56 protein-coding genes are annotated in these 55,279 nt (G+C 64.2%); 32 read left to right on the plus strand and 24 right to left on the minus strand.

The window, feature by feature from the left end; genetic code table 11:
• Positions 1–156 precede the first annotated feature (156 nt).
• Together GPA22_RS16720 and wrbA are read left to right on the plus strand one after the other, a co-directional pair.
• Complete coding sequence (locus tag GPA22_RS16720; protein ID WP_169257194.1) at positions 157–732, plus strand: CHRD domain-containing protein; 576 nt, start codon at positions 157–159, stop codon at positions 730–732.
• 370 nt (positions 733–1,102) lie between these two features.
• Complete coding sequence (wrbA, locus tag GPA22_RS16725; protein ID WP_121427855.1) at positions 1,103–1,702, plus strand: NAD(P)H:quinone oxidoreductase; 600 nt, start codon at positions 1,103–1,105, stop codon at positions 1,700–1,702.
• A 93-nt stretch (positions 1,703–1,795) separates the two neighbouring features.
• On the opposite strand, the gene GPA22_RS16730 is transcribed toward wrbA, so the two are convergent.
• The gene (locus GPA22_RS16730; protein ID WP_169257195.1) at positions 1,796–2,425 is read right to left on the minus strand and encodes a helix-turn-helix domain-containing protein; all 630 of its coding nucleotides are present in this window, start codon (positions 2,423–2,425) and stop codon (positions 1,796–1,798) included.
• Positions 2,426–2,531: 106 nt separating this feature from the next.
• Between GPA22_RS16730 and GPA22_RS16735 the strand changes: the two genes are divergently transcribed.
• Positions 2,532–3,722, plus strand: a complete 1,191-nt coding sequence (locus tag GPA22_RS16735; protein ID WP_169257196.1) for a benzoate/H(+) symporter BenE family transporter — start codon at positions 2,532–2,534, stop codon at positions 3,720–3,722.
• Here GPA22_RS16735 and GPA22_RS16740 read toward each other — a convergent pair.
• Both GPA22_RS16740 and GPA22_RS16745 read right to left on the minus strand, forming a co-directional pair.
• Positions 3,682–3,900: an SRPBCC domain-containing protein gene (locus GPA22_RS16740; RefSeq protein ID WP_246264467.1), complete on the minus strand. Its 219-nt coding sequence runs from the start codon at positions 3,898–3,900 to the stop codon at positions 3,682–3,684. The genes GPA22_RS16735 and GPA22_RS16740 overlap by 41 nt on opposite strands.
• 352 nt (positions 3,901–4,252) lie before the next feature.
• Positions 4,253–5,125, minus strand: a complete 873-nt coding sequence (locus GPA22_RS16745; protein WP_169257197.1) for a universal stress protein — start codon at positions 5,123–5,125, stop codon at positions 4,253–4,255.
• Positions 5,126–5,520: 395 nt separating this feature from the next.
• Between GPA22_RS16745 and GPA22_RS16750 the strand changes: the two genes are divergently transcribed.
• The 18 genes from GPA22_RS16750 (at position 5,521) to GPA22_RS16835 (ending at position 23,412) form a co-directional block, all read left to right on the plus strand.
• Positions 5,521–5,883 carry an NADH-quinone oxidoreductase subunit A gene (locus GPA22_RS16750; RefSeq protein ID WP_169257198.1) on the plus strand — a complete coding sequence of 121 codons (363 nt, stop codon included), beginning with the start codon at positions 5,521–5,523 and terminating at the stop codon, positions 5,881–5,883.
• The gene (locus GPA22_RS16755; RefSeq protein WP_169257199.1) at positions 5,871–6,380 is read left to right on the plus strand and encodes a NuoB/complex I 20 kDa subunit family protein; all 510 of its coding nucleotides are present in this window, start codon (positions 5,871–5,873) and stop codon (positions 6,378–6,380) included. The genes GPA22_RS16750 and GPA22_RS16755 overlap by 13 nt, the downstream gene beginning before the upstream one ends.
• Complete coding sequence (locus tag GPA22_RS16760; RefSeq protein ID WP_169257200.1) at positions 6,377–6,889, plus strand: NADH-quinone oxidoreductase subunit C; 513 nt, start codon at positions 6,377–6,379, stop codon at positions 6,887–6,889. The genes GPA22_RS16755 and GPA22_RS16760 overlap by 4 nt, the downstream gene beginning before the upstream one ends.
• Before the next feature lie 10 nt (positions 6,890–6,899).
• Positions 6,900–8,114, plus strand: coding sequence for an NADH dehydrogenase (quinone) subunit D (gene nuoD, locus GPA22_RS16765; protein WP_169257201.1), 1,215 nt, complete (start codon positions 6,900–6,902; stop codon positions 8,112–8,114).
• A 43-nt stretch (positions 8,115–8,157) separates the two neighbouring features.
• Positions 8,158–8,664, plus strand: coding sequence for an NADH-quinone oxidoreductase subunit NuoE (gene nuoE / locus GPA22_RS16770; protein WP_169257202.1), 507 nt, complete (start codon positions 8,158–8,160; stop codon positions 8,662–8,664).
• Positions 8,665–8,693: 29 nt separating this feature from the next.
• On the plus strand, positions 8,694–9,956 hold the full coding sequence (gene nuoF / locus GPA22_RS16775) for an NADH-quinone oxidoreductase subunit NuoF (RefSeq protein WP_169257203.1): 1,263 nt from the start codon (positions 8,694–8,696) through the stop codon (positions 9,954–9,956).
• Between the two features lie 56 nt (positions 9,957–10,012).
• Complete coding sequence (locus tag GPA22_RS16780) at positions 10,013–12,568, plus strand: molybdopterin-dependent oxidoreductase (protein ID WP_169257204.1); 2,556 nt, start codon at positions 10,013–10,015, stop codon at positions 12,566–12,568.
• The gene (gene nuoH / locus GPA22_RS16785) at positions 12,568–13,554 is read left to right on the plus strand and encodes an NADH-quinone oxidoreductase subunit NuoH (protein ID WP_169257205.1); all 987 of its coding nucleotides are present in this window, start codon (positions 12,568–12,570) and stop codon (positions 13,552–13,554) included. The genes GPA22_RS16780 and nuoH overlap by 1 nt, the downstream gene beginning before the upstream one ends.
• A 9-nt stretch (positions 13,555–13,563) precedes the next feature.
• Positions 13,564–14,148 carry an NADH-quinone oxidoreductase subunit NuoI gene (nuoI, locus tag GPA22_RS16790; RefSeq protein WP_169257206.1) on the plus strand — a complete coding sequence of 195 codons (585 nt, stop codon included), beginning with the start codon at positions 13,564–13,566 and terminating at the stop codon, positions 14,146–14,148.
• 101 nt (positions 14,149–14,249) lie between these two features.
• Positions 14,250–14,753 (plus strand): NADH-quinone oxidoreductase subunit J family protein, encoded by a 504-nt coding sequence (locus GPA22_RS16795; protein ID WP_169257207.1) that lies wholly within the window; start codon positions 14,250–14,252, stop codon positions 14,751–14,753.
• Entirely contained in the window at positions 14,753–15,055 is a 303-nt protein-coding gene (gene nuoK / locus GPA22_RS16800) for an NADH-quinone oxidoreductase subunit NuoK (protein WP_169257208.1), read from the plus strand. The genes GPA22_RS16795 and nuoK overlap by 1 nt, the downstream gene beginning before the upstream one ends.
• A gap of 4 nt (positions 15,056–15,059) precedes the next feature.
• Positions 15,060–16,535 (plus strand): monovalent cation/H+ antiporter subunit D family protein, encoded by a 1,476-nt coding sequence (locus GPA22_RS16805; RefSeq protein WP_169257209.1) that lies wholly within the window; start codon positions 15,060–15,062, stop codon positions 16,533–16,535.
• Positions 16,532–16,786: a hypothetical protein gene (locus GPA22_RS16810; protein ID WP_169257210.1), complete on the plus strand. Its 255-nt coding sequence runs from the start codon at positions 16,532–16,534 to the stop codon at positions 16,784–16,786. The genes GPA22_RS16805 and GPA22_RS16810 overlap by 4 nt, the downstream gene beginning before the upstream one ends.
• Positions 16,779–18,527, plus strand: a complete 1,749-nt coding sequence (locus tag GPA22_RS16815; RefSeq protein WP_169257211.1) for a Na(+)/H(+) antiporter subunit D — start codon at positions 16,779–16,781, stop codon at positions 18,525–18,527. Before GPA22_RS16810 ends, GPA22_RS16815 begins: the two co-directional genes overlap by 8 nt.
• A 45-nt stretch (positions 18,528–18,572) precedes the next feature.
• On the plus strand, positions 18,573–20,075 hold the full coding sequence (locus GPA22_RS16820; protein ID WP_343036076.1) for an NADH-quinone oxidoreductase subunit M: 1,503 nt from the start codon (positions 18,573–18,575) through the stop codon (positions 20,073–20,075).
• Between the two features lie 13 nt (positions 20,076–20,088).
• Positions 20,089–21,531: an NADH-quinone oxidoreductase subunit N gene (locus GPA22_RS16825; protein ID WP_169257212.1), complete on the plus strand. Its 1,443-nt coding sequence runs from the start codon at positions 20,089–20,091 to the stop codon at positions 21,529–21,531.
• Positions 21,532–21,634: 103 nt separating this feature from the next.
• Positions 21,635–22,096, plus strand: coding sequence for a CBS domain-containing protein (locus tag GPA22_RS16830; protein WP_169257213.1), 462 nt, complete (start codon positions 21,635–21,637; stop codon positions 22,094–22,096).
• A gap of 137 nt (positions 22,097–22,233) precedes the next feature.
• The gene (locus tag GPA22_RS16835) at positions 22,234–23,412 is read left to right on the plus strand and encodes a class I SAM-dependent methyltransferase (RefSeq protein ID WP_169257214.1); all 1,179 of its coding nucleotides are present in this window, start codon (positions 22,234–22,236) and stop codon (positions 23,410–23,412) included.
• A gap of 516 nt (positions 23,413–23,928) precedes the next feature.
• Here GPA22_RS16835 and GPA22_RS16840 read toward each other — a convergent pair.
• Positions 23,929–25,131 carry an ammonium transporter gene (locus tag GPA22_RS16840; protein ID WP_169257215.1) on the minus strand — a complete coding sequence of 401 codons (1,203 nt, stop codon included), beginning with the start codon at positions 25,129–25,131 and terminating at the stop codon, positions 23,929–23,931.
• 308 nt (positions 25,132–25,439) lie between these two features.
• Here GPA22_RS16840 and GPA22_RS16845 point away from each other — a divergent pair, with 308 nt between their 5' ends.
• The gene (locus GPA22_RS16845) at positions 25,440–26,369 is read left to right on the plus strand and encodes a DMT family transporter (protein WP_169257216.1); all 930 of its coding nucleotides are present in this window, start codon (positions 25,440–25,442) and stop codon (positions 26,367–26,369) included.
• A 19-nt stretch (positions 26,370–26,388) separates the two neighbouring features.
• On the opposite strand, the gene GPA22_RS16850 is transcribed toward GPA22_RS16845, so the two are convergent.
• The 4 genes from GPA22_RS16850 to GPA22_RS16865 form a co-directional block, all read right to left on the minus strand.
• Positions 26,389–27,171, minus strand: coding sequence for a gamma-glutamyl-gamma-aminobutyrate hydrolase family protein (locus GPA22_RS16850; protein WP_169257217.1), 783 nt, complete (start codon positions 27,169–27,171; stop codon positions 26,389–26,391).
• Complete coding sequence (locus GPA22_RS16855) at positions 27,168–28,295, minus strand: YbdK family carboxylate-amine ligase (RefSeq protein ID WP_169257218.1); 1,128 nt, start codon at positions 28,293–28,295, stop codon at positions 27,168–27,170. Before GPA22_RS16855 ends, GPA22_RS16850 begins: the two co-directional genes overlap by 4 nt.
• A complete protein-coding gene (locus tag GPA22_RS16860; protein ID WP_169257219.1) occupies positions 28,292–29,494 on the minus strand; it encodes a cation:proton antiporter in 1,203 nt (400 codons plus the stop codon). Before GPA22_RS16860 ends, GPA22_RS16855 begins: the two co-directional genes overlap by 4 nt.
• Before the next feature lie 206 nt (positions 29,495–29,700).
• Positions 29,701–29,958, minus strand: a complete 258-nt coding sequence (locus tag GPA22_RS16865; protein WP_169257220.1) for a DUF3862 domain-containing protein — start codon at positions 29,956–29,958, stop codon at positions 29,701–29,703.
• Between the two features lie 94 nt (positions 29,959–30,052).
• Between GPA22_RS16865 and GPA22_RS16870 the strand changes: the two genes are divergently transcribed.
• Both GPA22_RS16870 and GPA22_RS16875 read left to right on the plus strand, forming a co-directional pair.
• Positions 30,053–31,279 (plus strand): glycosyltransferase family 4 protein, encoded by a 1,227-nt coding sequence (locus GPA22_RS16870; protein ID WP_169257221.1) that lies wholly within the window; start codon positions 30,053–30,055, stop codon positions 31,277–31,279.
• Positions 31,279–32,127, plus strand: a complete 849-nt coding sequence (locus tag GPA22_RS16875; RefSeq protein WP_169257222.1) for a UDP-2,3-diacylglucosamine diphosphatase — start codon at positions 31,279–31,281, stop codon at positions 32,125–32,127. The genes GPA22_RS16870 and GPA22_RS16875 overlap by 1 nt, the downstream gene beginning before the upstream one ends.
• A gap of 59 nt (positions 32,128–32,186) precedes the next feature.
• Here the strand turns inward: GPA22_RS16875 and GPA22_RS16880 are convergent, their stop codons facing one another.
• Positions 32,187–32,372, minus strand: a complete 186-nt coding sequence (locus GPA22_RS16880; protein ID WP_121427864.1) for a CopG family transcriptional regulator — start codon at positions 32,370–32,372, stop codon at positions 32,187–32,189.
• A gap of 183 nt (positions 32,373–32,555) precedes the next feature.
• On the opposite strand from GPA22_RS16880, the gene hyfB reads away from it, so the two are divergent.
• From hyfB to GPA22_RS16910, 6 genes are all read left to right on the plus strand, one after another.
• Positions 32,556–34,634, plus strand: coding sequence for a hydrogenase 4 subunit B (gene hyfB / locus GPA22_RS16885; RefSeq protein ID WP_246264470.1), 2,079 nt, complete (start codon positions 32,556–32,558; stop codon positions 34,632–34,634).
• Positions 34,631–35,578 (plus strand): respiratory chain complex I subunit 1 family protein, encoded by a 948-nt coding sequence (locus GPA22_RS16890; protein WP_169257223.1) that lies wholly within the window; start codon positions 34,631–34,633, stop codon positions 35,576–35,578. The genes hyfB and GPA22_RS16890 overlap by 4 nt, the downstream gene beginning before the upstream one ends.
• A gap of 90 nt (positions 35,579–35,668) precedes the next feature.
• Positions 35,669–36,328, plus strand: coding sequence for a formate hydrogenlyase (locus GPA22_RS16895; protein ID WP_169257224.1), 660 nt, complete (start codon positions 35,669–35,671; stop codon positions 36,326–36,328).
• Entirely contained in the window at positions 36,328–37,782 is a 1,455-nt protein-coding gene (locus GPA22_RS16900) for a hydrogenase 4 subunit F (protein WP_169257225.1), read from the plus strand. Before GPA22_RS16895 ends, GPA22_RS16900 begins: the two co-directional genes overlap by 1 nt.
• Before the next feature lie 154 nt (positions 37,783–37,936).
• A complete protein-coding gene (locus GPA22_RS16905) occupies positions 37,937–39,481 on the plus strand; it encodes an NADH-quinone oxidoreductase subunit D-related protein (RefSeq protein ID WP_169257226.1) in 1,545 nt (514 codons plus the stop codon).
• Positions 39,481–40,035 (plus strand): NADH-quinone oxidoreductase subunit B family protein, encoded by a 555-nt coding sequence (locus GPA22_RS16910; RefSeq protein WP_169257227.1) that lies wholly within the window; start codon positions 39,481–39,483, stop codon positions 40,033–40,035. Before GPA22_RS16905 ends, GPA22_RS16910 begins: the two co-directional genes overlap by 1 nt.
• Before the next feature lie 45 nt (positions 40,036–40,080).
• Here the strand turns inward: GPA22_RS16910 and GPA22_RS16915 are convergent, their stop codons facing one another.
• The 12 genes from GPA22_RS16915 to GPA22_RS16970 form a co-directional block, all read right to left on the minus strand.
• Complete coding sequence (locus GPA22_RS16915) at positions 40,081–40,470, minus strand: DoxX family protein (protein ID WP_169257228.1); 390 nt, start codon at positions 40,468–40,470, stop codon at positions 40,081–40,083.
• Between the two features lie 105 nt (positions 40,471–40,575).
• The gene (gene pyk, locus GPA22_RS16920) at positions 40,576–41,994 is read right to left on the minus strand and encodes a pyruvate kinase (RefSeq protein WP_169257229.1); all 1,419 of its coding nucleotides are present in this window, start codon (positions 41,992–41,994) and stop codon (positions 40,576–40,578) included.
• Positions 41,995–42,122: 128 nt separating this feature from the next.
• Positions 42,123–42,524, minus strand: coding sequence for a GlcG/HbpS family heme-binding protein (locus GPA22_RS16925; protein ID WP_169257230.1), 402 nt, complete (start codon positions 42,522–42,524; stop codon positions 42,123–42,125).
• A gap of 40 nt (positions 42,525–42,564) precedes the next feature.
• Positions 42,565–43,833: a glycerate kinase type-2 family protein gene (locus tag GPA22_RS16930; protein WP_169257231.1), complete on the minus strand. Its 1,269-nt coding sequence runs from the start codon at positions 43,831–43,833 to the stop codon at positions 42,565–42,567.
• 254 nt (positions 43,834–44,087) lie between these two features.
• Entirely contained in the window at positions 44,088–44,972 is an 885-nt protein-coding gene (gene glxR, locus GPA22_RS16935; RefSeq protein WP_169257232.1) for a 2-hydroxy-3-oxopropionate reductase, read from the minus strand.
• Positions 44,973–45,017: 45 nt separating this feature from the next.
• Positions 45,018–45,797, minus strand: coding sequence for a hydroxypyruvate isomerase (hyi, locus tag GPA22_RS16940; RefSeq protein WP_169257233.1), 780 nt, complete (start codon positions 45,795–45,797; stop codon positions 45,018–45,020).
• Positions 45,798–45,814: 17 nt separating this feature from the next.
• The gene (gene gcl, locus GPA22_RS16945) at positions 45,815–47,590 is read right to left on the minus strand and encodes a glyoxylate carboligase (RefSeq protein WP_169257234.1); all 1,776 of its coding nucleotides are present in this window, start codon (positions 47,588–47,590) and stop codon (positions 45,815–45,817) included.
• A 196-nt stretch (positions 47,591–47,786) separates the two neighbouring features.
• Positions 47,787–47,984 (minus strand): glycine zipper 2TM domain-containing protein, encoded by a 198-nt coding sequence (locus GPA22_RS16950; RefSeq protein ID WP_169257235.1) that lies wholly within the window; start codon positions 47,982–47,984, stop codon positions 47,787–47,789.
• Between the two features lie 51 nt (positions 47,985–48,035).
• Entirely contained in the window at positions 48,036–48,293 is a 258-nt protein-coding gene (locus GPA22_RS16955) for a hypothetical protein (RefSeq protein WP_169257236.1), read from the minus strand.
• 26 nt (positions 48,294–48,319) lie between these two features.
• A complete protein-coding gene (locus GPA22_RS16960) occupies positions 48,320–48,628 on the minus strand; it encodes a BON domain-containing protein (RefSeq protein ID WP_169257237.1) in 309 nt (102 codons plus the stop codon).
• A 25-nt stretch (positions 48,629–48,653) separates the two neighbouring features.
• Positions 48,654–49,292 carry an MlaC/ttg2D family ABC transporter substrate-binding protein gene (locus tag GPA22_RS16965; protein ID WP_169257238.1) on the minus strand — a complete coding sequence of 213 codons (639 nt, stop codon included), beginning with the start codon at positions 49,290–49,292 and terminating at the stop codon, positions 48,654–48,656.
• 52 nt (positions 49,293–49,344) lie between these two features.
• A complete protein-coding gene (locus tag GPA22_RS16970; RefSeq protein ID WP_211169182.1) occupies positions 49,345–49,674 on the minus strand; it encodes an EF-hand domain-containing protein in 330 nt (109 codons plus the stop codon).
• A 204-nt stretch (positions 49,675–49,878) separates the two neighbouring features.
• On the opposite strand from GPA22_RS16970, the gene GPA22_RS16975 reads away from it, so the two are divergent.
• Positions 49,879–51,303 carry a CHASE3 domain-containing protein gene (locus GPA22_RS16975; RefSeq protein ID WP_169257240.1) on the plus strand — a complete coding sequence of 475 codons (1,425 nt, stop codon included), beginning with the start codon at positions 49,879–49,881 and terminating at the stop codon, positions 51,301–51,303.
• On the opposite strand, the gene GPA22_RS16980 is transcribed toward GPA22_RS16975, so the two are convergent.
• The 3 genes from GPA22_RS16980 to GPA22_RS16990 form a co-directional block, all read right to left on the minus strand.
• On the minus strand, positions 51,261–51,671 hold the full coding sequence (locus tag GPA22_RS16980) for a response regulator (RefSeq protein WP_169257241.1): 411 nt from the start codon (positions 51,669–51,671) through the stop codon (positions 51,261–51,263). The genes GPA22_RS16975 and GPA22_RS16980 overlap by 43 nt on opposite strands.
• Before the next feature lie 13 nt (positions 51,672–51,684).
• The gene (locus tag GPA22_RS16985) at positions 51,685–52,320 is read right to left on the minus strand and encodes a response regulator (protein ID WP_169257242.1); all 636 of its coding nucleotides are present in this window, start codon (positions 52,318–52,320) and stop codon (positions 51,685–51,687) included.
• A gap of 229 nt (positions 52,321–52,549) precedes the next feature.
• A complete protein-coding gene (locus tag GPA22_RS16990) occupies positions 52,550–53,017 on the minus strand; it encodes an Lrp/AsnC family transcriptional regulator (protein ID WP_169257243.1) in 468 nt (155 codons plus the stop codon).
• Positions 53,018–53,189: 172 nt separating this feature from the next.
• Between GPA22_RS16990 and leuA the strand changes: the two genes are divergently transcribed.
• A complete protein-coding gene (gene leuA, locus GPA22_RS16995) occupies positions 53,190–54,887 on the plus strand; it encodes a 2-isopropylmalate synthase (RefSeq protein WP_211169183.1) in 1,698 nt (565 codons plus the stop codon).
• Positions 54,888–55,279: the final 392 nt, after the last annotated feature.

Below are 55,279 nucleotides of genomic sequence, written 5' to 3' on the forward strand. Positions count from 1 at the left end.
AGATGTGTATAAGAGCCAGGTCTACAAGCATGGCGACACCGCGAAGGCCGGATGGTCCCGGTGCCGCTTCGGGAACCCATCCCGATCAGCGCGACGCGGCCCACGGAGAGGCCGCGTTGATCATTGCAGGTGTCACAATCATGGAGGACCCCCAACATGAGGAAGACTTTGACCGCGCTTGCCTTGGCGCTCGGGATCGCTCCCGCGGTCCACGCGCAGGATCCGATGCACTTCGAGGCCCATCTCGTCGGAGGCGACCTTGCCGGCAACGTGATCGCAACGGCCGCGACCGGCGAGGCGAAATTCGAAGTGATCCAGCACGCCACCGGCCAGGCCGTTAAATTCAAGCTCGAGGTGCTTGGCCTCAGGAACCTGTTCATGGCCCACATCCACGTCGCGGCCGTCGGGCCGGTCGCCAACAATCAGCCGGTCGGGCCGATTGCGTTCTGGTTCGTGCCGACAGTCCCCGGTACGCCGGACAGTAACATTGCAGCCGTGCTCGACGACCGCCTGAGCGACGGCTTCGTCATGACCAATGCCCAGATGGTCGGCCCGCTCGCCTTCGATCCGGGTAATCCGATGACCACCGGGATCGCCGGCCTGATCAAGGCTATCAACGAAGGGCGGGCAACCGTCGTGGTGCATACCAGCGATCTCGACAACGCCAACACCCAGACGCCCGGACTCACTGGCGATTCGCCGGCAGGCGAACTGCGCGGGTTGATCCAGTAATCGGCCGCATCCTTGCGCCGGCAGTCGGCGGTCGGGTTTCGCCCCGGGACGCGGCTGCCGGCGCGCCGCCACCGCGTGCGGAGGCAAGCATTTTCACCCGCTCCGCACGCCCTCGAACTCGCTCTCGCCATTGAAGGTCAATGCATCCCCATGAGGTTGGGGAGGCTTCATCACGACCTTGAAATATCCCGGATTGGTATCGGTGCCAGCCTGGCCGACCGTTGTGCCGCCGCCGATCACAGCCCCACGTCTTCACGTCAGGCCCGGCTGCCACGGGGTTGAACGTTTTTGCCGAGTTTGCGGTCTTGACGTTTGCATCTCTCGCGACGTTGCCGGCGATCCTTCAGGCACACCTACTTCAGGAGCTCCGATGTCTAAAGTTCTCGTCCTCTACTACTCGACCTACGGTCATATCGAGAGCATGGCTCACGCCGTGGCCGAAGGCGCCCGTTCGACCGGCGCCACCGTCGACCTCAAGCGCGTCCCGGAAACCGTGCCGGAGGAAATCGCCCGGCCGGCTCATTTCAAGCTCGACCAGGCTGCCCCCGTCGCGACCGTTGCGGAACTGGAAAATTACGACGCGATCATCGTCGGATGCCCGACCCGCTTCGGCCGCATGCCCTCGCAGATGGCCAGCTTCCTCGACCAGGCGGGCGGGCTGTGGGCGCGCGGCGCACTCAACGGCAAGGTGGGCGGCGCATTCACATCGACGGCAACCCAGCACGGCGGCCAGGAGGTGACCCTCTTTTCGGTCATCACCAACCTGTTGCACTTCGGCATGGTCGTCGTCGGTTTGCCCTACAGCTATCAGGGGCAGATGACGCTCGACGAGATCGTCGGGGGCAGCCCCTACGGCGCCACGACGATTGCCGGCGGTCAGGGGCAGCGCCAGCCCAGCGCGAACGAACTGGATGGCGCCCGGTACCAGGGCAAGTTGGTCGCCCAGACGGCCAACAAACTGTTCGGCTGATATTCCTGCGCATTTTCCCGCCCGGTCGGCCCCTCGGGGCGGCCGGCCTGCGCGTCCGTATTGATCCGCTACACTCGGCGAAACGAGGGCGGGCTACGCGGTTGGAGGCGCGGCAAGTCCCGTGTAGCAGATGAGGTTGTGGCAGACGGCCGGCGCGTCGCTGCGGTTGCGATAGCCGTGCGGCCGGTCGGCCGGGAAGCGCACCGCGTCGCCTTCGTCGAGGGTGTGCCAGCGGCCGTCGACCAGCACCTCCATCGTGCCGCGGACGACGATCAGATGCTCCACGACGCCGGCAAGATGCGGCTCCGAGTGCCGCTCGTACCCGGGCGCCAGCGTGAGTTCGAGCATCTCGAAGCCCAGGCGCGCGTCGTAGGGGAAGAGCGGTGCGACCCACATCGGGTCGCTCGCCGGGCGGTCGCGCAGGGCGGCAGCGGAGCGGAAAGCGGGTTTCTCGTGACGCATCGGCGGCTCGATGAAGGCCGACAGCGGGGTGTGGAAGCCGGATGCGATGCGCCATAGCGTCGCCACCGTCGGGCTCGACTCGGCGCGCTCGATCTGGCCGAGCATGGCCTTGCTGACGCCGGTCTCGCTCGCGGCGCGGTCGAGGCTCCAGCCGCGCTCGGCGCGCAAGCCGCGCAAGGTCGCGGCCAGATGATCGGCGAGTGCCGGCGTGACCGGCGGCGTGGACGTGGAGGGGGGCGGGGCGTTCTCTTTCCTGGACATGGATCGTGCTCGCCGTTGTCGGCTTGTGCGTTATAACGCACGCTGCTAAGCTTTGCCTTGTGCGCTATAGCGCACAGATCTCCGATTAAACCAGAAAGGGCGAAGCATGGGCAACCCACACGCCGCGTCGGGCATCGCCCGCCACTTCCCGCACGTCGCGGCCGGTTTCATTGCCGTGCTGGTCGGCTACACCAGCTCGGCCGCGATTGTCTTCCAGGCCGCCCACGCTGCCGGCGCAACGCCGTCGCAGCTAGCCTCCTGGCTTTGGGCGCTCGGGCTGGGCATGGCCGTCACCTGCATCGCGCTGTCCTTGCGCTACCGCACGCCGATCCTCACCGCGTGGTCGACGCCGGGGGCGGCGCTCCTCGCCACCGGCCTCGTCGGCGTGCCGATGAGCGAAGCGATCGGCGCCTTCCTGTTCGCTTCCGTGCTGATGGCGCTGCTCGGCTTCAGCGGCGGTTTCGAGCGCATCATGCGCCACGTACCGCCGTCGCTCTCCGCGGCGATGCTCGCCGGCATCCTGCTGCGCTTCGGCCTCGGCGCGTTTTCCGCGCTCGGCAACAACCTCGCGCTGGTCGGGACGATGATCGTCGTCTTCTTCGTCGCGCGCCGCTTGTGGCCGCGCTATGCCGTTCCGCTCGCTTTCCTCGCCGGCCTGGTCGTCGCCGCGGCGAGCGGCAGCATCGCCACCGGCGAGATCCGCTGGCAGCTCTCGGCGCCCGAGCTCATGATGCCCAGCTTCTCTCCCGCGACGCTGATCGGGGTCGGCCTGCCGCTCTTCGTCGTCACGCTCGCCACGCAGAACGTGCCCGGCCTCGCGGTGCTGCGCGCCAACGGCTACGCGACGCCGGCCTCGCCATTGCTCGGCTGGACCGGCATCACCGGCGTCGTGCTGGCGCCGTTCGGCGGCTTCTCGTTCAACCTCGCCGCGATCACCGCCGCGATCTGCATGAGCCGCGACGCCGACCCCGACCCGGCCAGGCGTTACCTCGCGTCGGTGTGGGCCGGCGGCTTCTACCTGCTCACCGGCATCGGCGGGGCGACGGTGGCAAGCCTCCTGACCGCCTTCCCGCAGGCCCTGGTCGTCGCCATCGCCGGCCTCGCGCTGATCGGCACCATCGCCGGCAGCCTGACCACGGCGCTGGCCCATGAAGAAGAACGCGATGCGGCCGTGGTCACCTTCCTCGTCACGGCCTCCGGGCTCACGCTGTTTGGCGTCGGCAGCGCGTTCTGGGGGCTGGTGTTCGGCTATGTCGTCAGCCATGCGCTGCGGCGCCCACAAAGGGGGGCGGCCTGAGCCCCTTCCAATGACGACGGCGCTTTGAACCGGAATTCCTGAATGCCATCCTGAAGGTGCCGCCGACCTGGGCATCCAGGCGGTCGACCTTGCAGGTGAAGCCGTTTGGCGGCAGCCATCGGGCGAGGGCCCCCGCATCGAGGAAGGCACGGTAGATTTTCTCGGGTTTCGCGCGCATGGTCTCTCCTTGCGTTGGGGGAAGGATGCGCCGCTGTGGTCGCCGTTTTTTTTACCTTAGTCGATCAGGTCCGGCCGCCCGGTCGGCAATCGCAAGAAATTGTTGGCCGTCGGACATCCCTTCCCGCTGTCTTCGCGGGACGAGTTGAGAAACGGGCGGCCGCTATTGGGATAACCAGTCAAGCGGGGGCTTCCGGCCAATTCCGGTCGGTCATCCCTGCCACGGACCGGTCATTCGGACGTCTGCTCCGCACTCGACACCTGCTAGACGGCGACCCCGGGGACGCAAATCGCAGGTGGATACACCCTCCGCCGAAGGGCGGCCGTACTGGGCCGCGCCGCGGATGGGCGTGTCAGCCGCGGACGATCAGCAGATCGCAGGGCACCCGATGCATGATCTCGTCGGCGGTGTCGCCCAGCAGCCGGTTCAGGCCGTAGCTGCCCCGCGAGCCGATGACGATGAGATCGGCCCGGACCTCCCGGGCATGGTCGGCCACCCCGTGGGCGACGGACTCGGTGGTGATCGCCACCTGCCGGGCCAGATCGGGGTGCCTCAACCCGACGGCGAGCCGGGCCAGGGCCTCGGTTCGGAGGTCCTGCTGGAACTGCTGGGGGTCCAGGTTCTCGGGGGTGATGGTGGTCTCGTTCTCCCGGTCCTCGGGAAAGTGGGCCATCACGTTGAGCAGGGTGAGCCGGGCGCGGAAGGCGTCGGCGAGCCCCGCGGCCCGCTCCACCGCGGCCCGGCCGTGGTCGGTGAGATCGGTGGCGGCGACGATGTGGGTGTAATCCCGGGGCGGATGGGCGTCGTTGTAGGCATCGGAGCGCACCACCAGGATGTCCCGCCGGGCCTGATGGAGGACGCGGTCGCTGTTGGTGCCCAGCAGGGCCCGCAGCTGTCCATGGACGAAGGAGCCGATCACCACCAGGTCGGCATCGGTCTCGTCGGCGATGTCCACCAAGGCGGTCCAGGGCCGATCATCCACCAGGCGCAGCCCCCGGATGCGCGGCTGGCCGGCCTGCAGGGCCTCCAGCTCGCTGCGGGTCCGCTCCACGACCGCCGCCCGGGCCGTGTCAGGGGAGAGGGGAGAAGGTTTCAGGGCATGGACCATGGTCACGCTGCCGTTGGTCCGCTCCGCGACGTTCACGGCCCTGCGCAGGGCCGGATGGGCGGCGACCTCGATGGCCACGGCGACGACGATCCGTTGGTATCCCTCGGTCTTGGACATGATCGGCCCCCCCCCCGCGATAATCATTACTTTGGCTCCTTGCGCGGCGGTTAAGTTCCCCCCTGAGCAGTTTTCCCGGGGTTGCCCTGGATGTTCCTGGAAAGTGGCGTTGGATTTCCTATCCTCAGGAACATAATCATAGGTCTATGGTCAATACAAACCTATGGTCGCTACTCGCAGTCGATGCAGTTGTTAATTCGTACTTTCGAGCGTGGAAGGAGAGTTTTCACAGCAACTTGCCGGGCACTGGATTACTGCGGTTGGTTTGAACACCGGGAACCTTCTCACAAGCGCGGCCGATGCGGTTCGCAGGCTCACCACATCCTGCATGCTGCGGGTTCTTTGGACGAATCACTGGAGCAGATCAATAGTCTGAACGATCAGGGTGAGAGTAGATGTTACTGGACTATTTCCCTGTTTTTCTGATGGCCGGGGTGGTTACCCTGGTGGGGCTATTTATCCTGAAAATATCGTCGCTCCTTCGACCCGCCAACCCCTATCCTGCAAAAAGACAGCCCTATGAGTGTGGCGTCGATCCGGTTGGCGATGCCTCGGTGGGGCAAGTCAAGATCCACTATTTTGTCATTGCCATTGTCTTTATTATTTTCGATGTCGAGACGCTGTACTTGTTTCCCTGGGCCGTGGTGCTGACGGATATCGGCCTGTTCGGTTATATCGAAATGTTTGTCTTTATCTTTCTGCTTTTGGTTGGCTTTATCTATGCGTGGGCGACGGGGGCATTGGAATGGCAAATCTAGAGAACCGTTTTTCCAATAATGTCTTTTTCGGCTCCGTTGATTCCGTCATTAACTGGAGCCGTAGTTCGGCGCTGTGGCCCGAGACTTTCGGAATTGCCTGCTGCGCCATCGAGATGATCTCGGCCGGCTGTGCACGTTATGACCTGGACCGCCTCGGCGTAGTGTTTCGTCCTTCGCCCCGGCAATCCGACCTGATGATCATCGCCGGCACCGTGACCAAGAAATTCGCCCCGATCGTCCGCTTGCTCTATGACCAGATGACCGAACCCCGTTGGGTCATTGCCATGGGTACCTGTGCCATCTCGGGTGGTGTCTATAACACCTATGCGGTGGTCCAGGGGTCAGAGCGCATCGTGCCGGTGGATGTCCACGTCCCGGGTTGCCCCCCCCGGCCGGATGCACTGATTCATGGCATCTTGATGCTGCAGGAGAAGATCAAGAAGCAACATGTACTACGCAGAAAAGACCCGCAAGAAACAGGGAAGGTATCGCCATGAGCAACCAGCCGCTGCTCGAACTGCTTCAACGGGAGTCGATACAGCAGCGCTGCGAGTCGGTGTATGAAACCTTCGGGATGCTTACTTTGACGGTAAGCAAGGAGAACCTGCTGGCCCTCTGCCGCTTGCTGAAACACGATAGTGCCCTGCAGTTTAATTTCCTCTCCGATATCTGCGGCGTCGATCATTATCCCCAAACCCCGCGCTTCGAGACGGTCTATCACCTCTATTCGATACCGTTCAAATACCGGTTGCGGATCAAATGCCGCCTTGAGCTGGATGAGTCGCCCCCGTCGGTGGTGCCGGTGTGGCAGACCGCCAACTGGCATGAGCGGGAAGCCTATGACATGTACGGGATTGTGTTTGTCGGGCACCCGGATCTACGACGTATTTATATGTGGGAAGGCTATGACGGATACCCGATGAGAAAGGACTATCCATTGCGTGGCTACGCTGACCACTACAACCCGTTTGGCGAGGCGCGTAGCCAAGGAGCAGAAGGGGCGTGACGGTGGCCTTATGACCGACATCAATCTGTTAGGCACGAACGAAGCAGGTCAGAAACTGACCAAGGAGCTATTGCTCAACCTCGGGCCGCAACACCCGAGCACGCATGGCGTCCTGCGCGTCATGCTGGAGTTGGACGGGGAAGAGATTCGCGGGGTGGATACCGTCATCGGCTACCTGCATCGCGGCACTGAAAAGCTCGCCGAAAACTTTACCTATACCCAGATCATTCCCCTGACCGACCGGCTGGACTATCTCTGTGCGCCCTCGAATAACCTGGCCTATGTATTGGCAGTGGAGCGCCTGCTGGAGATCAAGGCCCCCGAGCGTGCCCAGTATATTCGCGTCATGATGGCCGAGATGGCCCGTATCTCCGGCCATCTGCTGATCAGCGGCGCGCTGCCGCTGGATCTGGGGGCCATGACCACCTTGCTCTATGTGATGCGCGAACGCGAGATGATCATGGATCTGATGGAGATGATCACCGGTGCGCGCATGCACACCTCATTCTGTCGGGTCGGCGGGGTGCGCGAGGATCTGCCTGATGGATTCGAGCCGCGTTGCCGCGAGTTCTGTCATGTGATGAAGCAGCGCGTTGACGATTACGAGCGCCTGATTACAGAAAATCGTATCTTCCTCAAACGCACCCGGGATATAGGCAAGATCAGTGGCGAACAAGCCATCGATTGGGGCTTGAGCGGGCCCTGCCTGCGTGCCTCGGGGGTTAGCTGGGATATGCGGCGCGATAACCCCTATGAGATCTATGACCGGCTCTCGTTCGAGGTGATCGTGCGTGAAAACGGTGACTGCTACGACCGTTGGAAGTGCCGCATGGATGAGATGCGCGAGAGTGTAAAACTGATCGAGCAGTGCCTGGATCAGATGCCACAGGGGCCAGTGGCCGTGGCGATGCCCGATATTGCCTTTCCGCTCAACAAGATCACGGTGAAGTCGTCGATGGAAGCGATGATTCATCACTTCGAAGTCTCCGCCTATGGTTTCCCGGTGCCCAAGGGCGAGGCCTATGTCAGCATCGAAGCGCCGAAGGGAGAGTTGGGCTTTTACATCATCAGCGACGGTAGCCCCAAGCCTTTACGGATGAAGGTCAGAGCCCCTTCGTTCGTCAATCTGCAGGCGCTTGCCGTGCTGGCCAGGGGGTGTTACCTGGCCGACGTGATTGCCATTATCGGCAGCCTGGACCCGGTGATTGCCGAGGTCGACAAGTAATTCCGACGAACCTGTGGGCTGCGCAATTCACGAGAAAAAAGTGATGAAGGACCAGACCTTGAAGCAGCAGATCACCGAGATGGCCACACGCTATCCGGCCAGCCGGTCAGCGGTGATGCCGGCCCTGCATCTGGCCCAGGCCCACTATGGTTATCTAACGCAGGATGCCATGGCCGAGGTGGCCGAGTATCTGCACCTGCCGCGGGTGACGGTGCTGGAAATCGCCACCTTTTACAGTCTGTTTCACACCCGGCGGGTGGGCAAATACCATCTGCAACTCTGTACCAATCTCAGCTGCATGTTGTTGGGCGCAGAGCGGCTGCAGCGGCAGCTGGAACAGCAGCTGGATATCCGTTGTGGCGAGACCACCGCCGACGGACGGTTTACCCTGACCGCGGTGGAGTGCCTGGGGGCCTGTGAAATGGCGCCGGTAATGCAACTCAACGATGATTACTGCGGTCATCTGAATGAGCAGCGCCTGGCAGAGATGCTGCAAACACTACAAGAGGAACCAAACAGCAACCCGGAAAATGGACCACCGAGCAGTTGATCAAACAGTCTGCCAATGGAGAGCCCGAGATGTACGAGCAGGTACTCTTGCTGGAGAGGCGCGATTCTGAGTACCAGGATCTGGCAGGCTATCGTTTGGCGGGCGGTTATTCGGCATTGGGCAGCACCCTGCGTGACTCCAGTCCTGAGCAGTTGATCGATCTGGTGAAGGAGGCCAAATTGCGTGGCCGGGGCGGGGCGGGTTTTCCCACCGGGTTGAAGTGGTCCTTTGTGCCGAAGGGTAACGCGTCTGCCAAATGGCTCCTGTGCAATGCCGATGAGGGGGAGCCGGGTACCTTCAAGGACCGGATCATCATGGAACAGACGCCCCATCTGTTGCTTGAAGGAATGACTCTGGCCGCCTATGCCATTGGCGCGGCAAAGGCCTATATCTACATCAGGGGAGAATACGTCACCGCCATCAGGCGCCTGGAGCGGGAGATTCAGGCCAGTCTGCAGGCGGGCCTGCTGGGCAAAAACATCCTCGGCTCCGGGTTTGATCTTGATATCTATGTGCACCGTGGTGCCGGTGCCTACATCTGTGGCGAGGAGACGGCGCTGATCGAGTCACTGGAGGGAAAACGCGGCCAACCCCGCTTCAAACCACCATTTCCTGCCGTCTCCGGCTTCTATAAGGGACCGACAGTGGTCAACAATGTCGAAACCCTGGCCTGTGTTCCGCCCATTGTGCAACGCGGTGCCGACTGGTTTCGCTCCATCGGTAGCGAGAAATGTCCCGGTCCCAAACTCTATTGCCTCAGTGGGCATGTAAGACGCCCCGGCCTGTATGAACTGCCCATGGGCATCTCGCTGCGGGAGCTGGTAGAGCAGCACGCCGGTGGCACGCACTCGGGGAAAAAGATCAAGGCAGTCATTCCGGGGGGGATCTCCGCCGCCCTGTTACCCGAACCGGCGCTGGACGTTGCCATGGACTTCGATGCCTTGTCGGCCGCAGGCACCATGTTGGGCTCGGCGGGGGTGATCGTGATGGATGAGAGTACCTGCATGGTTCGGGTGGCGCACCGCATCATCGAGTTTTTCCATCATGAATCCTGTGGCAAGTGCACCCCCTGCCGGGAAGGATTGGCCTGGGTCGAGCAGATGCTTGGACGCATTGAGGCTGGCGAGGCAAAGTCGGGTGACCTGGAATCGATGGAACGGCTATATGGAAATATCGAGGGCAACACCTTCTGTCTACTGGGTGACGCGGCGGCGATGGCACTGCGTGGAGTGGTAAAAAATTTTCGCCACGAATTTATCGAACGAATACAGCAGGGTGGCCGGGCCGCATAGTGGCATGTACCCGATGCGGCGATTCGATGGGATATTCGGGATCGGACACGAGAGCGATGGTCAAGATTTCTATCAACGGACAATCAGCCGAATTTGACGCCGGTACCACCATCCTGGATGCCGCCCGTCAAATGCAGATCGCCATCCCGACCTTCTGTTATTACCCCGGGCTCAGCCCTTCTGGCTCTTGCCGCATGTGCCTGGTCGAGATTGCAGGACAGCGCCGCCTGCAACCGGCCTGTATTACCGCCATTGCCGATGGCATGGTGGTACAGACGCAATCAAATGCGGCAAAGCGGGCACTGGAAGGCAACCTGGAATTCTTCCTCTCAAGCCATCCGCTGGATTGCCCGGTTTGTGATAAGGCGGGTGAATGCGAATTGCAGGATCAGGTGATGGAGCATGGCCCACGGATGGGGGTCTTCGTGGAGCAAAAGCGTATCTTCAATAACCGGGATATGCCGCTCAATGATGTGATCGTCTTCAATGCCAACCGTTGTATCCAGTGTGTGCGTTGTGTCCGCATGTGTGACGAGGTCGTCGGGGCCCATGTCCTGGGAGCGATCGAACGCGGCAACTACAGCCAGATCGCCGGCTTTGGCGATGATCTGAAAAACTGCGATCAGTGTGGTAACTGTATCGAGGTCTGCCCGGTGGGGGCCTTGATGAATCGTCCCTACCGTTACAAGGCCCGGCCTTGGGATCTGCAGCGGGTGGATAGCGTCTGCCCCTTCTGCGGCACCGGCTGCCAGTTCACGGTCGAGGTGCGGGATGGCGCGCTGGTGCGGGTCCGCTCGCAACAGGCGCTGGGACTGAACAATGAGACCCTCTGTTCCCGGGGTCGTTTCGGTATTGATTTTGTCAATCACCCGGACCGCATCAAGAGCCCGATGCTGCGACAGGGTGAAGCGTTGGTGGCGGTTTCCTGGGACGAGGCGGCGGATTTTCTTAAACAGGCGTTTGTCGGAATGTTTGACCGGGGAAAGCGGGTCGGGGGCATGATCTCGCCACACTTGGGCAATGAGGCGCAGTTCCGCTTCCAGCAACTGATGCGCGGGGTCGTGCAGACCAACAATATCGATAGCTTCTGCCGTTGGTCCTATGCCGTGGACCGTGTCGACTCCCCGTATCCGGTTCTGCAGGATCTGCTCCGCAATCACTATAGCCGTCAGCCGCTCGCCAGTCTGCTCAAAGGTGATCTGACCCTGCTCTACGGCTGCGATGTGGAAGATGAGAACCCGGTTTCCGATTATCTGATCCGCCGTAGCCTGACACGCACGGCAAACCGGCTCTATCTCATCTCACCCCGTCCGTTACGCCTGGAAGAGCATGCCGCCGCAGCAATCAACAGCATTCCCGGGGATGAGGGCTTGCTGCTGGCCTGGACGCTGCACGGGATACAGGCGCAGAGTGGCGATCTCGCATTGGGTAAGGCCCTGCCCGATGGCCCGCTTCCCGACTTGCCCACCGCGGCCTGTCGGCGGTTTGTCGATCGACTGACCACCGGGCTTTTGGCCGCTGATGAGATCACCTTGCTTACGGGTACCGACCTGCTCAGAACGCCATCGGTGTTGTCGGGCCTGCAACTGCTGAACAACCTGATCCAGGTGCTCAAAAAACTCGGCAAACAAGTCCATCTGCAATTTCTGCATGACCAGTGCAATCAGATGGGCAGTTGGGACTTGGGGGTTAGCCCGTATTGGTTACCTGGCGCAATCGCCCTGTCTGATGCGGCGGGAAGAGCTGCCTGTGAGCGGAATTGGCGTATGACGCTGCCAGCGATGCCGGGTATGGATTTTAACCAAATGCTCGATGGTTGCATCGATGGTCAAATGGACTGCCTCTATCTGGTGGCTGAGGATCCGCTGGTCAGCACGCCGGATACGGATCGCGTGGCAAACGCTTTGGATAAGGTGAACTTGCTGATTGTGCAAGATGCCTTCATGACCGCCACGGCACAGCAAGCCGATCTGGTCTTGCCGGCCACCAGCTACGCCGAGATTGATGCCAGCTATACGAACAATGAGGGCCGACTGCAGCAGGTGCGGGGGTTTTACCCGCAGCCCGAAGGCATAAAATCCGATTGCGAGATCTTTTGCTGGATGGCCAGCAGCCTGGGGGCTGATCTGGGCTCAAGCCGTCCTGAAGCGATTCAGCAGGAGATCGAACAGCAGCTGCCAGCTTATCAGGGCTTGATCGAGGAAGCCGACGCCGGGGGGCGGTTTACCCGGGCCTTAACGACTGAACAAACCCCGGCGGTGCTGGTGCGTCCCGTGTTACCGCCGCGGATAAAACCGGCTGGCCTGCTGCTGATCACTGGCAACACCAAGAGTCATGCCGGTTATTTGACCGAGCGATCCGCTACCTTGTGCCAAATATTGGCTGAACCCTATATCGAGCTCAATGCCGATCAGGCAGCAACTCTGGGTATCAGCGAGGGCCAACGACTGGAGTTACAGGCAAACGGGTATGCGATAAATGCCAACGCCCGACTCAATCCCTCGCTGCAACCGGGTGTGGTCTTTGTACCTGGCCATTTCAGCAAGGCCAAGTTGAACCGTCTGTTCAAGGCTGGCGAGTACCCCTGTCCGGTCACGTTGAGGATTGCCTGATGGAACTGATGACTGCCGTCGCAGTAATCATGGTGAAGGTGGTGTTGATCACCGTCATCCTGTTTATCGTGCCGGTGCCATTGACCTGGCTGGAGCGCAAGATAGCCGGACATATTCAACAGCGTATGGGGCCCATGCGGGTCGGCTGGCATGGCCTGTTGCAACCGCTGGCCGATGGTCTGAAATTGCTCACAAAAGAGGACAACATCCCGGATCAGTCCGACCGGGTGCTGTTCAAGATTGCTCCCTTTGTCGCCTTGGTACCGCCCTTTATGGTGTTTGTCGCCGTACCCTTTGGCGACAGCGTCAGTATTTTGGGCTATGAGACCAAGCCTTATCTGTCCGATATGAATGTCGGATTGCTCTATATTCTTGCTGTAGCTGGACTTGAGATCTACGGCGTCATCTTTGGTGGTTGGGCCTCCAACAGCAAATACGCCCTGTTGGGCAGCTTGCGCACCTGCGCACAGCTGATCAGTTATGAGGTGCCCATGGGGTTTGCGGTGATCGGCGTGATCATGCTGAGCCAGTCCATGAACCTTTCGGATATCGTCGACGCTCAGGAGCCCCTCTGGTTCATTGTCTATCAGCCCCTTGGTTTCTTTATCTTCTTTATCGCCGGCCTTGCCGAAGCACAACGGATTCCTTTTGACCTGGCCGAGGCCGAAGGCGATCTGGGGGCGGGCTACCATACCGAATACAGCGGTATGCGGTTCTCCTTTTTCATGATCAGCGAGTATCTGGTGATGCTGACCATCTCGGTGCTCTGTGTCTTGCTCTTTTTTGGGGGTTGGCATGGTGTGTTGATCCCATTGCCCGCACCCATTTGGTTTGCCCTGAAGGTTGGTTTCTTTATCTACCTCTTTATGTGGTTCCGCTTTACCTTTCCCCGCTATCGTTATGATCAACTGATGAGTATCGGCTGGAAGGTACTGGTTCCGCTCTCAATTCTGAATATCCTGATTACCGGGATATTTGTCTATTGAGGTCTGTCCATGTACAACGAAAATGCGCTGAACAAGATCAGCCGAGACCACCGATGGATCGGCGTGACTTTTTTTCTCGATTTGATCAATGGTCTCTCCCTGACCTTCAAGTACATGTTTTCAAGAAGTGTCACGATGCAGTATCCGGACAGGGAGAAATGGGTGCCGTATCCACGTCATCGTGGGCACCATGTGTTGCGTCGGGATGAGAATGGCGAGAACAAATGTGTCGCCTGTGAGCTTTGTGCAAAGATCTGTCCCTGTAACTGCATTACGGTGGTGCCCTACGAGGACGAGAATGGCAAACGGCGACCCTTGGTCTATGATGTCGATATGGCGCGTTGCCTCTACTGTGGCTTGTGTGAAGACTCCTGTCCGGAAGAGGCCATTGCCCTCGGGAGCGTATTCGAGTACTCCAGTTATACGTCGGAAGAACTGGTGGTAGGCCGCGATTCGTTGCTTGAGATGGATGGTAAAACCGAGCAGCCGGGAAGTGTCGTCAAGGCGCGGTACCTACCATCGGCGCAGTCTACGGTTGAAGCGCAGGAGTCTTCGGGGTATGACTGGTGGAGGTTTATCCATAGAAAGGATTGAAGGTTATTGGGTCTGAACGCAACGGAATGCTTAATACGGGAGAGAAAGAAAACAGAAATACCGCAGCGGCATTAATAATGACCAATAAAAAGGCTGGCTAAATGGAACAGGCTTTTTTTCTCCTCTTTGCCTCGATCGCCGTGGCTTCGGCCTGTGGTGTGGTGCTGCTGAAAAATCCTGTTCATAGTGCGGTCGCCCTGATTGCCTGTTTCATCCAGATCGCCGCCCTCTATATCCTGCTCCATTCCCCCTTCCTCGCGGCGGTGCAACTGTTCGTCTATGTGGGCGCGATCATGGTGCTGTTCATATTCGTCATCATGATGCTGGAGATTCGCCAGGCGACCCTGGAACGGTTTCTGCCCGGAAGCAAGTATATTTCCCTGGCGTTTTCCGTGGTCCTGGGGAGTGCCATGTTGTGGCTGCTGTTCAGCAGCCCGCTGTTATCGCAGATTCCGCCACCCACGCCATCAGCGACCCAAGGCAGCGTCAGCGAACTGGGCCAGGCCCTGTTTACCCAATATCTGCTGCCCTTTGAGGTTGTATCGATCGTCCTGCTGGTGGCCCTGGTTGGGGCCATCTTTATGACGCATAAGGGGAATGGGTGATGGTGCCACTCTCCTGGTATATCGCACTCAGTGCCAGTCTATTTGTCATTGGCCTCTACGGCGTGTTGAGCCGACGCAATGTCTTGATCGTCCTGATGTGCCTGGAGTTGATGCTCAGCGCCGTCAATATCAACCTGGTGGCCTTCTCGTTCTTTCTTTCGCATCTGGGTGGCCAGATCTTTGCGATCTTTGTCATCACGGTGACGGCCGCCGAGGTGGCGGTGGCCTTGGCGATTGTCATTGCCTATGTGCGCCACAAGGGCAGCCTCAAGATCGACGAAATCAGCATCATGAAAGGGTGATGCAATGGCAGCCAGCGAATCCATCACCCCCGTGCTTGCGATCCTGGTCTCCTTTGGTGCCGCCTTGGTCATCCTGGCGCTGCATCAGCGCCCCAATCTGCGCGATGCGACTTCGGTCATCGCCGCGGTGATCAAGTTCATGCTGGTGATCTCCATGGCACCCATGGTGTTGCGGGGCGAGCTGATCGAATACAACTTGTTTACCGTCTTGCCCGGCATTGACTTTGCCTTCCGGGTCGACCCGCTCGGCATGGTTTTTGCGACCACCTCAAGTCTGTTATGGATCGTGGCGGCCCTCTATTCAATCGGTTATATGCGCAGCCTGAACGAGCATGCGCAGACGCGCTTTTATGCCTGTTTTGCGGTCAGCCTTTCAGCAGCCGTGGGCGGTTCCTTTGCCGCCAACCTCTTTACCTTGATCATCTTCTACGAGGTGTTAAGCCTGATCACCTATCCCCTGGTCTATCACCACGAGGATGAGGCGGCCTGGGAGGGGAGCAAAAAATATATCGTCTATCTCATGGGGGCCTCCAAGACCTTCCTGCTTATTGCGGTGGCGTTGACCTATTTTCTTACCGGCAGCCTCGATTTTGCCCACGATGGTTTGCTCAAGGAGGTGTCAAGTTCACCCCTGATCCTGACGCTGCTCTATTTCTGCTACCTGTTTGGTTTTGCCAAAGCCGCCATCATGCCATTTCATGCCTGGCTGCCGGCGGCCATGGTGGCGCCAACGCCGGTCAGTGGCCTGCTGCATGCGGTGGCCGTGGTGAAAATGGGGGTGTTCTGTGTGTTGCGGGTCATCTTCCATGTCTTTGGTGTACAGCTTATGGGCGATCTGGGGCTGGGCATTGCCACCGCCTATCTGGTGTCTTTCACCATCATTACGGCCTCGCTCTATGCCCTGACCCGCGATGATCTAAAGGCCCGGCTGGCGTACTCGACGGTTAGTCAACTCTCCTACATCGTCCTCGGCGCGGCACTGCTTAGTCCCGGCGCGATGGTCGGTGGCATCATGCATATCGCCGGCCACGCCTTTTCCAAGATCACCCTGTTCTTCTGCGCCGGTTCCATCTTCTGCGCCTGTCGGCGGCGAAAGATCAGCGAACTGGGCGGGATCGGGCACCGATTGCCGTGGACCATGACGGCATTCTTTATCGCCTCCTTGAGCATGATCGGCATTCCGCCGGTGGGAGGTTTTATCAGCAAGTGGTATCTGATCGTGGGCGCCATCGAGGCACAGCAGTTGGCATTTGTACTGGTGTTGCTGATCAGCTCACTGCTCAATGCGGCCTATTTTCTTCCCATTAGCTACACAGCCTTTTTTGATAAGGAGGCGCCCCCGAGTGGGGCCGCACCGACAGCACCGATCCGTGAGATTCCCCTGATGGCCGCCACCGTGATGACGACGGCCTTGTTGTCGCTGCTGTTGGGGCTTTATCCCGACTATTTCCTGAGCTTGGCACAGGAGGTGATCAAATGATCGCTAAGCTGGTCAACTTCTTTGGCGATCCGCAATATCGTGCGCAGCGCTGGCGGCTATTCGTCATTGTCATGGCGATTACCCTGATGGCCGATTTTCTGGTGAGGCGGGATCATGTCGAGGGCTTCTGGCAGGCGATACCCGGGTGGGGGGCTTTGTACGGGTTTATTGCCTGTTTCCTGATTATTTTTTTCTCAAAGTTCCTCGGCCATCAGGGCAAATTGATGCGTCGGGAGGACTACTATGATTGAGTGGGGCCACCCGGGGCTGGTCTATATCTTTGGGGCGCTCTTGATTCCACTGTTCAAGGGACGCCTGCGCCAGGGCTATTTGCTGTTGGTCACGTTGCTGGCCTTGTCTGCCGTATTCTCGCTGTCACCGGGGCAATACACCGTCTTCAGCTATACCGGCAAAGAGATCGTCCTGGGACAGGTGGACAAGCTCAGCATCCTCTTTGCCTGGGTCTTCAGTCTGATGGGCTTGATCGGCACGGTCTATGCACTGCAGGTGAGAGGCGCCGGTGAACATGTCGCCGCCTTTCTCTACGTGGGTAGCGCCCTGGGGGTGGTCTTTGCCGGGGACTTCCTCAGCCTGTTCCTGTTCTGGGAACTGATGGCCTTTGCCTCGGCCTATCTGGTGTTTGCCCAGGGGGGCAAGGCGGCCCTCGCGGCAGGTTTTCGCTATCTGCTGGTGCATATCGCCGGTGGACTCTGCCTACTGGGCGGGATTGTGTTGCACTATGCCGACACCGGGTCCATCCAGTTTGGCCCCCTGACCGAGGGTGGCGCCGCCTTCTATCTCATCCTGGCCGGTTTTATCCTCAATGCGGCGGTGCCGCCGCTTAATGCCTGGCTCACCGACGCCTATCCCGAGGCCACCATTACCGGCGCCGTCTTCATGAGCGCCTTTACCACCAAGACCGCCGTCTATGTCCTGTTGCGTGGCTTCCCCGGGACCGAGGTGTTGATCTGGCTGGGCGCAGTCATGGCGATCTATGGGGTGATCTACGCGGTGCTGGAAAACGATGCCCGACGTTTGCTCGCCTACCATATCGTCAGCCAGGTGGGTTATATGGTGGCCGGTGTCGGGATCGGCACCGAGATGGCGGTCAACGGCGCCAGCGCCCACGCTTTTGCCCATATCCTCTACAAGGGGCTGTTGTTTATGGGAGCCGGGGCGGTGATCCATGTCACCGGCCGTCGCAAGCTCACCGAACTGGGCGGCTTGTATAAACAGATGCCGGTGACGCTGTTTCTCTACATGATTGGCGCTTTTTCGATCTCGGCCTTCCCGTTCTTTAGCGGTTTTGTCAGCAAGTCGATGGTGATCGCAGCCGCCGCGGGGGACGGTCACAGCCTGATTGCGTTGATGCTGATACTGGCCTCATCGGGTACTTTCCTGCATACCGGGCTCAAGTTGCCCTACTACATGTTCTTTGGCAAGGATTCCGGACTCAAGGCAAAGGAACCGCCAACCAACATGCTCATCGCCATGACCATGGCAGCCAGCCTCTGTCTGATGATCGGCATCTTCCCGGATCTGCTATACCGGCTTTTGCCCTATAGCGTCGACTTTCATCCCTATACCGGCGTGCACATCACGGAGACCATGGGCCTGCTGCTCTTCACCGCCCTGGGCTTCGCGCTGTTTCTCAAACACCTGGACCCCGAGCGCACCATCAGCCTGGACACCGACTGGTTTTACCGCACCGGGGCAAGGTGGTTGATGTGGTTTGCCCGTCGTCCGCTGACGCGCTACGAAGAGGTGGTCAGCGATTTTTCCAACTCGCTGGTACTCAAACCCCATACCGCCATCGCAACACTTGGACTCTGGTTTGATCAGCATATTGTCGATGGGGTGGTCAATGGCGTGGCGACCGGTCTGATCCGGTGCGCCACGCAGCTGCGCCAGCTGCAAAGCGGCATCCTGAGCCGGTATGCCCTAGGTATCGTGGCGGGGCTGGTGGCCTGTCTGTTGTATGTTTTTTTGTGACTTGAATGTAACCGCGTGGCGTGTTGATCAAGGAGATTGCGGGTGGTGGATTCAGCCGTCAACACAATAGGTTTTCCCGTGCTGAGCCTGATCGTGCTGGTGCCGTTGGCTGGCGCGTTGCTGTTGCTCTGGCTCAAGGATGACCTTCAGATCAAGCGACTGGCCCTGCTGGTCACCACGCTTGATCTGGCGCTGACGCTGACGCTGCTGGCGCATTTCAATCCAGACACCCACCTGATGCAGTTTTCCGAAAAATATCAATGGATACCAGCCCTGGATATCCACTATGCGCTGGGGGTCGATGGCATCAGCGTACTGTTTGTCTTTCTCAGTGCGTTTCTGGGCTGGATCTGTGTGCTGGCTTCCTGGCGTGCCATTGAACAGCACGTGAAAGGTTTCATGTGCGCGCTGTTGGTGATGCAGGCCCTGATGTTAGGCGTCTTTTGTGCGATGGATCTGTTTCTCTTCTCCATCTTCTGGGAGGCGATGCTGATACCGATGTATCTGATCATCGGTGTCTGGGGTGGGGACAACCGCATCTATGCCGCTTTCAAGTTCTTTCTCTACACATTGGCCGGCAGCGTACTCTTTCTGGTGGGCGTGATCGTGCTCTATTTTGAAGGCGGGCAGAGCTTTGATATTCAGATCCTGATGACGCAAAAGTATCCCTTTGCCGTCCAGTTCTGGGTCTTTATCGCCTTCTTTATCGCGTTTGCCATCAAAGTGCCGATGTTCCCGTTTCATACCTGGTTACCCGATGCCCACGTACAGGCCCCCACCGCTGGCAGCATCGTGTTGGCTGGCGTACTGCTGAAGATGGGAGCCTATGGCTTTTTGCGTTTTTCACTGCCGATGCTGCCCTTGGCGACCCACTATTTTGCAACGCCGGTGGTGCTGGTCTCCCTGGTGGCCATCATCTACGGCGGCTATCTGGCACTGGCCCAGGATGACCTGAAAAAGCTGGTGGCCTATTCGAGTATCAGCCACATGGGCTTTGTCACCGTCGGCCTGTTTGCGCTCAATGTTGCCGGTCTGAAAGGCGGTATTTTACAGATGTTCAGCCACGGCATCATCACCGGTGCGCTGTTCCTGCTGGTCGGGCTGGTCTATGAGCGTACCCATACCCGGCTGATCAGCGATTACGGCGGACTGATGAAGGTGATGCCGATCTACACCACCGGGCTGGCCTTTTTTACCCTGGCGGCGATGGCCTTGCCCGGCACCGGTGCGTTTATCGGTGAATTGCTGGTTTTGGTGGGGGTCTTTGGCTTTAGCAAGATCGTTGCAGCACTGGCAGTCATCGGTGCACTGCTCAGTGCCGGTTATCTTCTGAGCATGTTTAAACGGGTGGCCCTGGGCAAGGTGACCAACCAGGCGCTGACTAACAGTCGGGATCTGGATGCCAGGGAAGTGGTGACGCTATTGTCGCTGGCCCTGTTTGTTCTCTGGGTGGGCTTCTATCCCATGCCCTTCCTGAACATCATGCATGCATCCGTCGAGCACCTGCTGCAGCAGACGCAAGCGCAGGTCGTATTGATTAGCCGGTAATCGGATAGGAACGATGGATCAAGATGCCATTATCCAGTCATTGATCACCAGTCTGCCGGAGATGACGGTGTTAGTTGCCGCTTGTCTGCTGTTGATGCTCGATCTCGTGTGGCGGCGTCAACGGGTGGCCGTGATTGGCTATCTGGCGATCGTCGTGATCGCCATTGCGGCATTGGAGACCCTGTTGATCGCCGGGCAAACCAAGCCCGTCTATAACGGCATGTTTGTGCTGGATGGCTTTGCCGTATTTTTCAAGCTGCTCTTCTGTCTGATCACGGCGCTGTGCATCCTCTTCTCCATCGGTTATCTGCAGCAGGAGCAGATCGAGCACAGCGAATACTACGTGCTGCTGCTGTTTGCCCTTTGCGGGCTGATGATTTTGGCCTCGGCGGTGGATCTGATCATCATCTATGTGGGGTTGGAGCTGATGGCCCTGTCGGTCTATCTGCTGACCGGATTCAAGCGCCAGAGCCCTTTATCCAATGAGGCGGCACTCAAGTATGTCATCCTGAGCGCCTTGTCCTCGAGTGTGCTGCTGTATGGTATGTCACTGCTCTATGGCTTGGCCGGGACGACCAATATAGCGGATATTGCCGCGGTGATCGGGCCGCAAGCGGCGATTGATCCGCTGCTAATCTTCGCGATTGTGTTCTTGATAGGCGGATTATCGTTCAAGATCGCCGCTGTCCCGTTTCATATGTGGGTGCCCGATGTCTATCAGGGGGCACCGACCTCGATTACCGCCTTCATGTCGGTTGGACCCAAAGCGGTGGGATTTGCCGTGCTGTTACGGGTGTTTTTGCAAGGTTTGCTGCCCGTCTCGGAGATCTGGCTTGGGCTGTTTACGGTTATCGCGGTGGCGACCATGGCGGCTGGCAGCATCGCGGCATTGGTCCAGCACGATATCAAACGCATGCTGGCGTATTCCAGTATCGCCCACGTCGGCTTTACCCTGTTGGGTGTGGTGGCTGGCGGGGAGGCGGGTATCGCCAGTGTGATGCTTTATCTGCTGATTTACAGCTTCATGAACCTGGGCATCTTTGCCAGCATCATCGTGATATGCCTGGGGTCATTCGGCAGTGAACGAATCGAAGACTATACCGGTCTTTCCCGGTCACATCCGGTGTTGGCCATGCTGATGTTGATCTACCTCTTCTCACTGGCCGGCATTCCCCCGACGGCCGGCTTTTTTGCCAAGTTTTATATTTTTGTGGCGCTGATCGAACAACAACATGTTGCCCTGGCGGTGATTGCGGTGATGTTCAGTGCCGTGGCTGCCTTCATTTATATCCGCATCGTGATGCTGATGTATATGCGTTCGCCCACGGGTGAATTTGCCATACACCTTAAATTGCCGCCACAGCTGGCGTTAGGCATCACCAGCGTGGCGGTCATCGTGATTGGTCTGTTCCCCTCCTGGTTTCTCACCCTGGCTCAGATCGCGATACTTCGGTAGCAAGGAGCTGTAGAGACGGCGTCGCGGGATTGTCTGGACACGTTGTGGGTCAGGACTACACTAAAGAGTGGGGTTCCTGCAAAGAGACGAAGGAGGTGCGCTCATGCTCGTTGAATCCGTGCTGGCAAAGAAAGGTCATGATGTATTGACAATTTCACCGGATGCCACGGTCTATGAGGCCGTGGTTCTGATGGCTAAAAACAATGTAGGTTGTGTGCTTGTAATGTCCAAAGATCAAATTGCAGGCATCTTCACGGAAAGAGACTATGCTAGAAAGATAATCCTCAGGGGCAAGGGCTCGAAAGAAACCCTGGTGAGCGAGGTGATGACCACGCAGGTCTACGTCGTCGATAAAGGGAAGGCCCTCGATGAGTGTATGGCTTTAATGACCGCCAACCGAGTACGCCATCTACCGGTAGTCGAAGGCAATAAGCTCGTTGGTATAATCAGTATTGGCGACACCGTAAAAAGCATTATCGATGAAAAGGAACGGGAAATCGAGCACATGATTGATTTCATACATGGCGGGGCAATCCACCCGGAAAATGATGGTCGTCAGAAGTAGAATTTTCTCGAACGCAGTCGGAGGACGTTTTACGTCGGAAAACGTGGGGGACCTCACGTGGAAAGTGGCATTGGATTTCCTATCCTTTATCCTTCTATTCTTCCTTGAGCAGACATATGCTACCCCGGGCAGCCCAGATGGGGGCCTCGCAGCTACCAGAACCCGCCGCCGATGCCCAGGCGCAAAGTCTGCTACTCATTGAGCAGGTGCGGCGAGCGATCGCTGACCAGGGCGGGCGGTTGCCGTTTGACCAGTATATGGAGATGGCCTTGTATCAGCCCGGTCTGGGTTATTACACGGCGGGTTCGCGTAAATTTGGTCCTGGCGGGGATTTTATTACCTCGCCGGAGATCTCGTCCCTGTTTGCCAAATGCGTGGCCCGCCAGTGTCGGCAGGTGCTGGCACTGGTGGGCGGTGGCTATCTGCTTGAGGTGGGGGCCGGTTCTGGTGTATTGGCCGCCGATCTGCTGGCCGAGCTGGAGCAACTGGGCCAGTTACCGGAGGCCTATCTGATTCTGGAGTTGAGCCCGGACCTGCGGGCACGGCAATGTGAGATGCTGCAGACCAAGGTCCCCACCTTGGTTGACCGGGTACGCTGGCTGGATACCCTGCCCGAGGCTGGGTTTCGCGGTGTGGTGGTTGCCAATGAGTTGTTGGATGCGATGCCGGTGCACCGTTTCAGGCTGGAGCAGGGGGCGATCAAAGAGCAGTTTGTGACGTCCCGGGATGAGGGGTTGGCGCTGGTATGGGACAGGCCGGTGAGTCCGGGGTTTGTCGAGGCGGCAGCCGCTGTAGCCACCCAATTGGGAAAGGCGGGCGCAGACTACGAATCAGAGATCAATCTGCGGGCGCCCGCCTGGCTGCAGGAGCTGGCAAAGGCGGTTGACGCCGGGGCTGTGTTGTTGATCGATTATGGCTACAGCCGGGCAGAGTATTATCATCCTGAGCGTAGCCGCGGCACCCTGATGTGCCACTATCGGCACCGTGCCCACCCGGACCCCATGGTCTACCCGGGGCTGCAGGATATCACCGCCCATGTCGATTTTTCCGCTGTGGCCGAGGCGGCGCTGGCGGCCGGGTTTGCGGTGACCGGCTTTAGCACCCAAGCCTTTTTTCTGATGGGCAACGGCTTGGATGATCTGGTGGCGGCCGCGGATATCGATGATGTTGTTGCCCATATGGAACTGATCCAGGCGGTCAAACGGCTCACTTTGCCCAGTGAGATGGGTGAGCGTTTCAAGGTGCTTGGACTTAGCCTGGGGATCGATCAGCCATTGTCTGGCTTTACCTTGCAAGATATGCGTGACCGACTTTAGAACATTTGTTGCACTGTTGTTGGTTGGTCTTTGGTGAGCGTCGGCTGCCCGGGGCGATTCAGTCGCCTGTTCCGCTAATCAAGGAGCGACAACGATCCAACAACGCGCCCGCCTGCGGAAGAACGGGGATTTCCGGACAGATACCTTACTTTGAAACTGCGGAGGTGATTCAAGATTGGCTTTGTCTGTAGCTCCATATAATGCCGGCCTGCTGTCCGTGAGTAGCCGTAACGTGCGACCGGTCAGCTCGGTTACCTGCCGTTTCACCCCCGACGGCTCGACTGGCTGCAGTGGGTCGGACTCGGTCGTCCGCCCGCCGCAGACGAGCTGTCGCTTACGGACATGGCAGGACAAGGGGTGCAGGAGGCCGTTCTACGACGTTTCCATTTGTCCGACCTGACCGTTCGTTCTGGTCGTTGACGTCGAGCAGTCCTCGAGTCGGGCAAAAAGATGGCGCGACCCCCGTCGCGCCATCTTGATCGGTTCCGACAGCCCGACCAGATCGTTTCACTCACATCACCACGACGTCTCGCGCTCGGCGGTCGCCGAAATCTTGTGGATGGACAGGTCGGCGCCGGCGAATTCTTCCTCGGGGTCGAGGCGCAGGCCCAGCGTTGCGCGGATCAGGCCATAGACCAGGGCGCCGCCCGCGAGTGCGGTCGCGATGCCGCCGAGGGTGCCGACAAGCTGCGCGCCGAAGCTGACGCCGCCGATGCCGCCGAGGGCCTTGGTGCCGAAGATGCCGGCGGCGATGCCGCCCCAGGCGCCGCACAGGCCGTGCAGGGGCCACACGCCGAGAACGTCGTCGATCTTCCAGCGGTTTTGCGCGATGGTGAAGAGGTGCACGAAGAGCACGCCGGCGATGGCGCCGACGACGAGTGCACCAAGCGGGTGCATCAGGTCGGAGCCGGCGCACACCGCGACGAGGCCGGCGAGGGGGCCGTTATGGACGAAGCCGGGGTCGTTCTTCCCCGCTGCGAGCGCGGCGAGCGTGCCGCCGATCATCGCCATGAGGGAATTGAGGGCCACGAGGCCGTTGATGGCGTCGAGGCGCTGGGCGCTCATGACGTTGAAGCCGAACCAGCCCACGGCGAGGATCCAGGCACCCAGCGCGAGGAAGGGGATGCTCGACGGCGGGTGCGCCGACATCTGGCCGTTCTTGTGGTAGCGGCCGCGCCGCGCGCCGAGCAGCAACACGGCGGGGAGCGCGATCCAGCCGCCGAAGGCATGCACGACGATGCTGCCGGCGAAGTCGTGGAATTTCGCGCCGAACGCGCCTTCCACCCAGTCCTGCAGGCCGAGGTTGCCGTTCCACACGATGCCTTCGAAGAAGGGGTAGAGGAGGCCGACGATGACGAAGGTGGCGACGAGCTGCGGGACGAAGCGCGCGCGCTCGGCGATGCCGCCGGAGATGATCGCGGGAATGGCGGCGGCGAAGGTGAGCAGGAAGAAGAACTTCACCAGTTCGTAGCCGGAGTTGGCGGCGAGCTGCTCGGCGTTGACGAAGAAGCCGTTGCCGTAGGCGATGGAGTAGCCGATGACGAAATAGGCCAGCGTCGACACGGCGAAGTCGCTGAGGATCTTCACGAGGGCGTTGACCTGGTTCTTCTTGCGCACGGTGCCGACTTCGAGGAAGGCGAAGCCGGCGTGCATGGCGAGCACCATAATGGCGCCGAGCAAGACGAACAGGACGTCGGTGGATGTTTTGAACTGCTCCATAAATGTGCTCCGGGTGGCGTGATCGTCGCGGTGAAGCAACCGCTGTGCCGGAAAAAGTAGTTACGTAAATTCAATTGTTTAGGAATCCGATGCGGCCGGATGGTGCGTAAGCCTCCCGTTGGTGGTGCATGGCCGTGCGTTTGCGCACGACAATGGTGCGAAATCGGTGGTGTCGGGACTCGTGGTGGTGCGCCGCCGTGCAACAAAATGGGGCGTGAGTGCTACTGAATGGTCCACAATATCAGCATGAATTGCATACAAAAAAGTAGAATTGCCCTTTGTACGGCGCCCGGCGCCTGGAATTGCCAATGAGTCGAGATCGGAAACTGCTGGGCGCGGCGGGTGTGATGCTGCTCCTGTCCATCATCTGGGGCTACAACTGGGTGGTGATGAAGAAGGTGATGCGCTACGTCGATCCCTTCGATTTTTCCGCGCTGCGCACCTTCCTCGGTTCGCTCGCGCTGTTTGCGGTGCTCGTGCTGCGCCGCCGCCCGCTGCGCCCGGTCGCGCTGGGGGGCACGCTGTGGCTGGGTCTGCTGCAGACGGCGGCGTTTACGGGCCTGATCCAGTGGGCGCTGGTGAGCGGCGGCGCGGGCAAGACCGCGGTGCTGGTCTATACGATGCCGTTCTGGCTGCTGCCGCTGGCGCACGCCTTCCTCGGCGAGCGGGTGCGCGGCTCGCAATGGCTGGCCGTGGGGCTGGCATTGGTGGGCCTGGTGCTGATCCTCGAGCCCTGGAGGCTGGGTGGGGACACGCAGAGCACGCTGATGGCGGTGATTGCCGGGCTGGTGTGGGCGGCGAGCGCCGTATGGGCGAAGCGGTTGCGTGGCAACGTCGAGGTCGACCTGCTGTCGCTGACGGCGTGGCAGATGCTGTTCGGTTCGCTGGTGCTGTGCGTGCTCGCGTGGGTGCTGCCGTCCGAGCCGCCGCAGATGACGCCCTATTTCATCGGGGCGCTGGTGTACAACGCGCTGTTCGCGACGGGGCTGGCGTGGCTGATGTGGCTGTTCGTCCTCGATCGCCTGCCGGCGGGACTCGCGGGGCTGTCATCGCTGGCGGTGCCGGCGGTAGGCGTGCTGAGCGGCTGGATCGAACTGGGCGAGCGGCCGAGCACGACCGAATCCTGGGGCATGACGTGCATCGCGGTGGCGCTGCTGGCGATCAGCGCGATTTCGATGCGCGGGCGCAATGGCGTGGCGGCGAAGCGTGCCGCTGTCGCAGGGCGCGGAAGGGGATAGGCGGAGCGCCGCCGCCCGCTCAGGCGCCGCGGGCGCGTTCGGCCGCGTCGAGAAAATCCTGCAGGATGGGGCTGCCGTCGAGGAGATCGCCCCCGCCGCCGTGGAATTCCGGGTGCCACTGGCAGCCGAACAGGTAGCCGTTGCCCTGCCAGCGGATCGCTTCGATGACATCGTCGCCGCGCGAACGGGCCTCGATGCGCAGGTCGGAGCCGAGGGCGCGCACGGCCTGATGGTGGATGCTGTTCACGCGGCCGCCCGTGCCCTTGTAGAGCGTGGCGAGGCGGCTGCCGTCGACGAAATCGATCGCGTGGTGGTGCTGGTCGTAAAGGTCGGCGTCGCGGTGCGGGCCGGCGCCGGGAATGTATTCGGAAATGTCCTGCCACAGCGTGCCGCCGCAGGCGACGTTGATGAGCTGGGCGCCCCGGCACACGCCCAGCACGGGCTTGCCCTGGATCACGAACTCCCACAACAGCTCGATCTCGTACAGGTCGCGGATGCGGTCGCCGGTCCATTCGGGGCGCAGGGGTTCCTGCCGGTAGGTGGTGGGGCTGACGTCCGCGCCGCCCTGCAGCACCAGCCCGTCGAGCGCGCGGACGTAGTCGTGCACCGAAATCTGCGCCCGGCGCAGGCCGAGGTGCTGCCCGATCGTCGGCACCATGAGCACGAGCGCGCCGTGCGACATGATCCAGTGCGCCATCGACTGTTCGAGGTACTGCAGGCTCTTGCCCGGAAAGCCGAGCTCCGCCGGCGGCGTGTGCAGCAGGCGGGCCGACAGGCCGATCCGCAGCGGCGCCTTGCTCACATCGCGCCTCCTCCCATCCAGCGCGCGCATTGATCCATCACGAGTTCGGGCAAGGACATGCCCGCGCCATGCCGCTCGCGCAGCCAGGCGGTGTCGTTGCGGCGCTCGCGCACCTGCTTCAGCAACTCGCCGAGTACCTCGTCGCAGCCGAGCTCGATGGCGTGCTGTTCGATGCGTGCGAAGCTGGCTTCGATTTCATCCGCGACGGAGCGCTGTTCGTGCGTTTCCGGGTGCACGTAGGCGCCGGCGAAGCCGAAGCGGCAGGCCTGGAAGCGATTGAAGGTGTAGACGAGGTAGTCGTCTTCCGAGAGCCGGATGGGGCGCTCGATCATCAGGTAGCGGGCGATGGCCTGGATGTAGGCGGCGATTGCGGCGGCGCGGCTGACGGTGAGCGGCGTGTCCATCACGCGCACCTCGATGGTGCCGTACTCCGGCTTGGGACGGATGTCCCAGTAGAAGTCCTTCATGCTCTGGACGACGCCGGTGTCGCTCATCTTGGCGAAATAGGCCTCGAACTCGCTCCAGCTCTCGACGAAGGGGGCGCGGCCCGACAGCGGGAAGGCGAACACCGAGTTGAGGCGCGCCGACTCGAAACCGGTGTCCTTGCCCTGCACGTAGGGCGAGGAGGCCGACAGCGCGATCAGGTGCGGGATGTAGCGCGACATGCCGTGCAGCAGGTAGAGCGCGGCGTCGGGGCCGGGACAGCCGATATGCACGTGCTGGCCGAACACCGTGAACTGCTTGGCGAGATAGCCGTACAGGTCGGAGAGATAGTGAAAACGCGGCTTGTCGAAGATGCGGCGTTCGCTCCAGTCCTGGAAGGCATGGGTGCCGCCGCCGCAGATGCCGATGTTGAGCTTGCGTGCGGCGGCCGTGAGGGCGGCGCGCAGGGCTTCGAGCTCTTCGGCGACCTGGGCGTAGTCGTTGCAGATGCCGGTCGACACTTCGATCATCGAGCAGGTCATCTCGGGTTTGACGTCGCCCGGCACATCCTTGCGGGCCATCACGCGCAGCAGGTCCTCGGCCGAGGCGGCGAGGTCGTAGTCGTGCGTGCTGACGAGCTGCATCTCGAGTTCGACGCCCAGCGACAGGGCGCGCGAGGAGGCAAAGGTTTCCAGGCTCATGATTGATCTCCGCGGCGGTGTTCGCGGACGCGGACCAGCGCCCGTCGGGTTGCGATCGGGCCCAGCAGTCCCAGGACGACGACCATTGCGACGACGATCGGCAGCAGGCGGTCGCCGAACTCCGGATACAGGAGACGCACGTCTTCCGCCTGCAGGAGCGCGAGGATCGACAGGGGCATCAGGCCGACACCGAGCGCGAGGCTCTTGCGCAGGTCGAGCCCGCTTACCGGACCGAAGGCCATCGCGCCGCCGAGTTTGGCGAGCGCGCGCACCAGAACGGCAAGGAGACCGACGCCGGCGCCGGCGAAGAGTTCCCCCGCGCTGACCGCCGCACCCGACAGCATGAAGGTGACGATCACCAGCACGCCGCCGACGGTACCGATCTGCTGTGGCCACAGGTGCGGGCGCGGGTCGTACCACTTGATGAACGCGCCGGCGATGAGCGGCGCGAGCAAGGTCGGCAGGCGCAAGGCCGAGAGCAGGGCGATGGCGGCCAGCAGCAGCGCGATCAGGGCGGCCAGCCCTTGTTCCGAGTTCGGGTCGACCAGCCTGCGCAGCCCGAGGTAGGCCGCGGCGATGAGCGCGCCGGCGAGCAGCGGGCCGAGCAGCAGGTACAGGGGGTGGAGCAGCGCGAGCTGCCAGCCCGCATGCACGCTGTGCAGGACGCCGACGAGGAGCTTGAGCAGGATCAGCGACACCGCGACATTGAGGGCGCACAGCGCGAGCAGGCGATCGGTGGTCGGGCCGGCGGCGCGCAGCTCGTCGGTCACGTGCGTGAGGATTACCGGCGATGTGCCGACGGCAATGGCGGCGACGGCCAGGGCGACGTCGGTGCCGGTGCCGACGAGCGACAGCGCGCCGTAGGTCAGCACGAAGGTCAGGGCCATCTCGCCGGCGCTCGCCGCGACCACCCAGCGGTTCGTCACCAGCCAGCGCAGGTCCAGCCGGATGCCGAGCTCGAACAGGATCAGCGCAATGGTGAAGTCGACGACGAGGCGGTAGCTCGCGAGGTCGTTGGTGTCGAACCAGCCCAGTGCGAGCGGGCCGAGCACGATGCCGGCGAGGGCATAGCCGCTCACGCGCGGCAGGCCGATGCGCCGGCCTGCTTCGCCGGCGAGGGCGGTCAGCACGAGGGCCACGGCAACGGGTAAAAGGGCGCCAAGCGGCAGCGGCCAGGCAGGCCAGATCAGCTGATCCATCAGGGGAGTCCTCCGATACCGGTGTGGTGTTCTGTCCCCTCCGACAGCGCGGGGGGAGCGATTTATCCGGGTGGATGGAGACGAACGGAGAGGCTTGATAATATTTCAGAAATATTCATTGGTGCAAATGTAACTGCACGTGTCCGGATACGTCATGGTAAGTGCGCGCCGCGCCCGCAACGTGTGAACGATTTCTTCACGGGCGCTCAGCGCAGGTTGGACGAGTTGAACAGCACGACCTGGTCGGCGACGAAATTCACCTGCACGTAGCGCGCCTCGTTGCCCCAGGTGCAGCTCTTCAGTGCGAGCACGTCGCTGCATTTGTCCGGGGTACCGAGCAGCTGCTTCACTTCGTTATAGGTCATGCCCATCCTGAGCTGGTCGTAATTCTCGACCGTGAGCTTGGTGCAGGCGCCCAGCATGCAGGCGAAGGCGGCGAGGCTGAGAAGGGTTGCGGGTTTCATCGTTATCGTTGGTCCGGAAGGTGGAATGGCATGTAACTGAAGCTTAATCCATCGGTCACGAGTTTTTCGTTTCCGGCGGTTAGCGTTCGGGTTCATGAAAGACGTGGATTTCGTGACCGAAGAACGCTGCCTGCGACCGAGCCTGCGCATCGCGCTGGTGACGGAGACCTGGGCACCCGAGATCAATGGTGTCGCGATGACACTGGGCCGGATGGTCGACGGCCTGATCGCGCGCGGGCACCACGTGCAGCTCGTGCGCCCGCGCCAGGCCTCGTCCGAGCGGGCGGCCGACGGCCCGGGCTTCGAGGAAGTGCTGGCGCACGGGATGAAGATCCCCAGGTACGAGGGATTGCGCTTCGGGCTGCCGGCGCGCACGCGGCTCCACCGCCTGTGGTCGCGCCACCGGCCGGACGTCGTGCATGTGGCGACCGAAGGCCCGCTGGGCTGGTCGGCGGTGTCGGCGGCGACGCGCCTGGGCATTCCGGTGACGTCGGACTTCCACACCAACTTCGACAGCTACAGCACGCACTACGGCGTCGGCTGGCTGGAACGCCCCGTCGCCGCGTGGCTCAAGCGCATGCACAACCGCACCGCGGTGACCTTCGTGCCGACGCGCGCGATGGCGCAGGCGTTGCGGGCGCGCGGCTACCGCTCGGTCGACGTGGTGGCGCGCGGCGTGGATACCGAGCTCTTCAGCCCGACGCGCCGCAGCGCGGCGCTGCGCAGGGAATGGGGCGTCGCCGCGGACGAGCTGGTCGTGGTGTGGGTCGGGCGCGTGGCGCCGGAGAAGAACCTGCCCCTGGTGCTGGAGGCCTTCGCCGCGATCCGTCGGCAGGATCCGAACGCACGGCTGGTCATCGTCGGCGACGGGCCGATGCGCAAATCGCTGCAGGAAGGCAACCCTGACGTCGTGTTCGCCGGCGCGCGCCGCGGCGAGGACCTGGCTACGCACTACGCGTCGGGCGATCTGTTCCTGTTCCCCAGCCTGTCGGAGACCTGGGGCAATGTCACGCTGGAGGCGATGGCCTGCGGCCTGTGCGTCGTCGCCTACGATCACGCGGCAGCGTCCGAAGTGATCTCCGGCGGCTGCGACGGCCTCCTCGTGAAGCCGGGCGCGGCGGCGGCCTTCGTCGCCGAATCGGTGCTCGCCGCGTCGGACGCCGGCTTGCGCGCGCGGCTCGCCGCGGCGGCGCGCCGGCGCAGCGAATCGCTGGATTGGGAGCGCATCCACGACCGCTTCGCGAGCGCGCTGCAGCGCGTCGTGGATGAAGCGCAGGCGGCGCTTCCCGACATGTTCTCCATCAAGGCAACGGTGCGCTGATGCCCCAGGTACGTTCCGTATTCATCTCCGACATTCATCTCGGCACCCGTGCGTGCCAGGCCGACCGGCTGCTCGATTTCCTGCGCGAACATCCGTCGGACTACCTCTACATGGTGGGCGACATCATCGACTTCTGGGCGATGAACCGCGGCATCCACTGGAGCGTGGCGCAGAACACCGTGGTGCAGAAGGTGCTGCGGCGCGCGCGCGGGGGATGCAAGGTGTTCTTCATCCCCGGCAACCACGACGAGGCGCTGCGCGAGTACTCGGGGATCGGGTTCGGCGACATCCGCGTCGAGGCGGAATGGGTGCATGAGACGGCCGACGGACGCCGCTACTGGCTCGTGCATGGCGACGAATACGACCAGGTCACGCGCCACCACCGCTGGGTCGCGGTGCTGGGCGACGTCGCCTACAACACCCTGGTGCGCATCAACCTGTGGCTGTCGCGCGTGCGCCGGGTGCTGCGCCGGCCGGGCTACTGGTCGCTGGCGGGCTATGCGAAGCAGAAGGTGAAGCGTGCGGTGAATTTCATCTTCGACTTCGAGGCGTCGATCGCCCACGCGGCGCATCGCAAGGGCGTGGACGGCGTGATCTGCGGCCACATCCACTGGGCCGCCGACACGCAGATCGAGGGTGTGCGCTATCTGAACTGCGGCGACTGGGTGGATAGCTGCACCGCGATCGTCGAGCATCTCGACGGGCGCATGGAAGTGGTGCGCTGGGGCGTGCCGCGTGCATACGGCGCGGCGCAGCCGGTGTTCGACCGCGCCGACCTGCCGGGGCTGGCGACGGCCCGCATGGCCGATCCGGCGGCATCTTCCGGGATCAGCCGGCGCATGCCCTGACCGGGCGCTTCAGCGGCATTGCCGGCGGCCCGCCCGGGAACGCTGCCGGCCGGCAGCGTTCAGTCGTTGTCCTTCAGCCACTCCGGCAGCGTGCGGTTGCCGGCGTTCTCCTGCACGTACTGGCGGATCAGCCGCCGAACGACCTGTGAGGGCGTCAGATCCTTGCTGGCGCAGATCTCCTCGAAGAGTCGCTTCTTTTCCGGGTCGATCAGCAAGGTCAGGCGGGCAGTTCGATTCTCTTTCATCTCGCGTCACCGGTCACGGTGATTAACATCAAATTAACATTGAAGGCGGCATCGGTATTAATGTAGTGTGCAAAAAATGCAAACGCAATGGCGCACTCAGGGAGTCCGGCCGGTGGGCGAAAGGGAAGCGGTTCTCGGTTGCTGCATGACACCGTCCGAAGGTGCGCGGCCTCCCGCGGGCGCATGCTCCGTCGGACGGGCGCCCGGTTCGCCGCGCCGCTGTGGGCGGCCGTCGGCGCTGACATCGGGGGAGGGGGCGTGCTGGTTCTCGACTGGATCCTGATCGTCGTCGCGGGCTGGTTCGCGCTGGGGTTCGCCGGGATCGCGGCGTTGCGCAACACCGCGTTCGTCGCCCGCGTGCTGTTTCCGGCCGGCGCCTTGCTCGCGGCCGCGCTCGCGGGGTTCGCCGCCGCCGCGTTGCCCGGCTCGCCGGAAACCGCGGTGCTCGCGCTGGGCCTGCCCGGACTGCCTTTCCACCTGCGTCTGGACGGGCTGTCGGCCTTCTTCCTGCTCGTGATCGGCGTGGCCGCCTTCGGCATCTCGGTCTTCGCCGCAGGCTACTTCCGCCACGGCGAGGGCACGCCGCCGGGGCTGATGTGCCTCGAATACCACATCTTCCTCGCCAGCATGGCGCTCGTCGTGCTCGCCGACGACGCCTACGCCTTCATGGTGATGTGGGAAACGATGGCCTTGTCGTCGTTCTTTCTCGTCACCGCGAACCACCGCGTGCCGGCGATCCGCGAGGCGGGCTTCCTTTACCTGCTGATCGCGCACATCGGCGCGATCGCGATCCTGCTGTGCTTCGGCGTGCTGCAGGCGAACACGGGCGACTACACCTTCGCCAACATGCGCGCGCAGTCGCTGTCGCCGCTGTGGGGATCGGCCGCCTTCCTCCTCGCGACGCTCGGTTTCGGCGCGAAGGCGGGCATCCTGCCGCTGCACGTGTGGCTGCCGGAGGCCCACCCGGCGGCGCCGTCGCCGGTGTCCGCGCTGATGAGTGCCGTGATGCTGAAAACGGCGATCTACGGCCTGCTGCGCGTGAGCTTCGACCTGCTCGGCGCGCAGCAGTGGTGGTGGGGTGTGCTGCTCATGGCCGTCGGCCTCGCGACGGCGCTGTACGGGGTCGTGTTCAGCGCGGTGCAGACCGACATGAAGCGCCTGCTCGCCTATTCGTCGATCGAGAACATCGGCCTGCTCTTCGTCGGTATCGGCCTCGGCGTGCTGTTCAACGCCTACGGCATGAAGGCGCTTTCGGCGCTGGCGCTCACTGCGGCGCTGTACCACGTCGTCGCCCATGCCCTCTTCAAGAGCCTGCTGTTCCTTGCGACCGGCTCGGTGCTGCACTCGACCGGCGAGCGCAGCCTGGGCAAGCTCGGCGGCCTGATGCGGCGCATGCCCTGGGTGGCCTGGCTGTCGCTCGTCGGCGTGCTGGCGAGTTCGGGGCTGCCGCCGTTCTCCGGCTTCGTCTCGGAATGGCTGCTGCTGCAGAGCTTCCTGTTCACGACGGGCCTGCCGGATTCCTTCCTCAACATGTTCGTGCCGGTGCTTGCGGCGGGCATCGCGCTGGTGGCAGCGCTCGCCGGCTACACGATGGTGAAGTTCTACGGCGTGATCTTCCTCGGCCAGCCGCGCGAGCCCAAGCTTGCCCACGCGCATCCGTCCTCGCCGCTCGAGCGCGCGGGTCTCGTCTGGCTCGGGGCGGGCTGCGTGCTGCTGGGGCTCTTCCCGGCGCAACTGATCGACCTGATCGACCGGGTCACGCAGCTCCTGGTGGGCGGCGGCATTGCCGACACGGTGCGCGCGAACGGCTGGCTGCTGCTGGCGCCGAGTTCGCCCGATCGCGCGAGCTACAGCCCGCTGGTATTCCTGCTGGTGGTCAGCGTCGCGGTGCTGCTCGCGGTGGTGCTGGTGCGCAAGCTCTATCACGGGCGCCTGCGCCGTGCGCCGGCGTGGGATTGCGGCTATCCGGCGCAGACGCCGCGCATGCAGGATACGGCGGAGGGCTTCGGTCAACCGATCCGCCAGATCTTCGAACCCTTCTTCCGCATGCGGCGCGAGCTGCCGTCGCCCTTCGACGCGAAGCCGCGTTACAGCGTCACGATCGAGGACCATTTCTGGCACTGGCTGTATCTGCCGGTCGCCGGTCTCACCTCGCGCATCGCGCGCGGCATCGGGCGGCTGCAGCAGGGGCGCATCGCGATCTACCTGCTGTACAGCTTCGTGACCCTGATGGTCCTGCTGCTGGTGGTGGTGAAAGCATGAGCATCGCCGGCCTGTTCGCACAGTTGCTCGCCGTGGCGCTCGCGCTCGCGCTGGCCCCCTTGCTGACGGGGTGGGTGAATCAGTGGCGTGCATGGCTGCAGGGCCGGCGCGCGCCGGGCCTGTTGCAGCCCTACCGAGTGCTGCACAAGCTGTTCAACAAGGAATCGGTCGTCGCCGAGCACGCGACGCCGCTATTTCGCGTCGCGCCCTACATCATGTTCGGCTGCATGGCGCTGGCGTGCGGCATCGCGCCGACGCTGTCGACCGACCTGCCGCTCGCGCCCGCGGCCGACGCGATCGCCCTGGTCGGCCTGTTCGCGCTGGCGCGGGTGTTCATCTCGCTTGCGGCGATGGATATCGGCACTTCCTTCGGCACGCTGGGCGCGCGGCGCGAGATGCTGATCGGCTTCCTCGCCGAGCCGGCGCTGCTGATGGTGCTGTTCTCGGCCTCGCTCATCACGCGCTCGACTTCGCTCGCGAACATCGTCGAGACGCTCGCGCACCAGCCCTTCGCGATCTACCCGAGCCTCGCGGTCGCGGGTGTCGCGTTCACGATGGTGTCGCTGGCGGAGAACGCGCGCGTGCCGGTCGACAACCCGGCGACCCACCTCGAGCTGACGATGATCCACGAGGCGCTGATCCTGGAATACTCGGGGCGCCATCTGGCACTGGTCGAGTGGGCGGCGTCGCTGAAGCTGTTCGCGTATTCCTGCATCGGGCTGGCGCTGTTCGTGCCGTGGGGTGTCGCGGAGGCCGGCACGCCGCTGGCGATCGTGTTCGCGATTCCGATGCTGGTGGTGAAGCTCGCGGTCGGCGGCGTGCTGCTGGCGCTGATCGAGACGATCAACGCGAAGATGCGGCTCTTCCGCGTGCCGGAGTTCCTCGCGACGGCCTTCCTGCTCGCGGTGATCGCGCTGCTGGTGCATGTGCTGCTCGGAGCCTGAGATGACAGCCCCCACGCTCGCGGCTATAGCCACTTCGCTGCCCCCCCGGGGGGCGAACGCCCTCCTAGGGGCGGCCCGTCGGAGGCGTTGATGAACACGCTCCTCTCCCAGTCGATCAATCTCTTCGCCGTCGTGCTGCTCGTGCTCGCGTTCGCGATGATCGCGCAGCGCCGCATCCTGACGCTGATCCACCTGTTCACGCTGCAGGGCGCGGCGCTGGCAGCGGCGACCTTGATCGTCGGCTATCTCACGGGCCAGCACCACTTGTACTTTTCCGCGGTGCTGACCTTCGTGCTGAAGGTGATCCTGATCCCGATCCTGCTGCACCGGGTGATCCGGCGCCTGAATGTGCGCTGGGACGTCGAGACGCTGTTCAACATTCCGACGACGATGCTGATCGGCATCGTGCTGGTGATCTTCGCCTTCAACCTCGCCGCACCGATCGCCGGCCTGTCCACCTCGATCGCGCGCGGCACGCTGGGGATCGCGCTCGCCTGCGTGCTGTTGTCCTTCCTGATGATGATCGTGCGCGCGAAGGCGGTGCCGCAGGTGATCGGCTTCCTGTCGATGGAGAACGGCCTGTTCTTCGCGGCCACCGCGGCGACCAGCGGCATGCCGATGATCGTCGAGCTGGGTATCGCGTTCGACGTGCTGGTCGGCATCCTGATCCTCGGCGTGTTCATGTTCCAGATCCGCGAGCAGTTCGACAGCCTGGACATCCGCCATCTCGAAAAGCTGAAGGAAGACTGATGGATCCGCTCCTCCTCGTTCTCGCGACTCCGCTGCTGGGCGGCGTGCTGCTCGCGCTGTGGGGCGACCGCGAGCGGGCAGGGGAGCTGAACGCCGCGATGAGCCTGCTGACATTGGCGGCGTCCGTGTGGCTCACGGTGATCGTCGTGCGCGACGGGCCGCTCATGGTGTGGGGCGAGTGGTTCTTCGTCGATCCGCTCAACGTCTTCCTGGTGACGCTGACCGCCTTCGTCGGCTTCACGACTTCGCTGTTCTCGCGGCCCTACATGCGCATCGAGCGCGACCACGGCAAGATGACGCCGGGGCGCATGCGGCTCTTCCACAGCATGTACCAGCTCTTCAACGGCATGATGCTGGTCGCGCTGACGACCAACAACCTCGGCATCCTGTGGGTGGCGATGGAGGCGGCGACGCTGACGACCGTGCTGCTGGTGTCGGTGTATCGCACCGCGGCGAGCCTGGAGGCGGCGTGGAAGTACTTCATCCTGTGTGGCGTGGGCATCGCGCAGGCGCTGTTCGGGACGATCCTGCTCTACCTCGCGGCCGAGCGCGCGATCGGGGGCGGCGAGGGGGCGCTGCTGTGGACCCACCTCGCGCAATCCAAGCACCTGCTCGATCCCGGCACCCTGTCGCTCGCCTTCGTGTTCCTGCTACTCGGCTATGGCACCAAGGTGGGCCTCGTGCCGGTGCATAACTGGCTGCCCGACGCGCACGCGGAGGGCCCGACGCCGATCTCGGCGGTGCTGTCGGGGCTGCTGCTGAACGTCGCGCTGTATGCCTTGCTGCGCTGCAAGGTGCTGGCGGACGGGGCGCTTGCGAACGGCCTGCCGGGGCGCATGATGATCGGCTTCGGCCTCGTCACCGTGGTCGTCGCGGCTTTCTTCCTGTCGCGCCAGCGCGACGTCAAGCGCATGTTCGCGTATTCGTCGATCGAGCACATGGGCTTGATGACCTTCGCGTTCGGCCTGGGCGGCCCGATCGCGAATTTTGCCGGGCTGCTGCACATGACCGTGCATGCGCTGGTGAAGTCGGCGATCTTCTTCGCCGTCGGCCACGCCGCGCAGAAGGCCGGTTCGCAGGCGATGGAGGACATCCGCGGCTTGCTGAAGGTGAATCCGACGGTCGGCTGGGGACTCATGCTCGGCTCGCTGGCGATTCTCGGCATGCCGCCCTTCGGCGTGTTCGCGAGCGAGTTCCTGGTCCTGACGACGGCGATGCGCGAGGCGCCGTGGGCCACGCCTTTCCTGCTCGTCGCGCTCGGCGTGGCGTTCGCGGCGATCTTCGGGCGCGTGCAGCCGATGGTGTTCGGCGAGACCTCGCTGCGCCCGCTCGCCCACCCGCCGGCGCTGCTGCCGGTGTTCGTCCATCTCGGGCTCGCGCTGATGCTGGGGCTGTACGTCCCGCCCTATCTTGAAGGCTGGTATCGGCAGGCGGCGCAGATGATAGGAGGCTAGAGTGCAACTACCCCCACGCTCACAGGTTTCGTGGAGGGCCGGCTGCGCACAGCCGGCCCGTTCGGCGGGCGCGAAGCCGTGCTTCGCGAATTCCCCTCCTCACCCCCCCGAGGAGGCGCAGGCCTCCCTTGGGGCGGCCCGGCGGGAGGCCTGAGTGGAGTTTTTCGGACTGGATTGCCGCTTCGAACGCTTCGACGCGCCCCTGCCGATCCACGGTGCGCGGGTCCTCGCCGGGCAGTGGAGCGCGCTCGCGCTGGCCGTCGCGGAGGCGAAGGGGCGGCTTGTGAGCCTGTGGGGCAGCGACGAGCGTGCCACGGGCGACGGCTTCGCGGTGTCGGCGGCGTACGCGACCGCGGACGGGCTGTTGTGGGCGAAGCTCGGGCTGGATGCGGCGAAACCGGCTTACCCGGATATCTCGCGCTTCTTCCCCGCCGCGGTCCGCATGCAGCGCGCCGCGCGCGATCTGGTCGGCATCGAGGCGGAAGACGCGGCGGACGATCGCCCGTGGCTGCGTCATGGCGCGTGGCCGGCGGACTATTTCCCGTTGCGTTTCGGGAACACCGGCCAGGAGCGCTTCCAGGCGCAGGCCGATGCCTATCCCTTCGTCCCCGTCGAGGGCGACGGCGTGCATGAGATCCCGGTCGGGCCGGTGCATGCGGGCACGATCGAGCCGGGGCATTTCCGCTTCTCGGTCGTCGGCGAGAAGGTGCTGCGGCTCGAGGAGCGGCTCGGGTACACGCACAAGGGCATCGAGCGCCGCTTCATGGGCATGGATACGGACGAGGGCGCGCGGCTCGCGGGCCGGGTGTCGGGGGACAGCACCGTTGCATATGCGTGGGCCTATGCGATGGCGGTCGAATCGCTGGCCGGCGTGAAGGTGCCCGAACGCGCCGCGTGGCTGCGCGCGCTGCTGCTCGAGCGCGAGCGCGTCGCGAACCATCTCGGCGACCTCGGCGCGCTCGGCAACGACGCGGCGTTCGGCTTCGCCCTTGCGCAGTTCTCGCGCCTGCGCGAGGACTGGCTGCGCCTCAATCGCGAGTGCTTCGGCCATCGCCTGCTGATGGATTGTGTCCGTCCGGGCGGGGTCGCGCGAGATCTCGACGCCGACGGCTGCGCGCAGCTGCGTCGCCAGGTGGCCGACATCGCACGCGAGGTTGCCGAGCTGAAGGACATCTACGAAGAGCATGCGGGGCTGCAGGACCGTCTCGTCACGACCGGCCGCGCCACGCCGGAGCTCGCACAACGCCTGGGCCTGACGGGGCTCGCCGGGCGGGCGAGCGGACAGGCGGCCGACCTGCGGGCGGACTTTCCGTGGCCGCCGTACGACGGCCTCGCGGTGACGGCCTGCACGCATCGCAACGGCGACGTCGCGGCCCGCGTCGCGATGCGCTTCGACGAGTGTTTCGCGTCGCTGCGGATGATCGACGCGCTGCTCGCCGGGTTGCCGGGCGGATCGGCCCGTGAGCCGGTCCTCGTCATGCGGGACGGTGCCGGGGCCGGCTGGGTCGAAGGCTGGCGCGGCGAGGTGTTCGTCGCGCTGGAGACCAACGCACAGGGGCGCATTGCGCGCTGCCACTGCCACGATCCTTCATGGCAGAACTGGCCGGTGCTCGAGCACGCGATCATCGGCAACATCGTTCCCGACTTCCCGCTGATCAACAAGTCGTTCAATCTGAGCTATTCGGGGCAGGATCTGTAATGTGGCACATCCTGAAGTACATCGCCCGCCGCGGCCGTGTCACCGAGCCGGCGCCCGAACCGCTGGAGGGCACGCATCGCCCCGCGCACCCGGTCCATGACGAGATCCTCGCGATCCTCGGTCGCGCGCTGGCGATCCGGCAGGTCGATGCCGGGTCGTGCAACGGCTGCGAGTTGGAGATCAACGCGCTCAACAACCCCTACTACAACATCGAGGGGTTGGGCATCCGCTTCGTCGCCAGCCCGCGCCACGCCGACATGCTGCTCGTGACCGGGCCGGTGTCGCGCCACATGGAGCTTGCGCTGCGGCGCACCTACGACGCGACGCCGGCGCCGAAGCTGGTCGTCGCGGTGGGCGATTGCGGCGGGACTGGCGGGATCTTCGGCGAAAGCTACGCGAGCTGCGGGCGCGTGTCGAACGTGATCCCCGTGGACGTGACGGTGCCGGGCTGTCCACCGCCGCCGGCGGAGATCCTGGCCGGGATTCTCGCCGCGGTGCGCGCGCGGCCGCCGATCGAGGCTGAGCCCGCGACTTTCGAACCCGGTTTCAACTGACGACAAGGCCGCCGGGGCGATCGCGTCCCGGCCCGACGGGCCCGTTCATTTCCGGCGTGCCTGCCACCAGGCGTCGAGGCTCCACGCGCCCGCCCCGTGCACGGCCAGCGTCAGCAGGCCACCCGCGATCGCGAGGTTCTTCATGAACATGATGGACTGCATCTGGTTCGCGAAGTCGGTGTGGAAGAACATCGCCGCGAGGAGGCTGAAGACGGCGAGCCCCGCCGCCGCGAGCCGTGTCAGTGCCCCGAAGAGCACCCCGAGGCCGCCGCCGAGTTCGGCGAAGATCACGAGCGGTAGCAGGGCGCCGCTCACGCCCATCGAAGCCATGTATTGCTGCGTGCCCGCATAGCCGGCGCCGAGCTTGCCCCAGCCTGCGGTGACGAAGATCAGCGCGAGAAGAACGCGCGCGACAAGTGCGACAGCGTCTTTCATTCGATTTCTCCTTGTTGGTCGGGCGTGTCGCCCTCCTATGGATGTAGTCGAAATATGACGCGTTTGCAGGCCGCCACGCGTCCGGGCGGCCTGCAGCGCGGGGCGCTACTTCGGGATTTTGACGACGTGCAGCAGGTTGGTGCTGCCGCTGCGCCCGAAGGGCAATCCGGCGATGATGACGACCGAGTCGCCCGGCCGGGCGAAGCCGTGGGTGACGACCGCGGCGCTGGCGTGCTGGACCATCTCGGCGACGTCATGCACGTCCTCGAAGGGCACCGGATGCACGCCCCACACGAGCGCGAGGCGGCGCGCGGTGGCGAGCTGCGGCGTCAGGCCCAGGATCGGCGTGCTTGGGCGCTCGCGGCTCGCCCGCAGGCAGCTGAAGCCGCTGCTGGAATAGGCGACCGTCGCCGCCGGCGCGAGCAGGGCCGCGATGCCGCGCAGCGCGCCGCAGATGGCGTCCGGGGTGTTGGCCTCGGCGGGCGTGTGGCTCGCGGCGAGGCCGGCGCGCCAGTCGGGGTCCTGCTCGACCTGGGTGATGATGCGGTCCATGATCGTGACCGCCTCGACCGGGTACTGGCCGGATGCGGATTCCGCGGACAGCATCACCGCATCGGCGCCGTCGTAGATCGCGGTGGCGACGTCGGAGGCTTCGGCGCGGGTGGGCACCGGCGCGCTGATCATCGATTCGAGCATCTGCGTCGCGACGACGACCGGCTTGCCGGCGGCACGCGCGGCGCGGACGATGCGCTTCTGCAGGATGGGCACGCGCTGCGGCGGCAGTTCGACGCCGAGGTCGCCGCGCGCGACCATGATGCCGTCGGCGAGCGCGACGATTTCATCCAGGCGCTCGATCGCGGCGGGCTTTTCGAGCTTGGCCATGATCCACGCGCGGTCGCCGACGATCTCGCGCGCCTCGCGGATGTCTTCGGGGCGCTGCACGAAGGACAGGGCCACCCAGTCGACGCCCAGCGACAGGCCGTAGTCGAGGTCGGCGAGATCCTTGGGCGTGAGCGGCGAGATCGGCAGCACGACGCCCGGCACGTTCACGCCTTTGCGGTCGGACAGCGGGCCGCCGACGAGCACCGTCGTGTCGGCGAAGTCGGCGCCGAAGGCCTCGACGCGCAGGCGCAGCTTGCCGTCGTCGAGCAGCAGTTCGGTGCCGGTTTCGAGCGCGGCGAAGATCTCGGGATGCGGCAGGTTGGCGCGCGTGGCGTCGCCTTCGGCCGGGTCGAGATCGAGTCGGAAGCGGCTGCCGACGGTGAGCGTGACCTTGCCTTCGGCGAGCTTGCCGATGCGCAGCTTCGGCCCCTGCAGGTCCATCAGCACGCCGATTGGGCGGCCGACCTCGCGCTCGATCTCGCGGATCTGGCGCAGCCGCTCGGCATGGTCGGCGTGCGTGCCGTGGCTGAAGTTCAGGCGGAACACGTCGGCGCCGGCCTCGACGAGCGCGCGGATGCGCTCGGGCGTGGAGCTCGACGGCCCGAGCGTTGCAAGGATGCGCGACTGGCGGTGGCGTCTCATGGGTGTCTCCTCGTTGTTCTTGGGTGTCTGGGTTTCGTAGGGCGGAAAAGCGCAGCGCCTTCCGCCACGCGGCGGCCGGTACGGCACATACGGCGGAAGGCGCCTTCGGCTTTTCCGCCCTACGTTCGTTACTGTTCCAGGGCGGCGATGCCCGCGCGGGCGATCTGCGCGTCGTCGCTGGCCTTGACGCCCGACACGCCGACCGCGCCGATCACGGTGCCGTCGACGACGATCGGCTCGCCGCCTTCCAGCGGCACGACCGGCATCGCCAGCGCGGCATAGCGGCCACCGTTGATCATGTCTTCCAGCGCCTTGCTGGGCTTGCCCGCCATCACGCTGGTGCGCGCCTTGTCCGGCGCGATCAGCGCGCTCGAGAGCGGCGCGCCGTCCAGGCGCTGCAGCCACAGCGCGTGGCCGCCGGCGTCGCAGACCGCGATCGTCACGGCCCAGCCGTTCCTGAGCGCCTCGGCTTCGGCCGCGGCAGCGATGCGCTTGACGTCGTCGAGGGTGAGGGCCTTGATGGTTTTCATTGCGTGATACCTCCTGTGGTTCGAGTGTGCGGCGCCGGCGTTACAGCACGACGATCGCGCGGAAGTCGTTGACGTTGGTCAGCGTCGGGCCGGTCACGAGCGAGTCGCCCAGCGCTTCGAAGAAGCCGTGGCCGTCGTTGTCCGCGAGGCTGTCGCGCGGGCGGATGCCTTGCGCCCAGGCGCGTTCGAGGGTGTCGGGCGTGACGAAGGCGCCGGCGATCTCTTCGAGCCCGTCCACGCCATCGGTGTCGCCCGCGACTGCATACACGCCCGGTTCGCCGTCGAGCGCCACCGCGAGCGAGAGCAGGAACTCGACGTTGCGTCCGCCGCGCCCCTGGCCGCGCACGGTGACGGTGGTTTCGCCGCCCGAGAGCAGCACGCAGGGCGCCGCGACCGGCTGGCGGTGACGGCGCACCTGTAGTGCGATGCCGGCCATCACCTTGCCGACGTCGCGCGCTTCGCCTTCGATGCTGTCGCCGAGCAGCAGCGGCGTGTAGCCGGCGCAGGCGGCGACCTTGGCGGCGGCTTCGAGCGCCATCTGCGGCGTGGCAATGAGCGTCGTCGTCACGCGCGCGAGACGCGCATCGCCTGGCTTGATCGATTCGCCCGCGCCGCTCTCCAGCAGCGCGCGCGCCGCCGCGGGCAGGTCGATGCCGTAGCGCGCGACGATCTCCAGCGCGTCGGCGCAGCTCGTCGGGTCGCCGACGGTGGGGCCGGAGGCGATGGCGATGGGGTTGTCGCCGGGCACGTCGGAGATCAGCAGATTGACGACGCGCGCCGGATGGCAGGCCGCGGCGAGCCGGCCGCCCTTGATCGCGGAGAGGTGGCGGCGCACGCAGTTCATCTCGGCGATCGTCGCGCCGGATTTCAGCAGCGCGCGGTTGATCGCCTGCTTGTCCTCGAGCGTGATGCCTTCGGCCGGCAGCGGCATCAGCGCCGAGCCGCCGCCCGAGATCAGGCAGATCACGAGGTCGTCCGCGGTGAGGCCCTGTACGGTTTCGAGCATGCCGCGCGCGGCGGCGAGGCCCGCCGCGTCGGGCACGGGGTGGGCGGCCTCGACGATGGTGATGCGCTCGCAGGGCACGGCGTAGCCGTAGCGGGTGACGACGAGGCCGGACAGCGGCCCCGGCCAGTTGCGCTCCAGCGCCTGCGCCATCGCGGCGGAGGCCTTGCCGGCGCCGATGACGACGGTGCGGCCCTTCGGCGGCGCGGGCAGGTGGCGCGGAATGCAGCGTTCGGGCTGGGCGGCCTCCACGGCGGCGGTGAACATCTGCCGCAGCAGGGCGCGGATGTCGTCTTCAGTGGTCATGGCGGGATCCGTGTCGAGGGAGATCGGCGAAAACGCGGGCAAGGTCTTTGACCGCACGCCGGCGCGTTCGTCGGCGGCAGTCACGGAGGGGATGTTCCCCCGCGAACTCGTGCGGGTAACATCCGGTATTCCGCGTATTGCGCCGCGGAGGGTGGCTCAGCAGCCATCGGTCCGACCGTCCGGAACCGCCGTGCGAGGCTGGGGCCAAGGCAGTGGCTTTCGGCCACTGCACTTGTTGGCCACTCACTTGCTACTTACTGGCCAATCTCGAAGTTCGCCATCTTCTCCAGCGCCTGCACCATCGCCGAGTGGTCGCGGCCGGCCCCGCCGTGCGCGGCGCAGGCATTGAAGAGCTCCTGCGCGGTCGCGGTGTTGGGCAGCGACACGCCGATCTGGCGCGCGGTCGCCAGCGCGAGGTTGAGATCCTTCTGGTGCAGCTCGATGCGGAAGCCCGGATCGAAGGTGCGCTTGATCATGCGCTCGCCGTGCACCTCGAGGATGCGCGAGGACGCGAAGCCGCCCATCAGCGCCTCGCGCACGCGTGCCGGATCGGCGCCGTTCTTCGCCGCGAACAACAGCGCTTCGGCGACCGCCTCGATGTTCAGCGCGACGATGATCTGGTTGGCGACCTTGCAGGTCTGGCCGTCGCCGTTCTTGCCGACCAGCGTGATGTTCTTGCCCATCAACTGGAAGAGCGGCAGCGCCTTCTCGAAGGTCGAGTGCTTGCCGCCGACCATGATCGACAGCGTGCCGGCCTTCGCGCCCACCTGGCCGCCCGAGACCGGCGCGTCGAGGTATTCGCAGCCGAGGTCGTTGATCTTCTGCGCGAATTGCTTGGTCGCGACCGGGCTGATCGAGCTCATGTCGATGACGATCTTGCCCGGCGACAGGCCTTCCGCGACGCCGTTCGCGGCGAACAGCGCCTCTTCGACGTTGGGGGTGTCGGGCACCATCAGGATGATGAAGTCGGATTTCTGCGCGACTTCGCGGCCGGTGTCGCACACGGTCGCGCCGGCGTCGACGATCTGGCGCGGCGCCTTCCCGTGGGTGTTCACGAACAGCGTGTGGCCGCCGTCGATGAGGTGCTGGGCCATCGGCGCGCCCATGATGCCCAGTCCGATGAATCCGATGTTCGCCATGTTGTGGTCTCCGTTATGTGTGGTGTCTCTGTGGGGCAGGGGTGCTCAGCGCGTCAGCGCCTCGATCCAGCCCAATCCTGCGCGCGTGTCGCCGGCCGGCTTGTATTCGCAGCCGATCCAGCCGTCGTAGCCGCTGCGGTCGATGAAATCGAACAGGAAGCGCCAGTTGATCTCGCCCGTGCCCGGCTCGTTGCGGCCCGGGTTGTCGGCGAGCTGCATGTGCGCGATCTGCGGCAGGTGGCGCCTGATCGTGTTCGCGAGTTCGCCTTCCATGCGCTGTGCGTGGTAGATGTCGTACTGGATGAAGAGGTTGTCCGAGCCGACCGCTTCCAGGATCTCCGCCGCCTGCGCCGTGCGGTTGAGGTAGAAGCCGGGGATGTCGAAGGTGTTGATCGGCTCCATCAGCAGGCGGATGCCCGCGTCCTCGAGTTTCGCCGCGGCGAAGCGCAGGTTGTCGATGAAGGTCTCGCGCACGCGGCCCGCCTCGACGCCGGCCGGCACCTTGCCCGCCAGGCAGTTGAGCTGCCGGCAGCCGAGCGCCTGCGCGTACTCGATGCCGCGCCCGACGCCGTCCTGGAATTCGCCGACGCGCGCCGGATCGCAGGCGATGCCGCGCTCGCCCGCGTCCCAGTCGCCCGCAGGCAGGTTGTGCAGCACCTGCGTGAGGCCGTGGCGGTCGAGCCGCTCGGCGATCTGCTCCTTCCGATAGGCATATGGGAACAGGAATTCGACGCCCTGGAAGCCCGCATCGGCGGCGGCCCCGAAGCGGTCGAGGAAATCGACCTCGTTGAACAGCATCGTCAGGTTGGCATTGAACTTCGGCATGTCTTTCTCTCCCGTTTTCAGTCGAGCAGCGCGACCGCCGTCGGTGCGTCGGCGCGGCTTGCGGCGAGCGGCTCGAATTCGTTGATTGCGTTGATCTCGGTGCCCATCGCGATGTTGGTCACGCGTTCCAGAATGATCTCGACCACCACCGGCACGCGGAATTCCTCCATCCACGCGCGCGCCTGCGCAAAGGCCGGGCGGATGTCCTCCGGCTTCCTGACGCGGATCGCCTTGCAGCCCAGGCCCTCGACGACGCCGATGTGATCGACGCCGTAGCCTTCGGTCTCGGGCGCGTTGATGTTCTCGAACGCGAGCTGCACGCAGTAATCCATGTCGAAGCCGCGCTGCGACTGGCGGATCAGGCCGAGGTAGGCATTATTCACGACCACGTGCAGGTAGGGCAGCTTGAACTGCGCGCCCACCGCCAGCTCCTCGATCATGAACTGGAAGTCGTAGTCGCCCGAGATCGCGACGACCTTGCGCTGCGGGTCCGCGGCGACGACGCCGAGCGCGGCCGGCACCGTCCAGCCGAGCGGGCCCGCCTGGCCGCAGTTGATCCAGTGGCGCTCCTTGTACACATGCAGGAACTGCGCGGCGGCGATCTGCGACAGGCCGATCGTCGTGACGTAGCAGGTGTCCTTGCCGAACGCCTTGTTCATCTCCTCATAGACGCGCTGCGGCTTCATCGGCGTCTCGTCGAAGTGCGTCTTGCGCAGCATCGTGCGCTTGCGCCCCTGGCAGTCCTCGACCCACTGACGGCGGTCGGGCAGGCGGCCTTCGGCCTGCATCTCGCGCGCCACTTCGCTCAGGCGGTCGAGCGCGGCGCCGGCATCCGACACGATGCCGTAATCCGGCCCGAACACGCGGCCGATCTGGGTCGGCTCGATGTCGATATGCACGAACTTGCGGCCGGCCGTATACACCTCGACCGAACCCGTGTGGCGGTTCGCCCAGCGGTTGCCGATGCCGATCACGAAGTCCGACGCGAGCATCGTCGCGTTGCCGTACTGGTGCGAGGTCTGCAGGCCCACCATGCCGGCCATCAGCGGATGGTCGTCGGGGATCGCACCCCAGCCCATCAGCGTCGGGATCACCGGTACACCCATGATCTCGGCGAATTGCTGCAATTTCGCTGCCGCATCGGCGTTGATCACGCCACCCCCGGCGACGATCAGCGGGCGCTCGGCGGCGTTCATCATCGCGATCGCTTTCTCGGCCTGGGCACGCGTCGCGGCGGGCTTGTACACCGGCAGCGGCGCGTAGGTCTCCTCGTCGAACTCGATCTCGGCCATCTGCACGTCGAAGGGCAGGTCGATCAGCACCGGGCCGGGGCGGCCCGAACGCATGATGTGGAAGGCCTGCTGGAACACGCGCGGCACCTGCGCCGGCTCGCGCACCGTCACGGCCCACTTCGTCACCGGCTTCGCAATCGACTCGATATCGACGGCCTGGAAGTCCTCCTTGTGCAGGCGCGCACGCGGCGCCTGGCCGGTGATGCAGAGGATGGGTATCGAATCCGCCGATGCCGAGTACAGGCCCGTGATCATGTCGGTGCCCGCCGGGCCCGAGGTGCCGATGCACACGCCGATGTTGCCGGCCTTGGTGCGGGTGTAGCCCTCGGCCATGTGCGAGGCGCCCTCGACGTGGCGGGCGAGGTAGTGCCGGAAGCTGCCGTCCTTGCGGAGGGCCGAGTACAGCGGGTTGATCGCCGCGCCGGGGATGCCGAACAAGGTCGTGATGCCTTCCTTGCGCAGCACTGCCGCGGCAGCGTCGACTGCTCTCATGCGGGCCATGGTGTCTCCTCCTGTCTCCTGATCGGCTCGGGGCCGTCGATGGGTGTTGGATGCAGGATAGGGAGGAACGCACGCGGAATGAATTACCGCGGGGATCGTTTCTGTCGATACTTGAAGTATCGACTGCCCCGGCGGGCGCCGAAAATGAAAACCCCCGGCGGATATGGCCGGGGGCATGGGGTGGCGCGCCGTGGGATCAGCGCGAGAGTTCGTGGCCGATGACGCCGCCGAGGGCTGCACCGCCGATCGCGCCGGCGGTCGAGCCGGTGGCATTGTGGCCGACGCCGGCGCCGACCGCGGCACCGAGGATGGTGCCGCCGGTGGTCGAGCAGGCCGACAGGCTCAACGCGGCGACCACGATCACGAGCATCGATTTCAGGCCCTGGTTCTTCATGATGACCTCCTTGCGGCAGGCCGGCCCGCTGGTGGGGCCGGCTGGCCGCCCTTATTTCGCCGGCTCGCTGCCCGTCGCGGGCGCGGCCGGTGATGTCGATTCCGAACCGCCTGTCGGCGGCACGGACGTCGTCGGCGGCGTCGGCGCTGCGGGCGCCGGCGAGCTCACCGGGGAGGCGGGCGGCGCCGAGCTGGCCGGCATCGGTGACCCCGCTTCCTTCTTGCCGCAGGCCGCGAGCAGCAGCGGCGTCACCAGGGCCGCGATCAGCAGCGGGCGGGCAAGTTGCCGGGATGTTTTCGTCGTGCTCATGATGAATCTCCTGTGTGGGTCGGGGGTTACTTCAGGCGGATGTCGTTCTTCACCGACGTCACGCCTTTCACGTTGCGGGCGAGCTGCACCGCCCGTTCCATTTCCTGCTTGTCGTTCGCGAAGCCCGAGAGCTGCACGGCGCCCTTGAAGGTCACGACCTTGATGTCGAGGGCGTCGACCGCCTTGTCCTGCACGAAGGCCGTCTTGACCCGGGTCGTGATCACGCTGTCGTCGATGTATTCGCCGGTGCTCTCGCGCGTCGGCGTGCCGCTGCAGGCCGTCAGCGCGGTCAGCACTGCGGCGAGCAGGGTCGTTCTGGCGATGATGCGATGCATGATGTGTCCTCCTTGTCATCCGCGATCAGGCCTGGCCGCCCTTGCCGGGGGGCGATGCGACGCCGCGGTTCTTCTCCTGCAGGGTGCGGATCAGCCCGTCCGGCCCACCTTTCGCAAGCTCGTTCGCGAAGCTGGTGCGGTAGTTGGTCACCAGGCTCACGTTATCGACGCTCACGTCGAAGACCTTCCACGTGCCCGCGTTCTTCGCCAGCCGGTAATCGACGGCGATCGGATGTCCGCCGGGCTGGTTGATCTGCGTGCGCACCAGCGCGGCCCCGTCCGCCCCTGCCTGGGTGGAGGGCTTGTAGCTCACCGTCTGATTCCTGTACGAGGTCAGCGCGTTCGCATAGGTGCGCATCAGCAAGGTGCGGAATTCGCGGGTCAGCGCTTCGCGCTGCTCGGGGCCCGCCTGGCGCCAGCCCTGGCCGACGGCCAGGCTGGTCATCCGCGTGAAATCGAAGTGCGGCCCGATCTTCTCCTCGATCAACGTCATTGCCTTGCGCTGGTCGCCGGACTGCAGCGCCTTGTCTTCGCGCAGCACGGTCAGCACGTCCTCGGTCACGCCCTTCACGAGCGCATCGGGGGTCGATTCCTGCGCGTGGAGCGCCAGCGGCGCCAGCATCAGCGGCAGGCAGACGAGACAGGTTCGCAGTTGTCGGATCATGGCAGGTCTCCTTTTCAGGGCGCGGTCGTTCGGGGGATTCGCCCGGCCGCGCTTACTGTTTCGAAAGCTGTTTCGCCTTCTCGTGGGCGCCCCATTCGATCAGCGAAATCTTTCCGTTGTGGTCGGTGTCCATCGCGTCGAAGTTCGTCTGGGCCTCGGCCGAGCGCTTCGCCTCGTCCTTCGAGATCTGCCCGTCCTTGTCCTGGTCGAGCTCCTTGAACATCGGCGGCAGCTCGGTGCGGCCGGCCTGGGGCGTCACGCCCTTGAGCGCCGACGGGGCGGAATCCGGGGTGACCGGGGACTTGGCCGGGTCGGCGGCCGTCGCCGCCACGGGAAGGGTGCCGGCGACTGCCAGTGCGAGTACGGTAAGAATGTTTTTCATCGGTGCTCTCCTGCAGTTGTGGGGCTTATCGTTCGTTCGCGGCCCCGGCGGCCAATGCTGCGTCGTGCCTGTACGGGGTGCGATGCGAGCAAGGCCCATCGTAGGGATCGTGCAGGGGAGGGTCTGTCGGACGATGCGGAATCGCGTGTAGGACGATTCCTGCAGGCGTCGAGACTCGCAAACAGCCCGTCGTGGAGATTCGCCATGAGCCTGATGACGCCGATTCGCGCCTACGCCCGCGCCGAGCGCACCGCCCGCATCGGGCGCCAGGGCCTGCTGGCGCTGGGCTGCGTGCTGGTGCTGTCGCTTTTCGCGTCGAGCTTCTGGCAGGCGGGCACCAGCCTCGAGGCGCTCGGCAAGCTGCAACTGCATGCCGAGCGCACGGGGCGCGTCGACAGCCTGATGATCCAGCTCGTCGAAGCCGAAAACGGCGTACGCGGCTACCTGCTCACGCGCAACCGCGCCTACCTCGAGCCCTACCTCAACAGCCTCGCCACGCTCAACTACACGCTCGACGACATCCACCTCGACCTCGGCAAGGGGCCGGAGAACGAACAGATCCTCTCCCACATCACCGGGCTCATTACGCTGCGCATGCGCATCCTCTCGGACGAGGTCGAGCGCGGCCAGCTCGCGGACCGGTCCGCCTCCGCGGACGGCCGCCGCTACATGGACGACATCCGCAAGACGCTGGGCGAGATCAAGCGCCGCACGCGCGCACAGGGCCAGCGATCGTTCGACGAGTCGATCGCCCACGTCGACCGCACGCGCTGGGTGGTCGCGACGCTCGCGGGCGGCGCGCTCGCGCTGCTGGTGATCCTGTTCCTCACCTTGCGCGCGCAGATGCGGCTGCGCGAACAGATCGCCACGCTGCTCACGCGCGAAAACGCCCGCCTGGAAGGGCAGGTGCGCGCACGCACGGCCGAACTCTCCGATCTCGCGAGCCACCTCACGAACACGCGCGAAGCCGAAAAGGCGCGGCTCGCGCGCGAACTCCATGACGAGCTCGGGGCGCTCCTCACCGCGGTGCGCATGGACGTCGCGTGGATCGCGCGCAAGCTCGAACCCGCCGCGCTCGCCCCGCATCGCGAGCGCTTCGACCGCCTGCTGCACACGCTCGACAGCGGCATCGCTCTCAAGCGCCGCATCATCGACGACCTGCGCCCGCCGCTGCTGAAGGAGCTCGGCATCGTCGCCGCGCTGCGCACGCTGGGCGAGGAATTCGCCAAGAACGCCGGCATCGGGGTCGCGCTCGACCTGCCCGGAGACGACCTCCCGCTGCCGGAGGAAACCTCGCTCGCGCTGTTCCGCATCGTGCAGGAAGCGCTCACCAACGTACGCCGCCATGCGCACGCGCAGCATGTCGAACTATCGCTGCAGATCACGCCCGAACGCGTGCAACTGGTGGTCGCGGACGACGGCGCCGGCTTCGACGCCGACGCCGCGCGCGGGCGGCACGGCCTTGCGGGCATGCGTCACCGCGTGCAGATGTTCGCCGGCGAACTCGCCATCGACAGCGGCCCCGGCCGCGGCACGCGCATCCGTGCGAGCCTGCCCTGCGAGTGGATCAGGCCGGGCGAGGCCCCTCAGTCCGCCCTGGCGGAAGAACGCCGCACCGACTCCACGTAGTCCAGCAGCGCATCCATCTCCAGCGCCTTGTCGAAGAAGCGGTCCACCCCCAGCGCGCAGCAGCGCTCGCGCAGGTGCGTGTGGGCGTGATTCGTGAACACCGCCGTCGAGGGCCGCCCGTAGCGCTCGGGCTTCGCCCGCAACGCGCGCAGCACCCCGAGCCCGCTGCCCTCGCCCAGATTGAGATCCACGATCGCCAGGTCCGGTCGCTGCGCCTCCAGTTCCGCGAGCGCCGCGTCCTCGTCCGCCGCGACGGCGACCACCGCGACGCCCTCCAGCTCCTCCAGCATCCCGCCCAGCAGCTTGCCGAGGAGGGGAGAGTCCTCGATCAGCAGCACCCTGAGCGGCGGACGAGATCGCGGCGCCATGATCGGGTCGTCCTCACTCGACCAGCAGGCCGTGCCGGATCGCGTATGCCGCGAGTTCCGCATTGCTCGCCACCTCCAGCTTTTCCAGCAGGCGCGAGCGATAGGTGCTCACGGTCTTCACGCTCAGCGCAAGCGCGTCCGCGATATCCGACACCGACTCGCCGTGCGCGAGACGCAGGAACACCTGCAGCTCGCGCTCCGACAGCGACTCGTGCGCCGGCGCCGTCCCGCCGCCCGCCAGCTCCTCCGCGAGCAGCTCCGCGGTGCGCGTCGACACGTAGCGCCGACCCTCCGCCACGGTACGGATCGCGCGGATCAGCTCGTCGCGGTCGCAATCCTTGCACAGGTAACCGTCGGCGCCGTTGCGCAGCAGCGCCACCGCGTAGCGCTCCTCGGGAAAGCCCGACAGCACCAGCACGCGCACGTCCGCAAAGCGCTGGCGGACCGCGCGCAGCACGTCCACGCCGCTCTGCCCCGGCAGGGCCAGGTCGAGCAGCACGACGTCGCAGCCCGTCTCGCGCAGCGCGCCGAGCGCCTCCTCGCCGGACGTGGCCTCGAAGGCGATTTCGAGGTCCAGCTCCTCCGCGAGCATCTCGCGAAAACCCGCGCGGACGATCTGGTGGTCATCGACGATGGCAATCCTGAGCATGTGGTCTCCGATTAATCCGGCGATCAGTTATGTGAGATCTCCTCGTGCACAGGGTTCCTCCCCCTTCAAGGGGGAGGTCAGGAGGGGGATGGGTTTCGGCGACGTCTGCCCAACCCATCCCCACCCCAGCCCTCCCCTTGAAGGGGAGGGAGCGATCATGCACCACTCAACCCTTGATCGCGTTATTAGTCTGCTTCCGCACGGGTTCCGTTCGCGCAAGCCTCCATCCTCAGCCCGCCACCGGCAGCGCCTGCCGGTCCACCACGCGCCGCAGCACGAAGCTCGAATGCACGCCCGTCACGCCCGGAATGCGCGTGATGCGGTTCAGCAGCAATTCCTGGTAGGCATCCATGTCGCGCACCACGACTTTCAGCTGGTAGTCGGACGCCTGGCCGGTGATCAGCAGGCATTCGAGCACTTCGGGGATGTCCAGCACCGCCTTCTCGAAACCCTTGAAGCGCTCCTGCGTGTGCCGGTCCATCGAGATCTGGATCAGCGCCATCAGCGTGAGGCCCAGTGCCTTCGCATTCACCAGCGCGCGGTAGCCCGCGATCAGGCCGGACTCCTCCAGCGCGCGCACGCGCCGCAGGCAGGGCGAGGGCGACAGGCCGATGCGGTCGGCGAGATCCTGGTTGCTGATGCGCCCGTCCTGCTGCAGCACGCGCAGGATCTCGCGGTCGTAGCGGTCGAGTTTCATGTGATTGCCGAGGAGTGGATGAATATTTACGAGGATGTCTGTAAATCTAGCATGTGCGCAATAATCTGCCAAAAACATCGTTGATGCACTGCAAGAACGCAAGCCTCTGCCAAGCCCTTTTGCGTACCATGCTTCCCATCGACAACCATTCTTCGCACCCCCGGACCCCATCATGTTGACCGACCCGTCCAGCAAGTACCGTCCCTTCCCGCCGGTAAACCTCCCGGACCGCCAGTGGCCCGGCCGCGTCATCGACAAGCACCCGATCTGGATGAGCACGGACCTGCGCGACGGCAACCAGTCGATCTTCGAACCGATGGACGCGGCGAAGAAGATGAAGCTCTTCCACACGCTGTGCGACATCGGCTTCAAGGAGATCGAAGTCGCCTTCCCGTCGGCGTCGCAGATCGAGTTCGACTTCGTGCGCGAGCTCATCGAAGGCGGCCACATCCCCGATGACGTCACGATCGAAGTCTTGACGCAGGCGCGCGAGGAACTCGTCCGCCGCACGCTCGAAGCCGTCCGCGGGGCGAAGCGCGTGATCGTGCACGTCTATAACGCCACCTCCGAAACCTTCCGCGAGACGGTCTTCGGCATGACCAAGCCGCAGATCGTCGACCTCGCCGTCTCGACCGTGAAGCTCATCAAGCAGCTCGCCGCCGAACAGCCCGAGACCGAGATCCGCCTCCAGTACAGCCCCGAGACCTTCACCGCCACCGAACTCGACTTCGCGTGCGAAGTCTGCAACGCCGTCACCGAAGCCTGGGGCGCGACGCCGTACAACAAGGTCATCCTCAACCTCCCCGCGACGGTCGAGGTCGCCACGCCGAACATCCACGCCGACCAGATCGAGTGGATGCACCGCAACCTCGCGCGCCGCGACAGCGTCCTCATCAGCGTCCATCCGCACAACGACCGCGGCACCGCCGTCGCCGCCGCCGAGCTCGGCCTCATGGCCGGCGCCGACCGCGTCGAAGGCTGCCTCTTCGGCAACGGCGAGCGCACCGGCAACGTCGACATCGTCACGCTCGCGCTCAACCTCTACACCCAAGGCGTCAATCCGGGCCTCGACTTCTCGGACATCAACGCCGTCGCCCGAACCGTGGAGCACTGTACCCAGCTCCCCATCTCCCCGCGCCACCCCTACGTCGGGGACCTCGTCTTCACGGCCTTCTCCGGCTCCCACCAGGACGCCATCAAGAAGGGCTTCGCGGCTCACAAGGCCGATCAACCGTGGAACGTGCCCTACCTCCCGATCGACCCGGCGGACGTCGGCCGCAGCTACGACTCGGTGATCCGGGTAAACAGCCAGTCCGGGAAGGGCGGGATCGCCTACCTGCTCGAGACCGAATACGGCATCGTCCTGCCGCGGCGCCTGCAGGTCGAATTCGCCGCCGTCGTGCAGAAGCACGCCGACACGCACAAGGGTGAAGTCACGGCCGCCGACATCTGGCGCCTGTTCTCGGACACCTACCTCGCCAACGACAAGTCCGTGCGCTACGTCGGGCACCACCTCTTCGAGCACGACGCCGCCCAGGGCATCCGCCTCACGCTCGAAGTCGGCGGCAAACCGCAGATCCTCGTCGCCGAAGGCAACGGCCCCATCGACGCCGCGGTGCGCGCACTGCACGTCGTTGGCATCGACCTGCAGGTACGCAGCTACGAGGAGCGTTCCTTCGGCAGCAGCGCCCAGTGCGGCGACGCCCGCGCCTACGCGCTGATCGAAGTCGCCCGCCCCGGCACCGCCGGCGACTGCTTCGGTGTCGGCATCGACGAAAACATCGTCACCGCGTCGATAAAGGCGATGATCAGCGCGCTCAACCGCGCCGGCGGCGCCGAACTCGCGACCGACACGCCGCACGCGGCCTGACGAGGCTGCAGGCGCAGACGCTCGTGCGTCTGCGTCTCTCCGATCATGGGGGGACACAATCGGGTGTTGCCCCATCCGCTTTGGCGCGTGCCGATCCCTCGCATGCACGCCGCTTCTGCCCGACGTCGAGTTCATCGACGCCTTCCCTCGCGTCTCTTCCCTCCGCGACCGCCGTCGAAACCTTCGCACACGTCCCGCACTGCGCAGCACTGATCGAGCATCAACGCTCACCCTGTCGCACCTACCGACAGACGCACTTCGTCACCCTGCGCGGAGTTCGCATCGCGGGAGGCCTTCCATGAGAAATCAACGGGCTGTGCAAGACTCCGCGCAGCACGCCGTGCGCATTTGACAGGGGCATACCGCTCGGCTAAGTTGAGTGAATCCGAAAC

The sequence above is a fragment of the Aromatoleum toluvorans genome, assembly GCF_012910905.1.
Taxonomy (GTDB): domain Bacteria; phylum Pseudomonadota; class Gammaproteobacteria; order Burkholderiales; family Rhodocyclaceae; genus Aromatoleum; species Aromatoleum toluvorans.

Coding starts and splice junctions, on each gene's coding strand:
- GPA22_RS16720 (WP_169257194.1), top strand. CDS start 157: ATGAGGAAGACTTTGACCGCGCTTGCCTTGGCGCTCGGGATCGCTCCC.
- wrbA (WP_121427855.1), top strand. CDS start 1,103: ATGTCTAAAGTTCTCGTCCTCTACTACTCGACCTACGGTCATATCGAG.
- GPA22_RS16730 (WP_169257195.1), bottom strand. CDS start 2,425: ATGTCCAGGAAAGAGAACGCCCCGCCCCCCTCCACGTCCACGCCGCCG.
- GPA22_RS16735 (WP_169257196.1), top strand. CDS start 2,532: ATGGGCAACCCACACGCCGCGTCGGGCATCGCCCGCCACTTCCCGCAC.
- GPA22_RS16740 (WP_246264467.1), bottom strand. CDS start 3,900: ATGCGCGCGAAACCCGAGAAAATCTACCGTGCCTTCCTCGATGCGGGG.
- GPA22_RS16745 (WP_169257197.1), bottom strand. CDS start 5,125: ATGTCCAAGACCGAGGGATACCAACGGATCGTCGTCGCCGTGGCCATC.
- GPA22_RS16750 (WP_169257198.1), top strand. CDS start 5,521: ATGTTACTGGACTATTTCCCTGTTTTTCTGATGGCCGGGGTGGTTACC.
- GPA22_RS16755 (WP_169257199.1), top strand. CDS start 5,871: ATGGCAAATCTAGAGAACCGTTTTTCCAATAATGTCTTTTTCGGCTCC.
- GPA22_RS16760 (WP_169257200.1), top strand. CDS start 6,377: ATGAGCAACCAGCCGCTGCTCGAACTGCTTCAACGGGAGTCGATACAG.
- nuoD (WP_169257201.1), top strand. CDS start 6,900: ATGACCGACATCAATCTGTTAGGCACGAACGAAGCAGGTCAGAAACTG.
- nuoE (WP_169257202.1), top strand. CDS start 8,158: ATGAAGGACCAGACCTTGAAGCAGCAGATCACCGAGATGGCCACACGC.
- nuoF (WP_169257203.1), top strand. CDS start 8,694: ATGTACGAGCAGGTACTCTTGCTGGAGAGGCGCGATTCTGAGTACCAG.
- GPA22_RS16780 (WP_169257204.1), top strand. CDS start 10,013: ATGGTCAAGATTTCTATCAACGGACAATCAGCCGAATTTGACGCCGGT.
- nuoH (WP_169257205.1), top strand. CDS start 12,568: ATGGAACTGATGACTGCCGTCGCAGTAATCATGGTGAAGGTGGTGTTG.
- nuoI (WP_169257206.1), top strand. CDS start 13,564: ATGTACAACGAAAATGCGCTGAACAAGATCAGCCGAGACCACCGATGG.
- GPA22_RS16795 (WP_169257207.1), top strand. CDS start 14,250: ATGGAACAGGCTTTTTTTCTCCTCTTTGCCTCGATCGCCGTGGCTTCG.
- nuoK (WP_169257208.1), top strand. CDS start 14,753: ATGGTGCCACTCTCCTGGTATATCGCACTCAGTGCCAGTCTATTTGTC.
- GPA22_RS16805 (WP_169257209.1), top strand. CDS start 15,060: ATGGCAGCCAGCGAATCCATCACCCCCGTGCTTGCGATCCTGGTCTCC.
- GPA22_RS16810 (WP_169257210.1), top strand. CDS start 16,532: ATGATCGCTAAGCTGGTCAACTTCTTTGGCGATCCGCAATATCGTGCG.
- GPA22_RS16815 (WP_169257211.1), top strand. CDS start 16,779: ATGATTGAGTGGGGCCACCCGGGGCTGGTCTATATCTTTGGGGCGCTC.
- GPA22_RS16825 (WP_169257212.1), top strand. CDS start 20,089: ATGGATCAAGATGCCATTATCCAGTCATTGATCACCAGTCTGCCGGAG.
- GPA22_RS16830 (WP_169257213.1), top strand. CDS start 21,635: ATGCTCGTTGAATCCGTGCTGGCAAAGAAAGGTCATGATGTATTGACA.
- GPA22_RS16835 (WP_169257214.1), top strand. CDS start 22,234: ATGGGGGCCTCGCAGCTACCAGAACCCGCCGCCGATGCCCAGGCGCAA.
- GPA22_RS16840 (WP_169257215.1), bottom strand. CDS start 25,131: ATGGAGCAGTTCAAAACATCCACCGACGTCCTGTTCGTCTTGCTCGGC.
- GPA22_RS16845 (WP_169257216.1), top strand. CDS start 25,440: ATGAGTCGAGATCGGAAACTGCTGGGCGCGGCGGGTGTGATGCTGCTC.
- GPA22_RS16855 (WP_169257218.1), bottom strand. CDS start 28,295: ATGAGCCTGGAAACCTTTGCCTCCTCGCGCGCCCTGTCGCTGGGCGTC.
- GPA22_RS16860 (WP_169257219.1), bottom strand. CDS start 29,494: ATGGATCAGCTGATCTGGCCTGCCTGGCCGCTGCCGCTTGGCGCCCTT.
- GPA22_RS16865 (WP_169257220.1), bottom strand. CDS start 29,958: ATGAAACCCGCAACCCTTCTCAGCCTCGCCGCCTTCGCCTGCATGCTG.
- GPA22_RS16870 (WP_169257221.1), top strand. CDS start 30,053: ATGAAAGACGTGGATTTCGTGACCGAAGAACGCTGCCTGCGACCGAGC.
- GPA22_RS16875 (WP_169257222.1), top strand. CDS start 31,279: ATGCCCCAGGTACGTTCCGTATTCATCTCCGACATTCATCTCGGCACC.
- GPA22_RS16880 (WP_121427864.1), bottom strand. CDS start 32,372: ATGAAAGAGAATCGAACTGCCCGCCTGACCTTGCTGATCGACCCGGAA.
- hyfB (WP_246264470.1), top strand. CDS start 32,556: ATGCTCCGTCGGACGGGCGCCCGGTTCGCCGCGCCGCTGTGGGCGGCC.
- GPA22_RS16890 (WP_169257223.1), top strand. CDS start 34,631: ATGAGCATCGCCGGCCTGTTCGCACAGTTGCTCGCCGTGGCGCTCGCG.
- GPA22_RS16895 (WP_169257224.1), top strand. CDS start 35,669: ATGAACACGCTCCTCTCCCAGTCGATCAATCTCTTCGCCGTCGTGCTG.
- GPA22_RS16900 (WP_169257225.1), top strand. CDS start 36,328: ATGGATCCGCTCCTCCTCGTTCTCGCGACTCCGCTGCTGGGCGGCGTG.
- GPA22_RS16910 (WP_169257227.1), top strand. CDS start 39,481: ATGTGGCACATCCTGAAGTACATCGCCCGCCGCGGCCGTGTCACCGAG.
- GPA22_RS16915 (WP_169257228.1), bottom strand. CDS start 40,470: ATGAAAGACGCTGTCGCACTTGTCGCGCGCGTTCTTCTCGCGCTGATC.
- pyk (WP_169257229.1), bottom strand. CDS start 41,994: ATGAGACGCCACCGCCAGTCGCGCATCCTTGCAACGCTCGGGCCGTCG.
- GPA22_RS16925 (WP_169257230.1), bottom strand. CDS start 42,524: ATGAAAACCATCAAGGCCCTCACCCTCGACGACGTCAAGCGCATCGCT.
- GPA22_RS16930 (WP_169257231.1), bottom strand. CDS start 43,833: ATGACCACTGAAGACGACATCCGCGCCCTGCTGCGGCAGATGTTCACC.
- glxR (WP_169257232.1), bottom strand. CDS start 44,972: ATGGCGAACATCGGATTCATCGGACTGGGCATCATGGGCGCGCCGATG.
- hyi (WP_169257233.1), bottom strand. CDS start 45,797: ATGCCGAAGTTCAATGCCAACCTGACGATGCTGTTCAACGAGGTCGAT.
- gcl (WP_169257234.1), bottom strand. CDS start 47,590: ATGGCCCGCATGAGAGCAGTCGACGCTGCCGCGGCAGTGCTGCGCAAG.
- GPA22_RS16950 (WP_169257235.1), bottom strand. CDS start 47,984: ATGAAGAACCAGGGCCTGAAATCGATGCTCGTGATCGTGGTCGCCGCG.
- GPA22_RS16955 (WP_169257236.1), bottom strand. CDS start 48,293: ATGAGCACGACGAAAACATCCCGGCAACTTGCCCGCCCGCTGCTGATC.
- GPA22_RS16960 (WP_169257237.1), bottom strand. CDS start 48,628: ATGCATCGCATCATCGCCAGAACGACCCTGCTCGCCGCAGTGCTGACC.
- GPA22_RS16965 (WP_169257238.1), bottom strand. CDS start 49,292: ATGATCCGACAACTGCGAACCTGTCTCGTCTGCCTGCCGCTGATGCTG.
- GPA22_RS16970 (WP_211169182.1), bottom strand. CDS start 49,674: ATGAAAAACATTCTTACCGTACTCGCACTGGCAGTCGCCGGCACCCTT.
- GPA22_RS16975 (WP_169257240.1), top strand. CDS start 49,879: ATGAGCCTGATGACGCCGATTCGCGCCTACGCCCGCGCCGAGCGCACC.
- GPA22_RS16980 (WP_169257241.1), bottom strand. CDS start 51,671: ATGGCGCCGCGATCTCGTCCGCCGCTCAGGGTGCTGCTGATCGAGGAC.
- GPA22_RS16985 (WP_169257242.1), bottom strand. CDS start 52,320: ATGCTCAGGATTGCCATCGTCGATGACCACCAGATCGTCCGCGCGGGT.
- GPA22_RS16990 (WP_169257243.1), bottom strand. CDS start 53,017: ATGAAACTCGACCGCTACGACCGCGAGATCCTGCGCGTGCTGCAGCAG.
- leuA (WP_211169183.1), top strand. CDS start 53,190: ATGTTGACCGACCCGTCCAGCAAGTACCGTCCCTTCCCGCCGGTAAAC.